This is a genomic window from Rathayibacter sp. AY1B4, assembly GCF_002932815.1.
Classification (GTDB): Bacteria; Actinomycetota; Actinomycetes; order Actinomycetales; family Microbacteriaceae; genus Rathayibacter.
On sequence record NZ_PSWN01000014.1, the window covers coordinates 1 to 55,788 of the forward strand.

Genomic DNA, 55,788 nt, shown 5'->3' on the forward strand with positions numbered 1-55,788 from the left:
ACCCCCTCCCCCGCGACCCCGAGCCTCTCGGAGCAGATCGCCCGCGCCGACCGGCTCGCCGTCCGCGACTGGCCCGCCGGCTTCCTCTGGGGATCCGCGACCGCCGCCGCCCAGATCGAGGGCGCCGGCCACGAGGGCGGCAAGGAGGACAGCATCTGGGACGCGTTCTCCCGCGTACCCGGAGCGGTCGCGAAGGGCGACACCCCCGAGGTCGCGGTGGACCACTACCACCGGATGCCCGCGGACGTGCGGCTGATGAAGGAGCTGGGGCTCGGCTCCTACCGCTTCTCGGTCAGCTGGGCGCGCGTCAAGCCGGGCGACCGCGCCGTGAACCCCGAGGGCCTCGACTTCTACTCCCGCCTGGTCGACGAGCTGCTCGGCGCCGGCGTGCTGCCGTGGCTCACCCTCTACCACTGGGACCTCCCGCAGGCCGTCGAGGAGACCGGCGGCTGGGCGAACCGCGACACCGCCGAGCGCTTCCGGGACTACGCCGAGGCCGTCTACGAGAGCCTCGGCGACCGGGTGCAGCACTGGACGACGTTCAACGAGCCGTTCTGCTCGACCCTGCTCTCCTACGGCGCGGGCGTGCACGCCCCCGGCGTGATCTCGCAGCAGAAGGCCCTCGCCGCCGTGCACCACACGCACCTCGCCCACGGGCTGGCCGTCTCGACGCTCCGGCAGCTCGGAGCGCAGAACCTGGGCATCACGCTCAACCTCTCGAACGCCGTCCCCGACGACCCCGAGGACGAGGCCGACCTCGACGCCGCACGCCGCTTCGACGCGCTCCAGAACCGGATCTTCCTCGACCCGCTGCTGCGCGGCGAGTACCCCGAGGACCTGCTCGAGGACGTCGCCGGGCTCGGGCTCGACGAGCTGATCGTCGACGGCGACCTCGATCTCATCTCGCTCCCGCTCGACTTCCTCGGCGTGAACCACTACCACGACGACAACGTCTCTGCGCATCCGCTGCCGGCCGGAGCCGACGACTTCGCCCAGGCGACCGACCGCGAGGTCGGCTCCCCCTGGGTCGGCTCCGAGTCCATCACCTTCCCGTCGCGCGGTCTGCCGCGCACCGCGATGGACTGGGAGGTGAACCCCGACGGGCTGCGCTACCTGCTGACCCGCCTGGGCCTGGAGTACGAGAACCTCCCTCCGCTCTACGTGACCGAGAACGGCGCCGCCTACGACGACGTCGTCGAGGACGGCCGCGTGCACGACGCGGACCGCACGCAGTACGTGCTCGACCACGTCGAGAAGGTCGCCGACGCGATCGACCAGGGCGCCGACGTCCGCGGCTACTTCGTCTGGTCCCTCCTCGACAACTACGAGTGGGCCTGGGGCTACGAGAAGCGCTTCGGCATCGTGCGCGTCGACTACGACACGCAGGAGCGGATCGTGAAGGACTCGGGCCTGGTCTACTCCCGACTGCTCGGCGGCAGCGCCGCGGCGATCCTGGACTGACCCGTGAGCGAGCCGACGGGCGTCCGCGGCGGGGGCCGCCCCCCCACCCTCGAGATGGTCGCGGCGCGGGCCGGAGTCTCGCGCGCGACGGTCTCGCGGGTGGTCAACGGCGCCCCGCAGGTGGCGGCCGAGATCGTGGCCGCCGTCGAGAAGGCGATCGGCGAGCTCGACTACGTGCCCAATCACGCGGCGCGGATGCTCGCCTCGCGGCGCACGCAGTCGATCGCGCTGATCGTGCCGGAGTCGACCGCGCGCGTCTTCGCGGACCCGTTCTTCGCCTCGATCGTGCAGGGCGCCGCGATGCGCCTGGCCGACACGGACTACACGCTCTCGATGCTGATCGCGTCCGAGACGGACGGCGAGAAGACGCGGCGGTACCTGCTCGGCGGCAATGTCGACGGCGCGCTCGTGGTCTCGCACCACTCGGGCGACCACTCCTACGCGGCGCTCTCGGGCACGCTGCCGATCGTCTTCGGCGGCCGACCGCTCTCGCCCGACGAGCGCGGCTCCTACTTCGTCGACGTGGACAACACGGAAGGTGCCGCCGTCGCCACCGCGCACCTGATCGAGCGCGGCCGGCGCCGGATCGCCACCATCGCGGGCCCCGCCGACATGCCGCCGGGCGTCGACCGCCTGATCGGCTGGCGCGGCGCACTCACCGACGCCGGCCTCGCGGACGACCTCGTCGAGTGGGGAGACTTCTCGCCGGCCAGCGGCACCGAGGCGATGCGCCGCCTCCTCGACCGCGACCCCGACCTGGACGGCGTCTTCGCCGCGAACGACCAGATGGCGGTCGGCGCCTACGCCGCCCTCCGCGAGGCCGGCCGCCGGACCCCCGAGGACGTGTCCGTCGTGGGCTTCGACGACGATCTCTTCGCGCGGAACGCCGTCCCCGCGCTGACCACCGTTCGCCAGCTCCCCGACGAGCTCGGCGCCCGCATGGTGGAGCTGCTGACCGCCCGCATCGAGGGGCTCCCCGTGGAGCACCGCACGCTGATGCCGACGTCGCTGGTCGTCCGCGCCAGCAGCTGACCCCGGCCCGCGAGTACGCAGAAGTCGCGGTACTCGCTCTCGAGTACCGCGACTTCCGTGTTCTGGGCGCGCCGGCAGTCGCTCGGCCACGTTCAGCAGACCCCGTCGTGGACCCGGAGGCAGGTTATTCGCCGATTCCGCACGGGTGCGCAGGAGTCGCGGGGGGGGTGGCGAGCGAGGACGGCGACGTCTGAGGAGTCGAGAGGGCCCGCGTCAGAGGAAGAGCGGCGCCGGGTCGAGGGCGGCGAAGCGGCGGCGCATGACGGCGACCGCGTCGGCGTGCTCGTCGACGAGGACGAAGCGGCGGCCGAGAGCGTGCGCGACGGCGCCGGTCGTGCCGGAACCGGCGAAGAAGTCGAGGACGGCGTCGCCCTCACGGCTGGACGCCTGCACGATGCGGCGGAGGATCCCCTCCGGCTTCTGCGTCGGGTACCCGGTCTTCTCGCGGCCGGTCGGCGAGACGATCGTGTGCCACCACACGTCGGTCGGCCGCTTGCCGCGCTCGGCCTTCTCGGGGGTCACCAGGCCCGGGGCCATGTACGGCTCGCGGTCCACGGCGGCGGAGTCGAAGTGGTAGCCGCGCGGGTCCTTCACGTAGACGAGGATCGTGTCGTGCTTGGTCGGCCAGCGGCGCGTGGCCTTCGCTCCGTAGTCGTAGGCCCAGATGATCTCGTTGAGGAAGCACTCGCGGCCGAAGAGCGCGTCGAGCAGCACCTTCGCGTAGTGCGCCTCGCGGTAGTCGAGGTGGAGGTAGAGGGTGCCGTCGTCGGCGAGGAGCCGCCACGCCTCGGCCAGACGCGGCTCGAGGAACGACCAGTAGTCGTCGAAGCGGTCGTCGTAGCGGAGCAGGTCGCCGCGGATCCGCTCGTAGCTGCGCCCCTTGAAGCCGGCGATCGTGCCAGTGGTGGAGCGCACCGAGGTGGTCGAGGTGCGCACCTGCGCCCGGCCCGTGTTGAACGGCGGGTCGAGGTAGACGACGGTGAAGGCCCCGTCGGCCAGCTGCGGCAGGACCTCGAGGTTGTCGGCGTGGAACACCGCGCTCCGCGACTCCGGGACGCCGTCCGCGATCTGGATCGTCCTGGGCACCCGGCAATTGTGCCAGTGCGCGCGAGCCCGGCGACACGCTCCGCGCCTCGCGCCCGCGCTCGACGGGTGCCGGGAGGCTCCGGCGTAGAGTGGCGCGATGATCTCCGAGGTGCGCCACGACGAGGACTCGTCCCGCTACACGCTCTGGCTCGACGGCGAGACCGTCGGAGTCGCGGACTACGCCGTCCGCGGCCGCGACGTGGTCTTCCTCCACACCGAGATCGCGCCCGAGCACCGCCACGAGGGCCTCGGCGAGACCCTCGTCGAGGCGGCCCTCGACGACGCGCACGAGCGCTTCGGCGGGCGCATCGTCCCGGCCTGCCCGTTCGTCGCCGAGTTCATCGCCGATCACCCGGACTACCAGGAGCTCCTCGCGAGCTGAGGGGCTCCCGCCGGACCGGCCCGCCGCGTTCCACTCCGGGTCCACGCGCCGGCGACCGCCGCCCCGGACCCGCCGGTCAGGGGACGCGCCGCAGCCACTCCGGAGTCGAGTACTTCGTCCGCACCAGCTCCTCCGCCGCCGCGTACTCCTCCTCGGTCAGAGTCCCCGCCTCGCCGCCGTGCAGCTGCACGAAGGTCGCCTTCATCCGCTCGATGATCTCGGCGCGGCTGAGCCCGGTCTGGCTGCGCAGCGGGTCGACGCGCTTCACGGCGGAGGCGATGCCCTTGTCCGAGAGCTTCTCGCGGCCGATCCGCAGCACCTGCACCATCTTCTCGGCGTCGATGTCGTAGCTCATGGTCACGTGGTGGAGGACGGCGCCGGAGCCCAGGCGCTTCTGCGCGGCGCCGCCGATCTTGCCCGAGGGCGACGTGATGTCGTTGAGCGGCTGGTAGACCGCGTCGATCCCGAGCGACTGCAGCGCGTTGACGGCCCACTCGTCGAGGAAGGCGTAGGAGTCGGCGAAGGTCAGCCCCTGGACGAGGTCGCCGGGGACGTAGAGCGAGTACGTGACGACGCTGCCCGCCTCCATGAACATCGCGCCGCCGCCCGAGATGCGGCGGACCACGTCGACGCCGTACTTCGCCGCGTTGTCGAGGTCGACCTCGTTGCGGAGCGACTGGAAGCTGCCGATGACGACGGCGGGCTGGTCCCACTCCCAGATCCGCAGCGTCGGCTCGCGACGGCCCTCGCCGACCGCGGCGGTCAGCACCTCGTCGAGCGCCAGGTGGGTCGCGGGAGGGACGGCCCGGTCGTGCACGATGCGCCAGTCGTAGTCGCGCCAGCTGGTCGCCTTCTGCAGCGAGCGGCGGATGGCGACCGCGACGGCCTCGGGCGTGAAGCCGAGCAGGACCGCGTCGGCCGAGAGCGCCTGCCGGATGGCGGCGGCGATGGACTTCGCGTCGGTCTCGGCCGGGAGGCCCACGACCGCGCGGTCGATGTCGTCGAGGGCCGTGTCGGGCTCGAGGAAGAAGTCGCCCGCCAGGCGGAACCCGGCGAACCTCCCGTCGACCACGTCGAGGTCGACGACCACGAGCTTTCCGCCGGGGACCTTGTACTCGCCATGCATGACGCCAGCCTAGGCGCGAGCCGGGGCGGGGAAGCGCTCGCCCAGCCACTCCACGAGATCGGCCGTGACCTCGGCCCGGTTGAGCTCCTGGAACAGCTCGTGCCGCGCCTCCGGGTACACCCGCACCGAGACGTCCGTGTACCCGGCCCGCCGCCGGTAGGCCTGGGCGAGCGCGCGCACCGACCGCTCGCCGCCGAGGGTGTCGTCGGCGCCCACGACCAGCAGCAGGGGCAGCGGATGCTCGGGCCCGCGCTTCGGGCGGCCGACCAGCCGCAGGGTCTCGACCAGCCCGATCCGCTTCGCGAGCGGCGTGGTGAAGGTGAGGGGGTCGTCGTGGAACCGCTGCCAGACCTCCGGGTCGCGGGAGAGCCACTCGAGGCCGAGGCCACCGGCGACGCGGTGCCGCTTCGCCAGGTCGCCCGCGTTCATGTGCCCGGGGAGGCGGTAGGCCGTGCCGCTCAGCACGAGCGCGGCGTAGGCGCCGGAGTGGTGGTCGACGATCCGCTGTGCCATGAGCGACCCCCAGGAGTGGCCGAGCAGCACGATCGGCACTCCCGGGCTCTCCTCCGCGAGCAGCTCCGTCAGCCGGAGGATCGCCGCCTCGGTCGCGCGCAGGCCGCCCGGACCCAGCAGTCCGAGCCGGGAGGAGTCGCCGCCGTGCTGCTCGAGGCCGGTCCGGCCGTGCCCGCGGTGGTCGTCCGCCGCGACCGCGTACCCGGCGGCGACCAGCGCCTCCGCCAGCTCGACGTAGCGCCCCGAGTGCTCGCCGACCCCGTGGGCCAGCTGCACGATCGCGCGGGGCGAGGGGTGCGGCCACCAGCGGTAGTGGATGACGACGCCGGAGGCGTCCTGGAAGGTCCTGTCGACAGCGGCGCCGGTCATGGTGACCAGTGTGGCGCTCCGGCCGCTGGGCGCGAGGGACGCGCTGAGAACTGAGAAGATACTCACGATCCATCGGCGGGCACCCTGCTCGTCACGGTGCCTCGCTACCTTTTCCCTTGACGAGCGACCCCCGCGACCGTCCCCCGACCCCCTTCACGAGCGAGGCCAGCCCCTTCATGACCGTATCGCCCCTGATCTGGACCCTGACGATCGTCTTCATCGTCCTGCTCCTGCTCTTCGACTTCTTCTTCCACGTCCGGAAGGCCCACGAGCCCACGCTGAAGGAGTCGTCGATCTGGTCGGCGCTCTACGTCGGCATCGCCGTGCTCTTCGGGCTCGGCGTCCTCGTCTTCGGCGGAGCGACACCCGGATCGGAGTACTTCGCGGGGTACATCACCGAGAAGGCCCTCTCGGTCGACAACCTGTTCGTCTTCCTCATCATCATGGCGAGCTTCAAGGTGCCCCGCGCCGACCAGCAGAAGGTGCTCCTCTTCGGCATCGTCTTCGCGCTGATCGCCCGCACCGGCTTCATCTTCCTCGGCGCCGCACTGATCAACTCGTTCGCCTGGGTCTTCTACATCTTCGGCCTGATCCTGCTGCTGACCGCGTTCAACCTGGTCAAGCCGGGCGACGACCACTCCAGCGACAACGTGATGGTGCGCCTGGCCAAGCGGATCTTCAAGACGAGCGACCAGTACGACGGCGACAAGTTCTACACGCACATCGACGGCAAGAAGGTCCTCACGCCGATGATCCTCGTCATGGCGGCGATCGGCGGAACGGACATCCTGTTCGCCCTCGACAGCGTGCCGGCGATCTTCGGCCTCACCAGCGACGTGTACCTCGTCTTCACGGCGACCGCGTTCTCGCTTCTGGGCCTGCGCCAGCTGTACTTCCTCATCGACGGCCTGCTCGACCGCCTCGTCTACCTCAGCATCGGCCTCGCCGCGATCCTCGCCTTCATCGGCGTGAAGCTGATCCTGCACGCGCTCCACGAGAACAACCTGCCGTTCATCAACAACGGCGAGCACGTGGAGGTCTTCGAGATCGGCACCGGACTGTCGCTCTCGGTCATCATCGGCGTCCTCGTGATCACGGTGATCGCCTCCCTCGTCAGCCCCAAGGGCCGCCGCATGGCCGCCGAGGCCGCCGAGCGCCGCCGCGTGGCCGAGGCCGCGGGCGCGGACGTCGACGCGACGCACTGAGTCGTCCTGTGCGCCGCGGAGCGGCGCACCGCGGTCGGCTCCCCTAGGCGGTCGGGTCCCGGAGAGCGGGTCCCGACCGCCTACGACGATCCGCTGACACGCGGATCGCCCGTTCGACGGGCCGTCTCGTGCACCGCAGGGCGGCGCACCGCAGTCGGCTCCCACGGGCGGTCGGGTTTCCGAGAGCGGGTCCCGACCGCCTAGGAGGATCCGCTGACACGCGGATCCCCCGTTCGGCTCGACCGAGCACCGCACGCCGGTGCTCCGCAGTCAGCTCCCCTAGGCGCTCAGGTCCCCGAGAGCGGGTCCCGACCGCCGAGAACGCCCCGCCGGCTCGAGCGCGGACTCCGCTCGCGGAGGGTCAGCGGGCGCGGTAGCGGTGCTCCGGGCGGCCGGTGGTGCCGTAGCTGAGGGTCATCTCGACGAGGCCGCGGCCCGCGAGACCCGAGAGGTAGCGCTGGGCGGTGGCACGCGAGATGCCGGCGCGCTCGGCCACCTCGAGGGCCGACAGCTCGGCGCCCGACTCGGCCAGGCGCGCCAGGACGAGCTGCTCGGTCGCCGAGCGCGAGGGCTGCGCGGCGGTCGCGTCGCCCGAGTGCAGGATGCGCAGCGCCCGCTCCACCGCCTCCTGATCGGCCGCGCGGTCCTCCCGCAGCACGTTCCGGAACCGCACGTACGCGTCGAGGCGCTCGCCGAGCAGGCGCGCCTCGAACGGCTTGATGAGGTACCCGAGCGCTCCCGCGTGCAGGGCGCGCCGCACCGTCGCCCCGTCGGAGGCGGCGCTCACGACGAACGCGTCGGTGTCGAGCTCGCGGAGCAGCGCGATCCCGCTCTGATCCGGCAGGTGCACGTCGAGCAGCAGCAGATCGGGCGCGTGCTCGGCGACGGCCGCCCGCGCCGCGCGCGCCGTGTGCACCGGGGGAAGGGCCGTCAGCCCCTGCCGCGCCTCGACCAGGTCCGCATGCAGCTGCGCGACCCGGAAGTCGTCGTCCACCACCAGCACCGTGCGCTCCCGCGCCGTGTCCGCGCTCATGACCCGTCCCCGTCCTGCTCCGGCGGCCGCACCGCTCCGGGGAGGCGCGCGCACAGCACGGCCCCCGACTCCGCTCCGCCGGCGTCCGCCAGCCAGACCTCGCCGCCGCGCCGGGCGGCCACCTCGCGGCAGAGCGGCAGGCCGAAGCCGCGGCCGTGCACGCGACCGTCGTCCTCGACGGGGTCGCCCGCGCCGGCCCGGTCGAACAGCGAGTCCGGATCGAGCACTCCGTCGCCGGAGTCGGCGACCGTCACGAAGAGCGCGTCGCCGTCGTCGAGCAGCTCGACCTCGACGAAGCGCACGTCGCGCCGCCCCTCGACCGCCGCGCGCACCGCGTTGTCCACCAGGTTCCCGACCACCGTGGCGACGTCCTCCGGCTCGACGACGGTGCCGCGCACCAGCGTCTCCTCACCGAGCGTCAGCAGCACGCCGCGCTCGGCCGCCTCGATCCCCTTCGCGCCGACGAGCGCCTGGAGGTACGGCTCCTGCAGCCGGTCGGCGTGCTGCACCGGGTACTTGAGCGGGCCGCGGGTCAGCACCTCGTCGAGGTAGTCGCGCGCCGACGCGGTCCGCCCCGCATCCAGCAGGCCCGCGACCACGTGCAGGCGGTTGGCGAACTCGTGCCGCTGCACCCGGAGCGCGTTGGTCATCGCGCCGACCGCGTCGAGGCGCCGGCTCAGCGCGGCGAGGTCGGTGCGGTCGCGCAGCACCACCACCACGCCCAGGTCGCGGTCGCCGCGGGTCACCCGGCGGATGTCGACGTAGACGATGCGGGAGCGGACGACGAAGCCCTCCTCGCCCCCGGGGCGGGGCGGCTCGACGGAGTCCAGCGCGGCGCCGATCGCGTCGGCCAGCGGAACGGGCAGGTCGAGCTCCGCGAGCGGCCGCCCGTGCAGCGCCCGCCCGGTCGGATCGTCGGAGCCGAGGATCGCGGCGGCCCGCGCATTGCAGACGCCGACGCGCCCGTCGCGGTCGAGCGCGAGCACGCCCTCGTCGACTCCGTCGAGCACGGCGGCCTGGTCCTGTACGAGCGAGGTGAGCTCCTCCGGGGCGAGGCCGAGCGTCAGGCGCAGCAGGCGGCGGCGGATGAAGACGGAGGCGACGGCGGCGAGCACCAGCCCGGCGAGCGCCGCGGCGAGGACGCCGAGCAGCGCGGTCGGCAGGTCGGTGAAGACGCTGGAGCGCGCGAAGCCGATGCTGACCTCGCCGACGACCCGCTGCTCCCCCGCGGCGAAGACCGGGACCTTGGCCCGTGCCGACTCGCCGAGCGTGCCGGTGCCCCACGAGACGCTCTCGCGCCCGGCGAGCGCCTCGTCGGGGCTGGTCGAGACCCGCTCGCCGAGGCGGTCCTCGTCGGGGTGGGCGAGGCGGATGCCCTGGTCATCGGTGATCACGACGAAGAGCGCGCCGGTGCGCTGCTCGACGGCGGCGGCGACGTCCTCGAGCGGTCCGCCGCGCAGCTCCGAGGCGGCGGGAGCGCCGGGCACGGCGGAGGACGCGGCGACCGCGTCCTGCACGTCGGGGTCCTCGGCGACGGTGCGGGCGATGGCGAGCGCCGTGCCCTCCGCCTCGCCGCGCAGCTGCTGGATGCTGAGCGCGGTGACGAGCCCCGCGCAGACCAGCACGGCGGCCGACACCGTGGCGAGCTGCAGGACCAGGACGTGGGTCGCGAAGCGCATCGGGGCCTCCTCGCCGTCGTCGTGCGCAGAATGCGCAGAAGCCACACTATGCGCAGATGTCGCCGTAATGAGCGATACCCCGGCGCCGGACGCGGAGCTGCCTAGGGTTTCCACCATCTCCCGGCCGGCTCTCCCGCCGAGCGCGGGCGGAGGCACTGGACGAAGGAGTCAGCTGTGTTGGTAGTACTCGGTTTCACCATGATCCTGGCCTTCATGGCCCTGATCATGACCAAGCGGCTGACGCCGATGGTCGCCCTGATCGTCGTGCCGACGATCTTCGGCCTCTTCGCGGGCGCCGGCCTCGGCATCGGCGACATGGTCCTCGAGGCGATCGGCAGCCTCGCGCCCACGGCCGCGCTGCTGATGTTCGCGATCATGTACTTCGGGATCATGATCGACGTCGGGCTCTTCGACCCGCTGATCCGCTTCATCGTCCGCGCGCTCGGCGACGACCCGGCGAAGGTCGTGCTCGGCACGGCGCTGCTCGCGGGTGCGGTCTCGCTCGACGGCGACGGCTCGACCACCTTCATCGTCACCACCGCCGCGATGCTCCCGATCTACCTGCGCCTGGGGATGAACCCGGTCGTGCTGACCTGCGTCGCGGGCCTGGCCAACGGCACGCTCAACATCGTCCCCTGGGGTGGACCGACGGTGCGCGCCGCCGCGGCCCTCCAGGTCTCGCCGAGCGAGATCTTCGTGCCGATGCTCCCGTCGCTCGCGGTGGGCCTGGCCGTCACTCTCGTCTTCGCCTGGTTCCTCGGGCTCGGCGAGCGCCGCCGCCTCGGCTCGCTCGCGCTGGCCGAGCCGATGCTCGAGCAGGAGCTCGTCGGCGCCGGCCGCGGCTCCTCCTCCCGCTCGGGCGGCGCCCGCACCGGCGGCCTCGCGGCCCTGACCGGGGGCATCCGCACCGTCGCCCGGGAGCGCTTCTCCTTCCTCCGCGGTCCCCAGGCCCTGCGCGGAGCCCAGGTGGCGGTCGCCGCCCGCGTGCAGGCCGACGACGCCGACACCGCGATGGCCGATACGATGCTCGACCCCGAGCGCGAGACGCTGCGCCCGAAGCTGATCTGGGTGAACCTGGTCCTGACCCTCGCGGTGATGACGCTGCTGGTCGCCGACATCCTGCCGCTGCCCTACGTGTTCATGGTCGGCTCCGCGGTCGCCCTCCTGATCAACTTCCCGAAGATGAAGGACCAGGCGGCCGAGATCGTCAAGCACGCGCCGAGCATCGTGGGCGTCGTGTCGATGGTGCTGGCGGCCGGTGTGCTGATCGGCGTCCTCAACGGCACCGGCATGGTCGACGCCATGGCGGAGTGGGTCGTCGCGGTGATCCCGCCGGCGCTCGGCCCGTTCCTCGCCGTGATCACCGGCGTGCTCAGCATCCCGATGACCTTCTTCATGTCGAACGACGCGTTCTACTACGGCATCCTCCCCGTGCTCTCCGAGAGCGCGGCGAACTACGGCATCTCGCCGGTCGAGATGGCGCGCGCCTCCATCACCGGGCAGCCGGTGCACCTCCAGAGCCCGCTGGTCCCGGCGATCCTCCTGCTCGTCTCCCTCGCCGCGGTCAACCTCGGCGACCACCACCGCAAGGTGCTGTGGCGAGCGGTCGTCGTCTCGCTGGTCATGCTCGCCGTCGGCGTGCTGGTCGGCTCGATCCCCTTCGGCTGAGGTCGGCGGAGCGGAGCGCCGAGCGATCGGAACGAGGACGGGACCCCTTGCTGCGGCGGGGGTCCCGTCCTCGTTCCGCGGCTCGGTCCCCAGCCCGCGCTAGCGCAGCAGCGGCGCCAGGTTCTCGGTCCAGACGTCGGAGCCGACCTTGAGGATGAGGGCGCCGACCACGACGAGGAACGCGACCCGGATGAAGCGGCTGCCACGAGCGACGGCCATCCGCGAGCCGAGGTAGGCGCCCGCCACGTTGGCGGCGCCCATCAGGAGGCCCAGCAGCCAGATCACGTGCCCGCCCGGCACGAAGTAGAGCAGGGCGCCGAGGTTGGTCGCGACGTTGACGATCTTCGCCTTGGCGCTGGCGAGCAGGAAGTCGTAGCCCAGCGCGGTGATCAGGGCGATGATCAGGAAGGTGCCGGTGCCCGGTCCGATCAGGCCGTCGTAGAAGCCGATCAGGAGTCCCAGCACCGCCGCCGTGACGAGGTGGCGCCGGCCCGCGTGCTTGAGCACCGTGACGCTGCCCAGTGCCGGGCGGGCGATCGTCACGACGGCGACCACGATCAGCGCGACGACGATGATCGGCTTGAACACCGCGGCCGGGAGGAGGCCGGCGAGCGTCGCGCCTCCGTAGCTGCCCGCGAGGGCGACCGCCGCCATCGGCAGCGCGGTGCGCAGATCGGGCTTCGCACGCCGGTAGTAGGTGATCGCGCTGGTGGTCGTGCCGAAGATCGAGGCCAGCTTGTTCGTGGCGAGCGCCTGCACGGGCGAGATCCCCGGCACGAGGAGCAGGGCGGGGAGCTGGAGGAGTCCGCCGCCGCCCACGACCGCGTCGATCCAGCCGGCCGCGAAGGCGGCGAGGATCATCAGCGCGAGGACGGGGAGTCCGAGATCCTCTGTGAAGGTCAGCATCGGTCGGAAGCGTACGCGAGCACCGCGACCCCCTCGACCTCGGGGGCCGGGCCGCCCTAGGGTCGGCGGCATGCGATTCGGACTCTTCATCCCCCAGGGCTGGCGCCACGACCTCGTCGGCGTCCCGGCCGCCGACCAGTGGCGCACCATGAGCGACCTCGCCCGGCACGCCGACGACGGCGCCTGGGAGTCGATCTGGGTCTACGACCACTTCCACACCGTCCCGCAGGTGACGGAGGAGGCGACGCACGAGGCGTGGTCGCTGATGAGCGCGTTCGGCGCCACCACGTCGCGCGTGCGGCTGGGCCAGATGTGCACCTGCATGGGCTACCGGAACCCCGCCTACCTCGCCAAGGTCGCGACGACCGTCGACATCGTCTCGGGCGGGCGGGTCGAGATGGGCATCGGCGGCGGCTGGTACGAGCACGAGTGGCGCGCGTACGGCTACGGCTTCCCGCCGATCGCCGAGCGGCTGGGCCGGCTCGACGAGGGCGTGCAGATCCTGCAGCAGGCCTGGACGACCGGGTCCGCGACCCTCGACGGCCGCTACTACCAGGTGGACGGCGCGCAGAACCGGCCGCTGCCCCTGCAGGAGGGGGGCATCCCGCTGTGGGTCGCCGGCGGCGGCGAGAAGGTCACGCTGCGGATCGCGGCCCAGTACGCGCAGTACACGAACTTCGCCGGGACCCCGGAGGCGTTCGACCACAAGAGCTCGGTCCTCCGCGGGCACTGCGAGCGCCTGGGCACCGACTTCTCGGCGATCACCCGGAGCTCGAACTACAACGTCGTGATCGGCGAGACGGAGGCGGAGGTCGAGGCGGCGCTGCAGCGTCTCGAGGAGCGCGTGGTCCCGTACCTCGGCGCGGAGGGAGCGGCGTCCTTCGTCGCCGAGTACCGCAGCCCCGACGCGCTCGCGGTCGGCACTCCCGCGCAGATCGTCGACCGGCTCGCCGGCATGCAGTCGCGCGGGATGGACTACGGCATCCTCTACTTCCCGGACGCCGCCTACGACCGGTCCGGCATCGAGCTGTTCGAGCGCGAGGTGCTGCCGGCGCTCTCCTGAGCGCGGAGCGGCGGGGGCTCCTACGCCTCCCGCCCCCCGCCCGCAAGTCCTTGGGGCGCCCCGGCCCCGCGCCTACGGTCGGAGCATGGACGCACAGGACATCCGCTGGAACGACGAAGCCCGCGACAAGATCCTCGAGGACTCGGACAGGGTCCTCCGCGAGGCGGTGCTCGACCTCGCGACGAGCAAGAAGGGCGAGCCCTGGGAGGACGTGTTCGCCGAGCTGAACGCGCGCCTCAAGGACCGCTTCATCGACTTCGAGCCCGGCCCGGACCTCCGCAAGTACGCCGAGGCCGTCTCCGCCGGGGAGATCGAGACCGGCTCGTGAGCGAGCACGACCGCGACGCCGCGCTCGAGGACGAGATCACCTCGATCCACGCCCTCGGCGAGGGCCGCGTCGGCGAGACGGCCGGCCCGGAGGACGAGGACCACGAGCTCTCGCCCGAGCAGGACGCCCGCATCGAGTCCGAGCTGAAGAGCCGGGGCAGCGAGAGCTGATCCCCCCGGTACGCGGAAGGCCCGCTCCACCTCGAGGGAGCGGGCCTTCCGCGTGAGTCGCGACTACGCCGAGAGGGGCTCGTAGTCGGTGTAGCCCTCGGCTCCTCCGCCGTAGACCGTCTCCTGGACGACCTCGTTCTCGGGGTGCCCGCCCTGCCAGCGCTCGACCAGGTCGGGGTTGGCGATCGCCGGGCGGCCGACGGCCACGGCGTCGGCGTGGCCCTCGCTGATCAGCTCGGTCGCCTCCTCGCGGCTGGTCGGCGAGCCGAAGCCGCTGTTGGCGATGAAGACGCCGTCGAAGCGCGAGCGGAGGTCCTGGACCAGCTCGCCGGCGGGCTCGGCGTGCAGGACGCTGAGGTAGGCCAGGCCGAGTGGGGCGAGCCCGTCGACGACGGCCTCGTAGGTGGCGCGCACGTCGTCGGCGTCGGTCTCGACGACGTCCTGGATGTTGTGGGCCGGCGAGAGGCGGATGCCGACGCGGCCCGCTCCGACCTCGTCGACGATCGCGCGGGTGACCTCGAGCGGGAACGCGGCGCGCTCGGCCGGGGTCCCGCCGTACTGGTCGGTGCGCACGTTCGAGACGGGCGAGAGGAACTCGTGCAGCAGGTAGCCGTTGGCGCCGTGCACCTCGACTCCGTCGAAGCCGGCGTCGATCGCGCGGCGGGCGGCGGCGACGAACTCGTCGCGGACGGTCGCCAGCTCCTCGGTGGTCAGCGCGTGCGGCACCGGGAACGGCTTCTTGCCGGAGGGGGTGTGCACCTCTCCGTCGATGGCGACGGCGCTCGGGGCGACGATGCGGTCGGTGCCGGTGATCTCGGTGTGCGAGACGCGGCCCGCGTTCATCAGCTGCATGACGATGCGCCCGCCCGCGGCGTGCACGGCGTCGGCGACGGCGCGCCAGCCCGCGGCCTGCGCGTCGGTCTCGATGCCGGGCTGCCCGGCGTAGCCCTTGGACTCGGCGCTGGGGAAGACGCCCTCGCTGATCAGCAGGCCCATGCTCGCGCGCTGGGCGTAGTACTCGGCGACGATCGCGCCGGGCACGCCCTGCTCGTCGGAGCGCAGTCGCGTCATCGGTGCCAGGACGATGCGGTTGGGGAGGTCGAGGTCGCCGGCGGTGAGGGGGGAGAACGGATCCACGGGATCGCCTTTCTACGGAGCTGTCTCAGGGGGCTGCCCTGAGGGGGGAGGCACGTGCACCTGCGGCGCACTCCGGGCGGCAACCGCGAGCGGAGCACGGTCATTCCTCCTCCCGGCGTTCTCCCATCCCCCGCGCCCCGGGCACGCGGTCGACGGCCTGCCGCCTCCCGACCCCTGCTCGGACACCCGGGCTGTCTACACTCGGGAGGCGACGACGAAGGAGTGTGCGCGATGCCGGCGAGACCCCACCACCCCGTGAGCTCCCGGCTGCTGCCGGCGCTCGCGGCCCTCCTGATCGCCGCGGTCCTCGCGCTGGTCCCCGCGACCGCGGCGACGGCCGAGTCGCCCGTCTCCTTCTCCTCCTCCACCGTCCTCGACTCGGTCGGGGTGCTGAGCTCCGGAGAGACCGCCGAGATCGAGCAGGCCTCGCGGGCCCTCTACGACCAGCACCGCGTGCAGCTGTTCGTCGCCTTCGTCGACTCCTTCACGGATCCGTCCGACCGCGCCGCGTGGGCGGACGAGACCGCGACCCGCAACGGACTGGGCACCGACGACGTCCTCCTGGCCGTCGCGGTCGACGCCCGCCAGTACCAGGTGTCGGTCGCGCAGGGCTTCGCCCTCGACGACGCGCAGGTCTCCTCGCTCCAGTCCGACGACATCGAGCCGAGGCTCGCCGACGGCGACTGGGCCGGAGCCGCGGTGGCCGCCGCCGACGGGATCGGGCAGCGCCTCGACGCGCCCAGCGCCGGCGAGTCCCTCGGCTCGGGGCTGCTGATCGCGCTCGGCGTGCTCGCGGCCCTCGTCGTGGTCGGCCTCGTGGTGCTGCTGCTCGTCCGCCGCGCGCGGAAGCGCCGCGCCCAGGAGGCGGTGGAGGCCTCGATCGACGAGCTCGCCACCCGTGCCGGATCGGCCCTCGTCCACGCCGACGACGCCGTCCGCACCAGCGAGCAGGAGGTCGGCTTCGCGGAGGCGCAGTTCGGCGCCGACGCGACCGGCGCGTTCCGCGAGGCGCTCGTCACCGCGAAGCACCTGCTCGGCGAGGCCTTCACCCTGCAGCAGCGCCTCGACGACGCCGAGCCGGAGACCGATCAGGAGCGCCGCGACGGCTACCAGCGCATCCTCCAGCTCTGCGCCGACGCCGAGCAGACGCTCGACGAGCGCGCGAGTGCGTTCGAGGAGCTGCGCGACCTCGAGAAGAACGCGCCGCAGGTCGCCGCCGCGCTCACGGCCCGCGCCGCCGAGGTCGGCGACCGCCTCCCCTCGGCCCGCGCCCGCCTCGCCGAGCTCGCCTCCCGCTACGCGCCGACCGCGATCGACGACGTGGGCGACGACGCCGACCAGGCCGAGGACCGCCTCCGCTTCACCCGCGACCAGCTCGCCGGCGCCCAGCAGGCGCTGCAGGCCGGCGACTCCGGCCGCGCCGCCGTGCTGCTGCGCGCCGGGCAGCAGGCCGCCGAGCAGGCCTCCGGGCTCGTCGACGCGGTGGCGACGAGGGGCGACGAGCTGCAGAAGGCGGAGGCGTCGCTCGCCGGCCGCATCGCCGAGATCCGCGCCGACGTGACGCAGGGACGAGCGCTCGCCGCCTCCCCGGACGCGGAGTCCGCCGCCCAGGCGCAGAACGTCGCCGCGGCGGTCGCCTCGACCGAGGCCGCCCTCGACGACGTCGAGCGCGCCGCCTCCGTGCGGCCGAACGACCCGCTCGCCCTGCTCGAGGCGCTCACCGCCGCCGACGCCACGATCGACGCCGCCGTCGGCGGGTTCCGCGACGCGCAGGCCCAGCGCGAGCGCGAGCGGGCCGCCCTCGGCGCCGAGCTCACCTCCGCCCGCAGCCGCGTCTCGGCCGCCGAGGACTTCATCGCGGCCCGCCGCGGCGCGGTCGGCTCGGAGGCGCGCACCCGCGTCGCCGAGGCCGCCCGCTCGGCCGAGTACGCCGAGCGCATCGCCGCCACCGACCCCCGCGAGGCTCTCGCCTCCGCCCAGCGCGCCTCGCAGCTCGCCCAGCAGGCGCTCGAGCGGGCGCGGGCCGACGCCGGCGCCTACTCCGCCCCGAACGCCGTCGGCAGCCCCTACGGTGGCGACACCACCGGCGCGTTCCTCGGCGGGATCCTGGTCGAGTCGCTCCTGGGAGGCGGACGCCGCAGCGGCTACCGCTCGGGCGGCTTCGGCGGAGGGGGGTTCAGCGGCGGCTTCGGCGGAGGCGGCTCGTCCCGGCGCTCCGGCGGCGGCGGCTTCGGCGGCGGGCGCAGCAGCGGCGGAGGCGGACGCCGCGGCGGCGGCGGGCGCTTCTGAGCGCCCCCGGGCATCCGCGCACGACCGACGACCACCACCTCCCCCACGACTCCGGCACCACCTCCGACATCCGGCACCACCCACGACGCAAGGAGAGACACCCATGGCTCAGAGACAGTCGATCTTCGGCCGCATCGCGCAGCTCGCGAAGGCCAACATCAACGCGCTCCTCGACCAGGCCGAGGACCCGCAGAAGATGCTCGACCAGATGGTCCGCGACTACACCGACAGCATCCGCGACGCCGAGGCGGCGATCGCCACCACGATCGGCAACCTGCGCCTGCTCGAGGACGACTACCGCGAGGACGTGCAGAACGCCCAGGAGTGGGGCGGCAAGGCCCTCGCTGCGAGCCGCAAGGCCGACGAGCTGCGCACCGGCGGGAGCGCCGGCGACGCCGACAAGTTCGACGCGCTGGCCAAGGTCGCTCTGCAGCGCCAGATCCAGTCCGAGAAGGAGGCGAAGGACGCCGAGCCGACCATCGCCTCGCAGACCGAGGTCGTCGACAAGCTCAAGTCGGGCCTGAACCAGATGCGCGAGAAGCTGCAGCAGCTCTCGAGCAAGCGCGACGAGCTGATCGCGCGCTCGAAGACCGTCGAGGCGCAGAGCCAGGTCCAGGACGCCGTGAAGAGCATCGACCTGATGGACCCGACGAGCGAGGTGAGCCGTTTCGAGCAGAAGATCCGCCGCGAGGAGGCGCGCGTCCGCGGCGCGGAGGAGCTCGCCTCCTCGAGCCTGGACGCGCAGTTCGAGTCGCTCGAGGACCTCGGTGAGATGACCGAGGTGGAGGCGCGCCTCGCCGCGCTCAAGTCCGGCCGCCCGCAGGACTCGATCGGCTCCTGAGCCCGTGCGCCTCCGGCGGCGGTCCCGCCGGAGGCGCAACCCACCCTTCCCGACACGCGCGGGGCGAAGGCTGGCAATCGCCATGGTGCGGTGCCGCCGCCGTCCCCGTAGTGTTCACACCAGGTTGCCCTTGACCCCGGTCGCCCTGATGCCGCGTCCGGCCCCTACCGACGCGGTGAACCATGAGCGGACCGCCCCCGTCGGGATCGCTCACCGAGAGATCGTCGACGCCGACGGTCACCACGAAGAGCGAGGCGCCGATGAGCACCCCCACCACCACGTCCGTCACCGGAGGCGCCCCCCGCGTCGTCCGCACCCGCCCCCGCGCCGACGGCCGCGTCAACCCGACGACCGAGTACTCCGGTCTCCTCAGCACGGTCCGCGACGCGGGGCTCCTCCGCCGCCGCACCGGCTTCTACTACACGATGTTCGGCGCGCTGGTCCTCGCACTCGGCGGCATCGTCACCGGCTTCGTCCTGCTGGGCGACTCCTGGTTCCAGCTCCTGCTCGCCGCCGCCCTCGGCATCGTGCTGACGCAGTTCGCCTTCCTCGCCCATGAGGCCTCGCACCGCCAGGTGTTCGAGTCCGGCAAGGCCAACGACGTCGCCGGCCGCACCCTCGCGAACCTCTTCGTCGGCATCAGCTACTCCTGGTGGATGACCAAGCACAGCCGCCACCACGCGAACCCGAACGTGCTGGGCAAGGACCCGGACATCGAGCGCGACGTCGTCTCCTTCACCGCCGAGGACGCGGCCCGCTCGCGCGGCCTCTACGCCTGGCTCACCCGCCGCCAGGGCTACGCGTTCTTCCCGCTCCTGCTGCTCGAGGGCCTCAACCTGCACCTGCACGGCTTCCGCACCGTGTTCGGCAAGGGCAAGGTCGACAAGCGCTGGGTCGAGATCACCATGCTCGTCACCCGCGTCGGCCTCTACCTCGCCGTCGTCTTCTGGGCCCTCCCCCTCGGCATGGCGTTCGCCTTCGTCGGCGTGCAGCTGGGCGTCTTCGGCCTCTACATGGGCGCCTCGTTCGCGCCGAACCACAAGGGCATGCCGCTGCTGCCGAAGGAGGCGCGCGTCGACTTCCTCCGCCGCCAGGTCCTCACCTCGCGCAGCATCCGCAGCACCTGGTTCACCGACCTCTACATGGGCGGCCTCAACTACCAGGTGGAGCACCACCTCTTCCCGAACATGCCCCGCCCGGCGCTGCGCCGTGCGCAGGTCATCGCCAAGGAGTACTGCACCACCCACCAGATCCCCTACACCGAGACCTCGCTGATGGAGTCGTACGCGATCGTCGTCCGCTACCTCAACAAGGTCGGCCTGTCGGCCGGCGGCGACCCGTTCGACTGCCCCGCCGCCTCCGCCTACGGACGCTGAGCACTCCCCCCTCGGAGGCCCCTCGCACCTTCCCGGTGCGGGGGGCCTCCGTCGTTCGCGGGAGCGCAAGGGGGTGCCCCCGCGGGCGGCGGAGTCGTAGCGTCGGGACATGAGCAGCTCCGACTACGACATCGAGCCCACCCCCACCGACACGACCGACGGCGCCCGCACGCCCGACCCGGCCACCGAGACCGGCACCTCCGCGGGCCTCGACGAGGTCGGCGGCGCGGCCTCCCCCCTGGCCGACGGCGTCGGCGCCGACGGCGAGGAGCAGAACCCCCCGCTGCCCGACTGGGGCCCCACCGACGGCGTCCACGGCACCGACGCCGAGACCGACGCCTCGGGCACCGAGCAGCACTGACACGGCTCCGCGAGGGACCTCCCCGGCCGGTCGGCGAACGCTCCGACCGCGTTCCGAGGAGGTCCCTCCGTGTTCGCCGGAGGGTCGGCCGGCGCCCGGGCGGCGCGCCCTACACTGGCGAAATGCAGCCGACCGAACGCGCCCTCCGCGTGATCTCCTACAACCTCCGGGAGCACCGAGCGCACGCCGAGATCGCCCCCCTCGCCGCCCGCCACGACATCGACGTCCTGTGCCTGCAGGAGTGCGACACCACGAAGCTGCCGCAGGAGGTGGGCTCGCTCCGGCTCGCGTCCGTCACGGCCCGCAACCGCCTGGGCCTGGCCGTCTACTACTCGCAGGACCGCTTCGAGCTCTCCGGCAGCGCCGCGTTCGAGCTCAGCAAGTCCATGCACGACCGGGTGATGTCCCCCGCTCACGAGCGCCTGCTGGCCGTCCGCCTCGACGACCGCGACGGCGGATCGATCGCCGTCTCCTCCTTCCACGCCGCCCCGCTCTCGGCCGGCAACGCCCTGCGCCGCAAGCAGATCGACGAGGCGCTCAACCGGCTGCGCGAGTACGCGCCGGACACCCCCTCCCTGATGGTCGGCGACTACAACTACCCGTGGTTCTTCCGCGGACTCGACCGCCGGATGACCCGGAACGGCTACCTGGTCTCGCGGAGCGACTCCCCGACCTACGCGCGCTACCGCTACTTCAGCGGCCACTTCGACTTCGCGATCAGCGACTCCGTGCGGATCGAGCGGGTCTCCACGCTGCCCCAGGGCGTCTCGGACCACCTCCCGGTGATGGTCGACGCGCACTACGGCGTCCCCGCCGCCTGAGCGCGGGGCCCGCGGGCCCGCGCGGTCGGTAGGCTCAGGGGGTGACGACCCTGATCCTCGCCCGGCACGGAGAGACTGTCTGGCACTCCGAGAACCGCTTCGCGGGCTCCTCCGACATCGCGCTGACCCCCCGGGGCCAGGACCAGGCGGCGACTCTGGCCGCCTGGGCCGTCGACGCCGACCTCGAGGCGGTGTACTCCTCCACCCTGGTCCGGGCCGTGCGCACCGCCGTGCCCGCCGCGCGGGCGGCCCACCTCGAGCTGCAGCCCGACCCGGCGCTGGTCGAGGTCGACTTCGGCCGCGGCGAGGGGCTGACCACCGACGAGATGGAGAAGCGCTTCCCGGACGAATACCACGCGTGGGTCGCGGCGCCGGCCATCCAGCCGATGCCCGGCGGCGAGTCCGGCCTCGACGCCGTCGCCCGCGCGAACACCTCGCTCGCCCGCATCCACCGCGAGCACCCCGACGGCCGCGTGCTCGTCGTCGCGCACGGCACGCTCATCCGCCTCCTGCTGTGCGCCTACCTCGGCATCAACCCGGAGACGTACCGGCACACCTTCCCGGTGGTCGACAACGTCTCGCTGACCACGCTGCGCTGGGACGCGACCGGCGTCGGCCTGCTCGGCTACAACGTCCCGCCCGTCCAGACGCAGCGGCGCTCCAGCTGAGCGCAGCGGCCGCTCCGGAGCGGCGCCCGGCGAGCGCGGGCTCGATCGGCCTGGTGCTCGGGTCGGTCGCGAGCGTGCAGCTGGGCGCCTCCTTCGCCGTGCTGCTCTTCCCCGCCGCGGGGCCGATCGGCACCGTCACGCTCCGGCTGGTGTTCTCGGCCGTCGTGCTGCTCCTGGTCTGCCGTCCGCGGCTGCGCGGCCACAGCCGGAGCGACTGGGCCACTGTCGCCGCCTACGGTCTCGCCCTCGGCGGGATGAACGCCTGCTACTACGAGGCCATCGCCCGGATCCCGCAGGGCGCCGCCGTCACCCTCGAGGTGCTCGGGCCGCTGACGCTCTCGGTGATCGCCGGGAGGAGCGTGCTGAGCCTGGTCTGGGCGGTGCTCGCGCTGGCCGGGGTGGTGACCCTGTCGCAGGGCGGGTTCTCGGCGCTGGACCCGGTCGGCGTCGGCTTCGCACTGGGAGCCGCAGTGCTCTGGGCCGCGTACATCGTCTTCGCCGGCCGAACCGGCGGGCGGTTCCAGGGGATCGACGGGCTCGCGCTGGCGCTGGCGGCCGGCGCGATCGTGTCGCTGCCGTTCGGCCTCGCCTCCGCCGGGCCCGCCCTGGTGGTGCCGCCGGTGCTGCTCCTCGGGCTCGCCGTGGCGGTGCTCTCCTCCGCGGTGCCCTACGCGCTGGAGCTGCTGGCGCTGCGGCGCCTGCGCTCCTCGACCTTCTCGATCCTGATGTCGCTCTCCCCCGGGGCGGCCGCGCTCTCGGGCTTCCTCGTGCTCGGCCAGCGCCTCAGCGCCGTCGAGGCCGTCGGGATCGCGCTCGTTGTCGCTGCGAGCATCGGGGCGGTGCGGACCGCGCGGACCTCCGCCTGAGCGGCAGTTCTTTCGTTAGGCTAACTATGTGCCATCGACAAAGACCCTGCAGACCGAGATCCCGCAGACCGATCTCCCGCTGACCTCCCTCGCGGGCGAGGTGCGGGCAGCGGTCGGCCGGCTCGGACGGCGGCTCCGGCAGGAGAAGGCCCAGCACGAGCTCAGCGATCCGCAGTTCAGCGTGCTCGCGCTCCTGCACCGCGAGGGCGCGAAGACCCTCGGCGAGCTGGCCGAGGCGGAGCGGGTCCGCCCGCCCTCGATGACCCGCACGGTCGGCTGCCTGGTCGACGAAGGACTCGCGGAGCGCCTGGCCGACCCCGCCGACGGCCGCGTCACCCGCATCCGCCCCACCGGGGCCGGCACCGCACTGGTGCTCGACGTGCGCCGCAGCCGCGACGCCTGGCTCGTGGCGCGCCTCGAGGAGCTCCCTCCCGAGGACCTGCGCCTGCTCCACGACGCGGCGGCGGTCCTGCGCGCGGTGGCCGACCGATGAGCGCGATGTTCCGCTCCCTCGCCGTGCCGAACTACCGCATCTGGTTCGCGGGCGCGATGGTCTCGAACGTCGGCACCTGGATGCAGCGCACGGCCCAGGACTGGATCGTGATCAACGACCTGACCGACCACGACGCGACGGCGCTCGGCGTGACCATGGCGCTGCAGTTCGGACCGCAGCTCGTGATGGTGCCCTTCTCCGGCTTCATCGCCGACCGCTTCGACCGGCGGAAGCTCCTGATGGCCACCCAGGGCGCGATGGGCGCGCTCGGGCTCGGCCTGGGGCTCATCGTCGTGACCGGGGTCGTCCAGCTCTGGATGGTCTACCTCTTCGCCCTGCTGCTCGGCTTCGCCGCGGCGATCGACGCGCCCGTGCGCCAGACGTTCGTGTCGGCGCTGGTCGAGGACCGCGACCTCACCAACGCCGTCTCGCTGAACTCGGCCTCCTTCAACTCGGCGCGGATGATCGGACCGGCCCTCGCGGGCGTGCTCATCGCCGCGGTCGGCTCCGGCTGGGTCTTCCTCCTCAACGCCGCGAGCTTCCTCGCCGTCCTGCTCTCGCTGCGCGCGCTGCACCGCGACCAGCTCCGCAGCGCCCCGCGCGCCACCCGCGGCCCGGGTGCGCTGCTGGAGGGGTTCCGCTACGTGTCGAAGCGGCCGGACATCCTCGTGGTGCTCGCGATCGTGTTCCTGATCGGCACGTTCGGCCTGAACTTCCCGATCTTCGCCTCGACGATGGCGACCGTCGAGTTCGACATGGGGGCGAGCGAGTTCGGCCTGCTCTCCTCCGCCATCGCCGTCGGCTCGGTGCTGGGAGCGCTCCTCTCGGCTCGCCGCGACCGCCCGAGGCTCCGGCTCATCGTCGGCGCCTCCGCGGCGTTCGGCGTCGCGCTCGCGCTGGCCGGCGTCATGCCGACGGTCTGGGCGTTCGCGATCCTGCTCCCCTTCGTCGGCATCGCGGCGCAGACGCTGATGACCTCGGCCAATGGCTACGTGCAGCTCTCGACCGCCCCCGAGATGCGGGGCCGGGTCATGGCGCTGTACATGGCCATCTTCGTCGGCGGCACCCCGATCGGCGCACCGCTGATCGGCTGGGTCGCGAATGCCTACGGTCCGCGCCAGGCGATGCTGGTCGGCGCCGCCTCCGGGATCGCGGCGGCCGCCATCGGACTCGCCTTCCACCTCCGCCTGCGCCGCGCCGCCCGGCTCGCGGCCCCCGGGCCGGAGGCTCTGCCCGCCACCGGCGGAGTCCCCCTGCTGCGCCCGCGCGCCTAGGCTCCGTCAGCCGGTCCGCGCGCCGGGGCGGATCCGTGGACAGCCCGCTCGACGGGGCGGCTCCGCGGACAGCCCGCTCGACGGGCCGCCCCCGACGCCGGGCTGCTCCGCGGACAGCCCGCTCGACGGGCCGCCCCCGACGCCGGGCGCGTCCGCCGCCCGCCCTCAGGCCTCGCGGGTGATCTCGACGCGGACGAAGAGCTTCGACGAGCGGGGCCCGGCGAACACCCCGCGCAGCGGCGCGATGTCGTTGTAGTCGCGGCCGCGGCCGACGATGACGTGGCGGTCGCCGATGTCGATCAGGTTCGTCGGGTCGTAGCCGCGCCACGCTCCTCCGCAGAACCACTCGACCCAGGCGTGCGACTCCCCCACCACGGTCTCGCCGATCTCCGCGTGCGGCTTGGGGTGCAGGTAGCCCGAGACGTAGCGCGCCGGGATGCCCACCGAGCGCAGCGCCCCGAGGACGATGTGCGTGATGTCCTGGCAGACGCCCTCGCGCGCGGTCCACGACTCCGTCGCGGTGGAGTGCACGCCGGTGACGCCCTGCCGGTAGGTCATCGCCCGGCCGATCGTCTCGGCGATCGTGAGCGCGGCCTCGCACGGCCCGGCCGCCTCGTCCGCGAGCGAGCGCGCCATCGCCGAGAGGTCCTCCGGCGGCGCGGTGCGGTGGGTCTGCTTCGACTGCTCCACGTACTCGGTGCGCGTCTCGACCTGCTCGGACAGCTGATCCCACCCGGTCGGGTGGTCGGGGTGCTGCTTCGGCCGGATCTCGACGAGCGAGGTCGCCGTCAGCGAGAGCTCGCGGTGGGCGTCGAGCACGTCGAACGACGAGACGCGGGTGCCCCAGTAGTCGGTGTAGGCGTGCACCGAGGTCACCGGCCGGATGTCGAGGTTCGAGAACAGCACCAGCTGCCCGTCCGAGGAGGCGGGGAGCATCCGCGCCTCGTTGTAGGACGCGACCACGTCCCCCGCGTAGGTGAAGCCCGTGGTGTGCCTGATGCGCAGCCTGCTCACAGCGCCTCCCCGATCCAGCTCGGCATGACGTTGGTGGGGAAGTACCGCTGGCGGATCGCCTCGGACGCGGCCGAGGTCGCCTCCTGCACGCTGTCCATGTGCCGCGGGAGGTCCTCGAGGATGTCGGTGATCGGCCGGAACTCCAGCTCGCTGCGGATCCGCCCGAGGACGCGCTGCGCGTCGCCGGAGTGGCCGATGCGGCCGGTGCGCGGCTCGATGTCGCGCATGCACGCCTCCGCCCGCGAGACCGAGAAGAGGATCGAGCGCGGGAACAGCCGGTCCAGGAGGAGGAACTCCGCCGCGTTCCGCGCGCTCGGCACGCCCCGGTAGGTGCGCAGGTACGCCTCGTAGGCGCCGCAGGAGCGGAGGATCGTGGTCCAGGAGGGGCCGCTCGCCTCGGTCAGCGAGCGGGTGGCGAGCAGGCGGGCGGTCATGTCGGCGCGCTCGATCGAGCGGCCGAGGGTGAAGAACTGCCAGGCCTCGTCGCGCGAGGTCGCCGACTCGATGATGCCGACGGCGAGGGCGGAGCGCTCCCTCACCCAGCTGAAGAACTCCGACACCCGCTCGCCCGAGACGCGGCGCGGCATCCGGGTGCGCGTGGTGTTGAGGCACTCCCAGAGCTCGGTCGAGACGATCTCGCGCGCCCGGCGGGCGTTCTCGCGGGCCGCGCCGAGCGAGTAGGCGATCGAGGCGGGGTTCGTGCGGTCGATCGCGAGGATCGCCAGCACGTCGGCGCGGGTGATCTCGCGCATGTCGTCCGGCGGGGTCGAGCCCATCACCGACAGGAGCGAGCGGCAGGCCGTGTCCTCGTCGATCCACGGGTCCTCGAGCAGGAGCTGGAGGTGGACGTCGAGGATGCGGGCGGTGCCGTCGGACCGCTCGATGTAGCGGCCGATCCAGAACAGCGACTCGGCGATCCGGGAGAGCATCAGTCGTCCTCCCCCGCCGCGAGCGTCTGCTGCTGCTGCTGGTCCTGGTCGGTGTTCGGCGCGTCCTGCGGCGAGTGGTCGGGCGTGTGGTTGAGCGGATAGACGATCGGGATGGAGCTGGTGACCGCGGCCTGCTCGGCGACGAGCGCCTGGATGTCGCGCGCCTCGGGCTCGGCGCTGCGCGCCTCCTCGAGGCCGACCACCCAGGTGTCCTTCGATCCGCCGCCCTGCGACGAGTTGACGACGAGCTGCCCCTCCGGGAGCGCGACGCGGGTCAGGCCGCCGGGCAGCACCCAGACGTCGGTGCCGTCGTTCACGGCGAAGGGCCGCAGGTCGGCGTGCCGGGGGCGCATCCCGTCGTCGACGAGGGTGGGGATGGTGGAGAGCTGCACGACCGGCTGCGCGATCCATCCGCGCGGGTCGGCCTGGAGGCGGGAGCGCAGCTCGGCGAGCTCCTTCGCCGAGGCGGCCGGCCCGACGACCAGGCCCTTGCCGCCGGAGCCGTCGACCGGCTTCACGACGAGCTCGTCGAGACGGTCGAGCACCTCATCGAGCGCTCCCGGATCCTCGAGCCGCCACGTGTCGACGTTCTTGATCACCGGCTCCTCCGAGAGGTAGTAGCGGATGAGGTCGGGCAGGTAGGTGTAGACGAGCTTGTCGTCGGCGACGCCGTTGCCGACCGCGTTGGCGATCGTGACGTTCCCGAGCCGGGCCGCGAGCATCAGCCCGGGTGAGCCGAGCATCGAGTCGGCGCGGAACTGCAGCGGATCGAGGAACTCGTCGTCCACGCGGCGGTAGATCACGTCGACCCGGGTCGGGCCGGAGGTGGTGCGCATGAACACCTTGCCGCCCGTGCAGAACAGGTCGCGGCCCTCGACCAGCTCGACGCCCATGAGGCGGGCGAGGAGGGTGTGCTCGAAGTAGGCGGAGTTGTAGACGCCCGGGGTGAGCACGACCACGGTCGGGTCGTCGACGCCCTCAGGGGCGGAGGCGCGGAGGGCCTGCAGCAGCTTGTTCGGGTAGTCGCCGACCGGGCGCACCCGCATCGAGACGAACAGCTCGGGCAGCGTCTGCGCCATCACCCGGCGGTTCGAGATGACGTAGGAGACGCCGGAGGGCACGCGGACGTTGTCCTCGAGGACCCGCCAGCCGCCCTTCTCATCGCGGATCAGGTCGATCCCGGACACCTGGATCCGCACGCCGTTCGCGGGGACGATGCCCGCGGCCTGCCGGTGGAAGTGGCTCGAGCTCGAGATCAGCCCGGCGGGGATGACGCCGTCGGCCACGGCGTTCTGCGGGCCGTAGACGTCGGCGAGGAACGCCTCGAGAGCACGGACCCGCTGCTTGATGCCGGTCTGCACCTCGTTCCACTCGGCGCGCTCGATCACCCGGGGGACGGCGTCGAGCGGGAACGGCCGCTCCTCCCCCGCGAAGTCGAAGGTGACGCCCTGCGCGAGGTAGGAGGAGGCGAGCGCGTCGGTGCGGCCGCGCAGCTCCTCCTGGGTCATCCGCGCGAGCGAGGAGTAGATGTCGCGGTAGGCGCCGCGGACCCCGTCGGGGCCTCCGGTCGACGCCACGTCGGCGAACATCTCGTCCCAGGGGGTGGCGCCCGTGTCGGGCCGCTCGACCTTCTGGGACCCGTATCCGTCGAAGAGGTCACCCATGGCACGACTCTAGTGCGGGGCGTATTGCGGGGATGTTTCGGGCGGCCGCGGGGCGAGCGGGGCGGGTCGGCGACGTCCGGGCACGGCACCGGCGCCGTCCTCCGACAGGCCGGCGGAGGCCCGGGGATCCACGGGAATAGTTCCGGCCGCACGTGGTTGAATGAGGATGTACATGCAAACGCATGGACCAGGCCCCACCGGGCCGGAGGACAGAAGGAGCGCCTGATGCAGTTCGGCATCTTCACGGTCAGCGACATCACGACCGACCCCACGACCGGACGGACCCCGTCCGAGTCCGAGAAGATCCAGGCGACCCTCGCGATCGCGCTGAAGGCGGAGGAGATCGGCCTCGACGTCTTCGCCCTGGGCGAGCACCACAATCCGCCGTTCTGGTCCTCCTCCCCCACCACCACGCTCGGCTACCTCGCGGCGAAGACCGAGAGGATCACGCTCTCCACCGCGATGGCCCTCATCACCACGAACGACCCCGTGAAGCTCGCCGAGGACTACGCGATGCTCCAGCACCTCGCCGGCGGCCGCGTCGACCTGATGCTCGGCCGCGGCAACACCGGCCCCGTCTACCCGTGGTTCGGCAAGGACATCCGCCGCGGCATCGAGCTGACGATCGAGAACTACGACCTGCTGCACCGCCTGTGGACCGAGGACTTCGTCGACTGGGAGGGCCAGTTCCGCACGCCCCTCCAGGGCTTCCAGTCGACCCCGCGCCCCCTCGACGGCGTCGCGCCGTTCGTGTGGCACGGATCGATCCGCTCGCCGCAAATCGCTGAGCAGGCCGCCTACTACGGCGACGGCTTCTTCGCGAACCACATCTTCTGGCCCGCCTCGCACACCCAGAAGATGGTGCAGCTCTACCGCCAGCGCTTCGAGCACTACGGCCACGGGACCGCCGACCAGGCGATCGTCGGCCTCGGCGGGCAGATCTTCCTGGCGAAGAACTCGCAGGACGCGGTCTCGCAGTTCCGCCCCTACTTCGACAACGCCCCCGTCTACGGCCACGGCCCCTCGCTCGAGGACTTCACGGAGCAGACCCCGCTCACCGTCGGCTCCCCGCAGCAGATCATCGACCGCACCCTCGGCTTCCGCGAGTACGTCGGCGACTACCAGCGCCAGCTCTTCCTGATGGACCACGCGGGACTCCCGCTGAAGACCGTCCTGGAGCAGATGGACATGCTCGGCGAGATCCTCCCCGCTCTCCGCGCCGGCTTCGCCGAGGGCCGCCCCGCGCACGTGCCCGACGCCCCCACCCACGCCTCCCTCGTGGCCGCGCGCGACGCGCAGCCCGCGGCCGAGCCCGTCACCGTCTAGTCAGGAGCTCTCCATGGACACCCGCAGGATCACCGTCCTCTCGGCCGGCCTCAGCCAGCCGTCCTCGACTCGGCTGCTCGCCGACCGCCTGGCCGACGCCGCCGAGTCCTCCCTCACCGAGCAGGGCTTCGCCGTCGAGCGGAGCGTCGTGGAGCTGCGCGACCTCGCGCACGACGTCACGAACAACCTCCTCACCGGCTTCGCGAGCCCCGCTCTGCAGACCGCGCTCGACGCGGTCGCCGGCGCCGACGGCCTGATCGCCGTGACGCCGATCTTCACCACCAGCTACAGCGGGCTCTTCAAGTCGTTCGTCGACGTGCTCGACACGGAGGCGCTGCGCGGCCTGCCCGTGCTGCTGGCGGCCACGGGCGGGTCCCCCCGCCACTCCCTGGCCGTCGACTACGCGATGCGCCCGCTCTTCACCTACCTGCACGCGGCGCCCCTCGCGACCACCGTGTTCGCGGCGACGGACGACTGGGGCGGCGCGACCGAGGACGGACGGGCGCTGCCCTCGCGCATCGAGCGCGCCGGACGCGAGCTGGCCGATCAAGCCGCCCGCTCCTCCCGCTCGGGCTCCACGCCCGACCCGTGGGCGCTCGACGGCTCGTTCGAGGGGATGCTCGGCCGCCGCGGCTGAACGCCCGCCGCGCGGATCGGCCGCTCCTCTCATGGATCGGCCGATCCGTCCAGCCGCGATACCCGCGGCCCTGCCGGAATAGCCTGCCCCCGGGAGCCTGCCGCTGGCCCCCGGAAGGAGGCCGTCATGGGCCTGACCAGCAAGGGGCTCCCCTCGGGGGCTCTCGACCTCTCGCAGCTCGGACGCGCGGTCCTCGACCGCCGCCGCTTCCTCGGAGCCCTCGGCGTCGCCGCCTCCGTCCCGGTCCTCTCCGGCTGCGGCTTCGCCCCCGCGGGCCCCGCGGCGAGCGCCGGCAGCGACACCCTCACCTTCACCACCTGGGGCACCGACGCCGAGCTGGCCGGCTTCCAGCGCGCGATCGACGCGTTCCAGTCGGCGAACGCCGGCGCCACCGTGACCCTCAACGCGGTCCCGTACGAGCAGATGTTCACCAACATCGACGCGCAGCTGCAGGCGGGGAACCCGCCGGACGTCTTCCGGGTCCCCTACTACACGTTCGGCAGCTACGCCGGCCGCGACCAGCTCCTGGACCTGTCGGGCTTCCTCGACTCCGACGTCGCCGAGCGGTTCACCGATCCGGCCTGGGCCGCGGTGCAGAGCGGCGGGAGCCCCTTCGGCGTCCCCCACCACACCGACACCTCGCTGATCCTCTACAACACGCAGGTGCTGGCCGACGCGGGCGTCACCTCCTTCCCCTCCTCGCCCGAGGAGGCGTGGACCTGGGAGGAGTTCACCGAGGTCGGGCGGAAGCTGCGCGCCTCGCTCCCCGCCGAGCGCTACCCCTTCGCCTACAACTGGCAGGGCAACGGCGTCACGCGCTGGCTCAGCCTGCTCTTCCAGGCCGACGGCCGTTTCCTCACCGAGGACCTGTCCGGGCCCGCGATCGACTCCGCCGCCGGCCGCGCCGCGATCGACTTCAGCCGCAGCTTCTTCACCGACGGCCTCGTGCCGCCGAGCAGCTCCGTGCAGGCGACCACCTACGCCAGCGACCTCTGGTACTCGCAGACCACCGCGATGACCTTCGCCGGCGCGTTCCTCATCCCCGACGCCGACTCCACCCTCGACTTCGAGTGGGGCGCCACCTACTCCCCGCGCAACGTGCGCGGAGGCGGCGACTTCGGCGGCAACGCCCTCGTCGCGACCAAGGCCGCGAAGAACCCGGAGCTGGCCGCCTCCTTCCTCGCGTTCGTGACGGAGGAGGAGGCGATGCGCGACTTCTGCGCCGGCGCCTCCCTCCTCCCCACCCGTCGCGACCTCACGGAGTCGGGCATCGAGTTCGCCGTGCGCCCCGAGCTCGCCGAGGTGTTCCTCGGCCAGGCGGGCACCGTCCAGGCGTCCGACTCGGCGCAGGTCGCCTCGCCCGACATGGCCGCGATCATCACGGTGCTCAAGGAGCAGCTGGAGCAGGCCTTCGTCGGCGGGCGCAGCACCGAGGACACCATCGCCGGCCTCACCTCCGGCATCGCGGCCGCGACGCAGTGAGCCGGTCGGTCCTCGCGCCGGAGGCGGTGACCGCCCGCCCCCGGCGCACCTCCCGCGCCCCCGCCCGCGAGACGGCGGCCGCCTACGCGTTCCTCGCGCCGAACCTGCTGATGCTCGGCCTGTTCGTGTTCGTCCCCCTGGGCGGCGCGTTCCTGATCGGCTTCCAGCGCACGAACGGCTTCGGCGACGGCGTCTTCGTCGGACTCGACAACTACGCGCGGCTGCTCGGCGACGGCCTCTTCTGGCGCTCGACGCTGAACACGGCGCTGTTCACCCTGATCGTGACCCCCCTCTCGATGGCGCTGGGCCTCGGCGCGGCGGTGCTGATGAACTCGGTGCTGCCCGCGCGTCCGGTGTTCCGCAGCATCCTCATCCTGCCGATGGCGGTCTCCGGCGTGGCGACGGCGCTGATGGGCGTGCTGATCTTCGACGAGAACAGCGGCGTGCTCGACGGCATGCTCCAGACGATCGGCCTCCCCCGCATCGCCTGGCAGTCCGGCGGAGCTGCGGCCTTCGCCTCCGTGGTGCTCGTCACCCTGTGGTGGCGCACCGGCTTCAACATGCTGATCTACCTGGCGGGGCTGCAGGGGGTGAACCCGGCGCTCTACGAGGCGGCCCGGCTCGACGGAGCGAACGCGTGGCAGCAGTTCCGCCACGTGACGCTGCCGCTGGTCGGCCCGTCGTCGTTCTTCCTGCTCATCCTCAACGTCATCTACTCGTTCCAGGTGTTCGACATCGTCTTCGTGCTCACCGGCGGCGGACCGCAGAACGCGACCTCGGTGCTCGTGACCTACGCCTACGACACCGGGTTCGTCACCCGCGACCAGGGCTACGCCGCGGCCATCGGCATCGTGCTGCTGATCCTGACCATGATCTTCACCGCGGTGCAGTGGCGCACCAACCGCTCGAGGGACCTCGTCGAATGATCCGCACGTCGCGCACCTCGCGCCTGCTCCGCCTCGCCCTCGCCCTCGCTGTCTCGGTGGTCATCGTCTTCCCGCTGTACTGGATGGTCGTCGTCGCGTTCTCCTCGCGGTCCGAGCTGCTCGGCGGCACCCTCCGCCTCTGGCCGCGCGAGCTGACGCTGGTGAACTTCGAGCGAGTGTTCTCGTCGTTCCCCGTGGCGACCTGGTTCGGCAACTCCCTCGCGATCAGCCTGGTCACCGCTTTGATCACCGTGACGATCAACCTGCTCGGCGGCTACGCCTTCGCGCAGCTGCGGTTCCGCGGATCCGGAGTGCTCTTCCTCCTGGCCCTGTCGACGCTCACCCTGCCCGTGCAGGTGATCATGGTGGCGCTGTTCCGGCTCGTCACCGACCTCGGCCTCTACGGGAGCTACTGGGCGGTGATCCTGCCGACGGCGGCATCGGCGTTCGGGCTGTTCCTGGCGCGGCAGTTCATCCTCGCGATCCCGCGGGACCTGATCGAGGCGGCCCGGATCGACGGCGCCGGGCACTTCCGCGTGTTCACGGCCATCGTCCTCCCCCTCTCGAAGCCGCTCATCGCCGTGCTCTTCTTCATGTCGCTGCTCGGCTCCTGGAACGACTTCGCCTGGCCGCTCATCGCCCTGAAGGAGAACGCGCTGTTCACGCTCCCGATCGGGCTGCTCTTCCTCCAGGGGCAGTTCGGCAGCGACTACGGAGCGACCATGGCGTTCGCCCTGGTGAACGTCGTGCCGATGGTGGTGCTGTTCCTGGTGTTCCAGCGCTACTTCGTGCAGGGCTTCGCGCGCAGCGGCCTCCGCTGACCTCGCGGCGGGGGGGGGTGCGGATCGGTGCGCTGTGCGGCCATTCGTCCCCCCGTCCGGGGCCGGGAGTGTCAATCCCCCCGTTCCGCCGACCCGGCCGGCGCCGCCCCGCGGTACCGTCGTCGCAGGCGCCCACCTCGTGCGCTCCGGAGCGCACCGTTCGAGCGGAAGGCGGGATCGCCATGAGTACCGTCGCCGCGAACGCCGCCCAGCAGAAGGTGGCCGGCCGCTACTACCTGATCGAGCGCATCGGCTCCGGCGGGATGGGCTCGGTCTACCGGGCCCGCGACGAGACCGTGCAGCGCGAGGTCGCCGTGAAGGTGTTCCGCGCGGAGGCCTCGAATCCCGAGGACGTGGCCCGCCAGGAGCGCGAGGTGCGGATGCTGAGCTCCTTCGCCCACCCCGGCATCGTCAACCTCTTCGACGCGGGCCTGCACAACTTCGGCGGCGAGGTCCGCCGCTACGTCGTGATGGAGCTCGTCGCCGACCCCACGATGGAGGCGCGGCTCGAGTCCGGCCCCCTCCCGGCGGCGGAGGTCGCGGCGATCGGCACGCAGCTCGCCGAGGCCCTGGCCTACCTGCACGAGCGCGGCGTCGTGCACCGCGACGTGAAGCCCGCGAACATCCTGGTCAGCGAGGTCGCCTCCAGCGGCTACGCCCGCACCGCCAAGCTCACCGACTTCGGCGTGGCCCACTTCATGGACGGCTCCCGCCTCACCAGCGACGGCGTCGTGATCGGCACCGCGAGCTTCGTCAGCCCGGAGCAGGTCGCGGGCGAGCCGATCAGCGGAGCGAGCGACGTCTTCTCCCTCGGCCTGGTCCTCCTCGAGGCGATCACCGGTCACCGGGAGTACTCGGGCACCGTCCTCGAGGCGGCGATCGCCCGCCTCCACCGCAGCCCCTCCGTGCCCGACACCCTGCCGGCGGAGTGGCGGGCGCTGCTGACCTCGATGACGCAGCGGGACCCGGAGAAGCGGCCGACCGCCGACGAGGTCGCGCACCGGCTCCGCGGCGGGATGACGACGGGCTCGGCTTCGGGCGCGCCGACCGCCTCGGACTCGCGCGCGGCACGGATCCGGCGCTCCGTGATCATCGGCTCGAGCGTGGTCGGCGTCGGCGCGATCGCGGCGCTGTCGTGGATGCTCGGAGCGCTCGCCGGTCGCTGACCGACCGGGCGCGGGGCCCTAGGCCTCGCCGGGGAACGCGGGACGGAGCACGATCCGCGTCCAGGCGCCCACGTAGATCCGGTCGCCCTCCTCGACCTCGCGGCGCTGCCCGGCGGCGATCGGCGACTGCGGGAGCGGCGCCCCGGCCGGGGCGAGGTACGTGCCGTTCGCCGACTGCAGATCCTCGACCCACCAGCGGTAGCCGTCGGTGCTCAGCTGGCAGTGGCGCCGCGAGACACCGGAGTCGGAGCCGCAGTCCACCTGCGGCGAGATGCCGCGGGAGACGGACGGGCGGCCGACGAGCAGGGTGCGCTCGCGGAGGACGACGGTCGCGGGCGGGCCGGGCGAGGGCATGGGGTCGTCGGCGCGCTGCTCGGCGTACCACTCCGGGTCGACCCAGAGCTCGGCGATCCACGGGCGGTCCGGGTCCGCGGAGGCGGCGGCGGGGCGGGCGGAGCCGGTGGCCGGCGCGGACGCGGCCTCCTCCTCCGACGCTGAGGCCCCGGGTGCCGCGTCGGGGGCTGCGGCCTCGGGTGCAGGGGCCTCCGGGATCACCTCGGTCGGCGGAGCGGCGGGCGGCGCGGTCGCGACGGGGGTGTCGAAGCCGGCCTCCTGCTCCGGGACCAGCTCGGTCGGAGCCGCGGGATCGGCCTGCGGCGCGGGCGCCTCGCCCAGGTGCTGGGCCGGGTCCCCCGACGGCGTCGCGGAGCCGCCGACCTCGCCCGGAGCGCGGACGGCACCGGAGGAGGTGAACGGATCGGCCTCGGGGAGGGAGCCGGTCGTGAAGTCGTAGCCGCAGTTCTCGCAGAACAGGGCGCCGGGCTCGTTCGGGAACGAGCAGTGCGGGCAGACCGAGGGGCCGGTCGGGATCGCGGTGGTCGGCGCGGCGGGAGCGGGCGTCGGGGCCGCAGCGGCACCGATGGGCGCCCCGCAGACGTCGCAGTAGTCGCCGGACTGGGAGGTGTGCCCCTCGGGACAGCGGAAGCTCACTTGCGCACCCGCGTGGTCTTGGTCGACGCGGTGTCCAGCGCCATCTCGTCGAGGCGGTCCACGCCGCGCTTGAGCCGCACGGTGCCCTCGTTCGGGTTGTCGATCTCGACGACCTTCCGCAGCTTCGCGGTCGCCTCGTCGTTCCCGGTGACGGAGGCGAGCTGCACCGCCCGCCCGAGCTTGACCGTGGCGGTCGCCTCGTCGCCCCGCGCCTTGGCTGCGAGCCCGTCCTGGATCGCCGAGGCGAGCTCGGTCTGGCCGGTGTAGTGGGCGACGGCGGGGTCGATGCGGGCGGTCAGGGCGGAGTCGTCCGTCCAGCGCGCCTTCACCAGGGCGGAGGCGACCACCTCGTCGCGCACGCTGAGCTGCACCCGCGCGGCGAGCTGCTCCGAGCCGACCGGCTTCGACGCGACCCGCACCGCCACGTGGTACTCCCGCGACTCGTCGCCCCAGGCGCCGGTCGGGTAGGCGCCGGTGAGCGGGTTCACGGCGTTCCGCCGGGAGCTGAGGTCCTCGAGGTTCGGCGCGACCTGGCGGACGAAGAGCAGCTGCGCGCCCTGCGGAGTCCAGACGCGGAGCTCGCCGTTGGCGACTCCCCGGCCCATCGACGCCCGCATCAGCGACTCGAAGTCGGCGGCCATGTCGGCCGGGTTCGCGATCAGGCCCACGGTGCCCAGCAGGGCGCTCGCGATGGTGCGCGCCTCCTCGACGATCCAGCGGGAGCCGACGCCGCGCACGTCGCACTGGAAGTCGCCCGACGCCGCGCGGATCGCCGCGTCCAGCTGCATCCGCGACTCGTGCTCGTTCTTGCCGTCGGTGAGGAGGATCGCGTGCCGCTGCGTCGCCTCCGGCACGGTCGCGAACAGCTGGCGGGCGAGGGTCAGCCAGGTGCCCATCGCGGTGCCGCCGTCGGCCTGGAGGTAGCCGATCGCCTCCTTCGCCGCGGCTCGCGCCCCCGGCTCCATCCGCACCATCGAGACGGTGGCGTTGGGGTACGGGAAGGCGCGGTCGGCGCGCTCGGACCCGGCCACGACGGCGAAGAAGGTGCCGTCCAGGATCTGGTCGACGGCCACGGCGGCGGCGCGCTTGGCGGCCGTCATGTTCTCGCCGGTCATCGATCCGGAGCAGTCCACGATGATGATCTCGGCCGCGGCCCCGTCGGACCCGGCGACCCCCGTGCCGGACGCGGTCACCGTGACGATGGCGTGCACGTCGGTGGCGCCGTCCGAGAGGAACTCGTTCTGGAAAACACTCGCGCTGAACTCCGCCATTCCGGCAGTTTACGGGGACGCCCGGCCCGAGCGGCCCTCCATCGCCGAGGATCGGCCGGGCATCGCGGCCCGACGCCTGCACGACAGCTGTCGGGGCGGGCGGAGGCGGGTCGAGCGCCGCCGGAGCGCCCCCGTCAAGCCCGCCGCGACCGGACGCCGCCGGTGCCAGGGTGGAGCCGTGCCTCCCTGGACCCTCGCCCTCGCCAGCGGCGCCATCGGCGGCGCCACCCTCCTGATCGGCGCCGCGCTCGCCTGGTTCGTGCGCGTGCCCCCGAAGCTCACCGCCGCGATCTCGGCGTTCGGAGCAGGGGTGCTGATCTCGGCGCTCGCCTACGAGCTCGTGCAGGAAGCGGCGGACGACGGAGGACTGCTCCCGACGATCCTCGGCACGCTCGCGGGAGCCGTCGTCTTCGTCGGCGCGGACGCGCTGCTCACCCGCGCCGGCGCGGGGAACCGCAAGAGCGCGAAGGGCTCGGGCGGAGGAGGAGGCGCGGCCATCGCGGCCGGCGCCCTGATCGACGGGGTCCCCGAATCGATCGTGCTCGGCCTCTCGGTCGCCCAGGGCGGAGCGGGAGCGGCGATCAGCGTGCCCATCGTCGCCGCGGTCGCGATCTCGAACCTCCCCGAGGGCCTGTCCTCGACGGTCGGCATGAAAGCCGACGGCCGCTCCGCCCGCTACGTCTTCACCGTCTGGGGCGGGATCGCCGCGATCTCGGCCGCCGCGGCGCTGGTCGGCTTCCTGGTCTTCGCCACCGCACCGGGCGCGGTCGTGGCCTTCGTGACGACCGTCGCCGCCGGCGCGATCCTCGCCATGATCTCGAACACGATGATCCCCGAGGCGTTCGACCGCGACGACGTGCTCACCGGGCTGTACGCGGTCCTCGGGTTCGTGACGGCGTTCGCCTTGCACAGTGCTGGTTAGGACGCCGCTCCCCGCGCGGCGTCCCGCAGTCGGCTCGAGCGCGCGGCCGGGTCCCGAGGAGCGGGATGCGCACGGCGACGCGGATCCGCTGGAACGCGGATCCCCGGATACGCCTCGCGAGGACGCCGCTGGTTAGGACGCCGCTCCCCGCGCGGCGTCCCGCAGTCGGCCCGAGCGCGCGGCCGGGTCCCGAAGAGCGGCAGGCGCACGGCGACGCGGATCCGCTGGAACGCGGATCCCCGGATACGCCTCGCGAGGTCCCGCAGTCGGCCCGAGCGCGCGGCCGGGTCCCGAAGAGCGGCAGGCGCACGGCGACGCGGATCCGCTGGAACGCGGATCCCCGGATACGCCTCGCGAGGACGCCGCTGGTTAGGACGCCGCTCCCCGCGCGGCGTCCCGCAGTCGGCCCGAGCGCGCGGCCGGGTCCCGAAGAGCGGCAGGCGCACGGCGACGCGGATCCGCTGGAACGCGGATCCCCGGATACGCCTCGCGACGGCGCCGCTGCCTTCGCGGCGTCCCGCAGTCGGCTCCAGCGCGGGGCCGGGTCCCGAGGAGCGGGACGCGCACGGCGACGCGGATCCACTGCACCGCGGATCCCCGGATACGCCTCGCGAGGACGCCGCTGCCTTCGGAACGGAGTGCGGTCAGCCGCTGAAGGCGGTGAGGGCGTCGTCGAGGATGCCGAGGCCGCGGGCGACCTCGGCGGGGGTGATGACGGCCGGCGGGACCACGTGGATCCGGTTGTCGGCGGTGAAGGGCAGGAGGCCGCGGGACAGCAGGTCGGCCTTGAGGCGGGCGACGGAGGCCGCCGGCAGCGGGGTGCGCGCGGCCCGGTCGGTGACCAGCTCCAGGGCCCAGAACACTCCGGAGCCCCGGACCTCGCCGATCAGGTCGTGCTTCGCCTCGAGAGCCGCCAGGCCGGGGGCCAGGTGCTCCGAGCCGATGGTGCGCGCGTTGTCGACGATCCCCTCCTCCTCCATCGCCTCGAGCGTCGCGACGACACTGGCCGCGGCGAGCGGGTGTCCCGAGTAGGTGAGGCCGCCGGGGAAGACGCGCTCGTCGAAGTGGTGGGCGATCGGATCCGAGATGACGACGCCGCCGATCGGGACGTAGCCGGAGTTCACGCCCTTCGCGAAGGTGATCAGATCGGGGCGCACGTCGATGGCGTCGAAGGCGAACCACTCCCCCGTGCGGCCGAAGCCCGCCATGACCTCGTCGAGGATCAGCTGGATGCCGTACCGGTCGGCGATCTCGCGGACACCCGCGAGGTAGCCGGGCGGCGGGGTGAGCACGCCGGCGGTGCCGGGGATGGTCTCGAAGAGGAACGCGGCGATCGACTCCGGCCCCTCCGCCTGCACGACGCGCTCGAGGTGGTGGAGGGCGCGCTCGCACTCCTGCTCGAGGGTCTCGGCCCAGAACTCGCTGCGGTACAGGTAGGGCCCGAAGGCGTGCACGTGCCCGCGGGAGTACTCGTTGGGGATGCGGCGCCAGTCGCCGGTCGAGACGATCGCCGCTCCCGTGTTGCCGTGGTACGAGCGGTACAGCGAGACGACCTTGTCGCGGCCGGTGAACAGCCGCGCCAGGCGGATCGCGTTCTCGTTCGCGTCCGCGCCGCCGTTGGTGAAGAAGACCTTCTCCATGCCCTCGGGCGCCCGCTCGGTGATCAGGCGGGCCGCCTCGGCGCGGGTCTCGTTCGCGTAGGCCGGGCCGACGGTGGTGAGGACGCCCGCCTGCTCCTGGATCGCGGCGACGACCTTCGGGTGCTGGTAGCCGATGGTGACGTTCACGAGCTGGCTCGAGAAGTCGAGGTAGCGGGTGCCGTCGACGTCCCAGACCTCGGCGCCGAGACCGCCCGCGATGGGCAGCGGGTTCAGCGCGCCCTGCGCCGACCAGGAGTGGAACACGCGGGACCGGTCGGCGGCGGTGACCGAGGCGTTGTCGCGGACGGTGGGGGCGGTCGAGGACGTCATGCTCCCCATCGTGCCGCGCGCGCCTCGGAAGCGGGCGTGCGGATCCGTCGATCCGTGGACCCTACGATGGACGGAACGTCGAAGGGAGCCGCGCATGCCCGCGACCGTCCGCGATCTTCTGGCCGAACCGGCCTTCCGCCTCCGCGTGCTCGCCGGCGTCCACGACGAGGCCGACCTCGACGCCCCTCTGGTGTGGGCGCACTCCTCGGACCTCGTCGATCCGACGCCCTGGCTCGAGTCGGGCCAGCTGCTGCTGACCGACGGCGTCCACTTCACCGGGCACGACAGCGCCGAGTTCTCGGAGGAGTACGTCGCCCGGCTGCGCGGCCGCGGCATCCGCGCGCTCGGCTTCGCCACCCGCATCGTGCACGACGAGGTGCCCGCCGCTCTCGTCACGGCGTGCGAGCGTCAGGGCCTGCCCCTGCTGGAGGTGGCGGACCTGACTCCGTTCATGGGGATCATCCGGTTCGTCGCCGACGTGATCTCGCGGGAGCAGCGCGAGCGGCTGGAGTGGTCGCTCGAGGCGCAGCGGCGGGTCGCCCGCGCGGCGCTGCGGCCGGACGGGCTCGCGGCGATCCTCACCGAGCTGGAGCGGCAGCTGGACTGCTGGGTCGCCCTCTACGACGCGGCCGGGCAGAGGGTGCACCTGCCCACCCGGCTCGACGTGCCGGCGGAGGAGGCGGTCGCCGCGGCCGCGAGGCACGCCCTGACCCGCGGCAGCCGAGCGGGACTCCGACTCGACGACGGCGGCGGAGTGACGCTGCAGACGATCGGGCGCCGCGACCACCTGCGCGGGGTGCTCGCCGTGGGCACCGGCACGCCCCTGGACCCGGCGGGCAGCGACCTCGTCGCGAGCGTCATAGCCCTGGCGAGCATCGCGCTGGAGCAGCGGCGGGCGCTGGACTCCTCCCGCCGGCAGCTGCGCTCCGGACTGCTCGAGCTGCTGGCCGCGGGAGCCTTCGACGTCGCCGAGAGCACCGCACGGCGCCTGGGGAGCCCGCTGCCCGCCGAGCCCGTGCGGGTGGTCGTGCTGAGCGCGCCCGTGCACGGCGACTCGCTCCTCGACGAGCTGGAGGTCGTGGCGGAGGAGGACGGCGCGCGCCTGTTCTTCGCCGAGAGGGACGGCTCGCTCGTCGCCGTGGCCGCCGCCGACGGACTCGAGCCGCTGACCGCCGTGCTGGAGCGGCACGGCGCGAGCGCCGGCGCCTCCGCCCCGATCGGCTGGTCGGACCTGGACCGGGGCCTCGAGGAGGCGCGGCGCGCCGCCGAGCGGACAGGAGACGGGCCGGTGGTCCGGTTCGAGGACGTCGCCGCCGAGGGGATGATCGGGCTCCTCGCCGCCGCCGGAGCAGCACCGCTCGCCCGCCGGATGCTCGCACCGCTGCTGACCCCCGAGGGAGCCGTGCTGCTCGACAGCGCCCGCGTCTGGCTCCGCCGCAACGGCGCCTGGGAGCCCGCCGCCCGCGACCTCGGCGTGCACCGTCACACCCTCCGCAACCGCATCACCGCCGTCGAGCGCGCCCTCGCCCTCGACCTCGACGACGTCTCCGCCCGCACCGAGCTCTGGACGGCGCTGCGGCTGCACTCATAGCCGATCTCCTCCTGCGTCGTCGATCGGCCGCGGTCGGCCGGGGAGGGTGGTCGCGCTGGGAAGAGCGGGTCGCGTACCGCGCACGACGATCCGCTCCCACGCGGATCGCCGGTTGCGCAGTGCTCAAGAGTTTCTCTCCTCCTTCGTCGTCGATCGGCCGCGGTCGGCCGGGAAGGGTGGTCGCGCTGGGAAGAGCGGGTCGCGTACCGCGACTGCGAGCGATCGACGACGCCAGGAGGAGAAAGCCTCACGAGCACCGCGAAGCGCAACCGGCGATCCGCGTCCCAGCGGATCGACGTGCGCGGAACGCACGACGCTCTGCAAGACCCGACCACCCTCCCGAGCCGACTGCGGGCGATCGACGACGCCAGGAGGAGAGAGCCTATGAATGCTGCGGGAACCCGAGGTTGATGCCGCCGTGGGAGGGGTCGAGCCAGCGGCTGGTGATGGCCTTCTGCTGGGTGAAGAAGCGGACGCCTTCTGCTCCGTGGGCCTTGGTGTCGCCGAAGAGGGACGCCTTCCAGCCGCCGAAGGAGAACGTGGCGACGGGGACGGGGATGGGGACGTTGATGCCGATCATGCCGACCTCGACCTCGTTCTGGAAGCGACGGGCCGCTCCTCCGTCGTTGGTGAAGATGGCCGTGCCGTTGCCGAACGCGCCGTTGTTGATGAGTGCGACGCCCTCCTCGTAGGAGGCGACGCGGACGATGGAGAGCACCGGTCCGAAGATCTCCTCCGTGTAGGCGCGGGAGGTGGTGGGGACCTTGTCGAGCAGGGTCGGGCCGAGCCAGAACCCGTTCGCGTCGCCGTCCACCTCGATGCCGCGGCCGTCGATGACGACCTCCGCGCCGTCCTCCTCCGCGATCGCGATGTAGGAGGCGACCTTGTCGCGGTGCGCCTCGGTGATCAGCGGGCCCATGTCGCAGCCGCGGCGTCCGTCGCCGATGCGCAGGGTCGCGGCCCGCTCCTGGATCCTGGTGATGAGCTCGTCGGCGACGGGCTCCACCGCGACGACGACCGAGATCGCCATGCACCGCTCGCCCGCCGAGCCGAAACCGGCGTTGATGGCGGAGTCGGCGACGAGATCGAGGTCCGCGTCGGGGAGCACCAGCATGTGGTTCTTCGCCCCACCGAGGGCCTGGACGCGCTTGCCGTGGCGGGTGCCCGTCTCGTAGACGTACTGCGCGATCGGGGTCGAGCCGACGAACGAGATCGAGCGGACGTCGGGGTGCTCGAGCAGCCCGTCGACGGCCTGCTTGTCGCCGTTGAGCACCGTGTAGACGCCGTCGGGGAGGCCGGCCTCCTTCCAGAGGGCGCCGAGCCAGATCGCCGGGGACGGGTCCTTCTCGGAGGGCTTCACCACGACGGTGTTGCCGGCGGCGATGGCGATGGGGAAGAACCACATCGGCACCATCGCGGGGAAGTTGAAGGGAGAGATGATCCCGACCACGCCCAGCGGCTGCTTGGTCGAGTAGACGTCGACGCCGGTGGAGACCTGCTCCGAGTACTCGCCCTTGAGGTGGTGCGCGAGCCCCGTCGCGAACTCCACGACCTCCTGCCCGCGGGTGATCTCGCCCAGCGCGTCCGAGACGACCTTGCCGTGCTCCGACGTGATCAGCTCGGCGAGCTCCTGCTTCTTCGCCTCGAGGAGCTCGCGGAAGCGGAAGACGATCTGCTGCCGCTTCGCGAGCGACGTGTCGCGCCAGGCGGGGAAGGCGGCCTTCGCGGAGGCGACGGCGGCGTCCACCTCGGCGGAGTCGGCGAGCGCGACCTCCTTGGTCGCGACTCCCAGCGCCGGGTCGTAGACGGGAGCGGTGCGGCCGGACGAGGAGGCCGAGGGAGCCCCGTCGATCCAGTGGCCGACGACGGACAGGGCGGTGGCGGGCTCGACGATGCTCATGGCGACGACTGTAGGGGCGTGACCACGGCCGCGGGGGTGCCGATCCGTCCAGCGGTGGAGGGGTGGTCTGGACGGATCGGCGCGCTCAGTCGGCGGGACGGGGGGCGTCGGCGTCGGCGTCGGCGTCGGGCGAAGGGGTGGCCGGGTCGGGGCTCGAGGCGGCGGGGTCGGCCGCGCTCGGGTCCGCAGCACCGGTGTCGGCCGCGCTCGGGCCCGCAGCGCTGGGATTTGCAGCGCCGAGGTCGGCGGCGCCGGTGTCGGCAGCGTCCGGCTCCGCACCGTCGGGATCGGCCCCGGAGTCGGCGGCATCCTGCTCGGCTGTACCGGTCTCCTCACCGTTCACCTCGGCAGCGGACGCTTCAGCCGCACTCTCCGCCGCACCCGCCGGGTCGAACCGCGCCAGCGCGGCCGTGATGTTGTCGTGCCCGCCGCGCTCGTTCGCCCAGGCGACCAGCGCCTCCGCGAGCGTGACCGGATCCGCGCCCACCCTCTCCTGCGCCTCGCGCAGCACGCGCGCGAGGTCCTCGGCGGCGGACGCGTAGTTCCACAGCCCGTCGGAGCAGACCAGCACCCAGCCCGGCTCGGTCAGCTCCTCGGAGGCGACCCGCGGCTCCTCGTCGTGCGCGTCGGCGCCGAGCCAGCGGGTGATGGCGTGAGCGTCGGGCGCCGTCTCGGCCTGCTCCCGCGGCACTCCCGAGGCGATCTGCTCCTGCGCCCACGAATCGTCGACCGTGAGCTGCCGCGGCTCGCCCGCGTCCGGCATCCAGTAGCTGCGGCTGTCGCCCACGTTGCCCGTGACGAGCAGCGCGCCGTCCAGCACCGCCGCGGTGAAGGTGCACGAGGGCGGATTCGACCGCTTCTCGGGCACGGCCGCGTCGATCGCTCCGGAGGCGCGCGCGGTGGCCATCTGCAGCAGCGCGCGCCAGCGGTCCGCTCCCGCGCTCTCCCCGCCGACCTCGGCCTGCAGCGCGCTGAGTGCCGCACGGGCCGCGGCGAGCGACGCCTTGTCGGAGTCGGGGGTCGAGGAGACCCCGTCGCAGACCACCAGCAGCGCCGTCCTCAGAGAGCCGTCGGCGCCGGTGGTCGCCCCGAGCGCCATCGCGTCCTCGTTGGCCGGGTGCCGGAGCCCGCGGTCGCAGACGCCGCCGACCAGCGGGTGCGGCGCTTCGGCCCAGTGCTCGCGCTCGGTCGGAGCGGGGCGTCCGCACTGCTCGCAGTAGCCGTCCTCGGCGACCGCTCCCCCGCAGTAGACGCAGGCGGCGGATCCTCCGACGGCGACGGGCGGAGCGGAGGGGGTGGCCGCGACGATCAGCGGCGTCCCGCAGGCCTCGCAGAACGCGTCGCCGGTCGTGACCGGCTCGCCGCAGTTCGGGCAGGGAGTCGACAGCGCGCCGCTCATGTCAGCGTCCAGCGTCGGACCTCGTTGGCCCGGTCGACGAGGCGCATGCGCTCGTCGCGCTCGCGAGTGGAGGCGGCGAGCGCGCGGTAGGAGGCCTCGAGGCCGTCGCGGATGGCGGCCTCGTTCGCCTCGACTCCGCCGAGGGTCGCTCCCTCGGCCGGGCCGTCGCGCCGCACCAGCTCGAGGGCGGAGGCGAGGACCTGGGTCGTGAGCTCGAGGCGGGTCCGCTGGTCGATCGACACGGAGTCGACGCTCGCGAGGGCGGCCGAGAGCGCGGGCAGCCCGCGGCCCGACTCCGCCAGCAGCTCCGCCCGGCGGCGGCGCGCGTCGGAGTAGGAGGAGCGCGTGGGCGCGACGATGTCGAGCGCGTCGAGCGCCCCGTCGAGGTCGGAGCGCAGCTGCCGCACCCGGGCGAGACCGAAGGCGGCGGGTGCCGTGTAGTTCGCGTCGGCGCGGGCGCAGATCACGTAGAGGGACTCGGCGACCTCGGGCTCACCGCTCGCCTCGCACGCCGCGGCGAGCGCGAGCTTCGGGGCGAGCTCGCCGGGGACCTGCCCGTAGACGGTGTTGAAGGAGGCGCGGGCCCCGATGTCGTCGCCGCGCGCGAGCTGCGCGAGACCGCTCATCCAGACCGCCCGCCACTCCCACGGGTCCTCCGTGAGGATCTCGCCCGTCGCGCGGGCCGCCTCCTCCCAGCGCTGCGCCTCGATCGCCGCCCGGGCGCGGGCGAGCCTCACCTCGACCGTCACGGTGGGCGCGAGCGCGAGAGCGCGCAGGCGCACGATCGGGTCGGCGACGTTCACGCCCGCGAGCCACGACCGGGCGGGATCGGACTCGTCGCGGCGGAGCGCCGGCAGCGCGTCCCACGGCGGGACGCGGTCGACCACGTCGGCCACGGGCGCCTCGAACAGGGCCGACTCCGTCGAGTGCAGCGCGGGGTGTCCGGGACCGCGATCGGTCGCGACGACCTCGCGCAGCACTCCGAGCAGCTGGCCGCGCATCTCGTCCACCGTGGCGAAGCGGTCCTGCGGGTCGGGAGCGCATGCCTTCGCGATCAGGCGGTAGAAGGAGTCGTAGCGCTGGAACAGCGGCGTCTCCGACACGGGCGGCAGCGAGGCGACGAAGGTCGTCTGGTTGCCGCGGAAGTCGAGCACCAGCGAGGCCAGCGTTCGGCCGATCGTGTAGACGTCGGAGGCGACCGAGGGACCGAGGTCGGCGACCTCCGGGGCCTGGTAGCCGACGGTGCCGTAGATGGCGGAGTCCTCGTCGTCGATCCGGCGCACTCCGCCGAGGTCGATCAGCTTGACCTGGTCGCCCACCTGGATCATGTTGTCCGGCTTGAAGTCGCAGTAGAGCAGGCCGTGGTCGTGCAGGTAGGCGAAGGCGGGCATGACCTCGAGCACGAAGGCGAGCGCCTGGTCCACCGGCAGCGGATCTGCGGCGCCGCCGTTGGCGTCCAGCCGCTCCTTCAGGATCTGCTTGAGGCTCGGCCCGCCGACGTACTCCATCACGATGTAGCCGGCGCCGTCGTGCAGGACGAAGTTGTAGATCTCGACGATCAGCGGGTGCTCGACCTCGGCCAGGAATCGGCGCTCGGTGACGGCCGCCGCGTACGCATCGGGGTCGCCGGAGTTGAGCAGGCCCTTGAGCACCACCCAGCGCCCCGAGACGTTCCGGTCGCGCGCGAGGTAGATCCAGCCGAGGCCGCCGTAGGCCAGGCAGCCGACGACCTCGTACTGGCCGCCGACCACGTCGCCCTTCACCAGCTGCGGTGTGAACGAGAACGGCGTGCGGCAGTTGGGGCAGAACCCCTCCGTGCGGCCGGGCCGACCGTCGCGCCCGCGGCCGACGGCGGTGCCGCAGTGCGAGCAGAAGCGCTTGCGCTCGGGGAGGACCGCCTCGGTCATCAGAGCGGCCATCGGGTCGGCGGCCGGGCGGGACGGGACGGTGGTGAGCCCGGCGCCGAGCCTCGGGCCGCGCAGTCGGGTCGAGGTGGTGCCGACGCGGCGGGTGACCTTCGAGCCGGTCTGCGCCGTGCGGGCGGAGCCGAGGGCGGCGGTGGCGAGGCGGGCGGAGGAGGTGCGCGTGCTGCGCGCGGTGGCCGACTCCTCCGCGGGCCCGGGTGCCGTGGCGCCGGGGGTGCCCTCGACGAAGCCGGTGCCGAAGGCGGCGGAGGCGGTGGCCGGCGGGGAGGCCGGAGCGGCGCGACGCGCGGTCGGCGTGGAGGCGGCGGCACCCTCCTCGGGCGGGAGGCCGCAGACGTTGCAGTAGCCGTCCTCGATCGTCCCGGTGCAGCCGGGAGTCGCGGTGCAAGGGGCGCCGTTCATGGGGTGGCCTTCCGGTGATGCGCGGGGTCGGGGTGCGGGAGGTCGCGGGTGACGACGTCGTACTGCTCGACCAGGTGGCGGGCGAGCGGGACGGAGCAGGGCACCGCGTCGAGAGCGGCGCGCACCTCCTCCTCGGCCGCGACGCCGACGGCGGTGGCAGCGCGGCCGTTGCCCTCGGCACGCTCCCGCAGCGCCCGGAGGCGGAAGCCGAGGGCGGCCCGTTCGCGCAGCGGCGAGGTGTAGGCGGCCTCGACCGCGTCGAACGCGCGGCCGACGGCGGTCAGGCGGGCGAGGTGCGCGTCGAGCGCCTCGCGGTCGGACGGAGGATCGCCCAGCCGGGAGACGTCGGGCACGGCCAGCCGTGGCGGGTCGGCGATCTCGCGGCGGCAGCGGGCCACGAGCTCGCGCAGCGGCGCCTCGCGGCGCTCGGCCGCCTCCGCCAGCTCGCGCGCCCGACGGCGGTCGCGCTCGAGTCCGCGCCGCTCGGACGCGGCGATGATCAGGTCGCGCTCGAGCCGGGCGGAGTCGCTCTCGAGCTGGCCGAGCGGCCCCGACACGTCGGCTCCCCGACCCGCCCGCTCGGCGAGCGCGTCGAGGCGGGAGCGCAGCACGGCGACCCGCTCCGCCCGCTCGCGGTCGACCGTGCCGCCGCCGTCACGGGTGAGGTCGCGGCAGCGCTCGATCTCGGCGCGCACCCCCACGATCCGTCCGGCGACGTCGGTGCCGCTGGGGTCGAGCTCGAGCCGGGAGCGCAGCTGGCCGACGACCGCGTCGCAGAGGCGCACCGCCTCCACCAGCGAGACCGCGCCGCTCCCGGAGGCGTCGAGACGGCCCCAGATCAGCTGCGACATCCGCTCGCGCGCCACGACGTCGACGCGGCCGGAGTCCCAGACCGCCTCGAGCTCGGCCAGGCGCCGGGTGACGGACTCGCGGAGCGACTGGGCGAGCACCACGTCGGCCGTGTAGTTCTCGGCCTGCGGCGACGCCAGCGCGGCGGCGTCGAGCCGCGAGAGCTCGCGCGTGGTCCGCTGCAGCCAGCGGGTGAGAGCGGCGAGGTACTCGAAGAGCTCGCGCTGCGGCGCGGCCTCCCCCAGCCGGCCCGGAGCGACGGGCGTTCCCTCCGCGAGACCGGTGCTCATCGGCCGTACACCGGGGCCGGCGGCGAGGCCTCGCCGAGGACCCCGAGCCAGCGATCGTAGATGCTCTGCCAGCGGCCGTCGCTGCGGATGCTCTCGAGCGAGGCGTTGACGAAGCGCACGAAGTCGGGGTCGTCGGCGGGCAGGCCGAGGCCGTAGGGCTCCGAGCTCAGGGCGTCGCCGACGACCTTCGCGTAAGGGTCCTGCGCCACGAAGCCCGCGAGGATCGTGTCGTCGCCCGCGATGGCGTCGACCTCTCCTGCCTGGAAGAGGGCGAGGCACTGCGAGTGCGTGGCGGCCTCGACGGCCTCGACCTCCGGGTAGTCGTTCTGCAGGCGGCTGAGCGTCGTGGTGCCGCTGGGCGCGCAGACCCTCTCGCCGTCGAGGTCGCCGATGCCCGTGATCGGGACTCCGTCGGGGTCGTCGGAGACGAGCACCTTGAGGCCGGCGTCGTAGTACTCGGACGAGAAGGCGATCGAGCTCCAGCGGTCGCAGGTCATCGTGAGGGTGCGGGCCACCATGTCGACCTGCGGGGCGCCGTCGCCGCCGGTGAGCGCGGGGAGGCGCTGAGCGGAGGTGATCACGACGTAGTCGATGGAGTCGCTGCCGAGGATCGCCCGGGCGACCTCGCGGGCGATGTCGACGTCGAAGCCCTCGATCGCCCCCGTGATCGGGTTGCGGGCGCTCATCAGGAGGGTGTCGGCCGAGACGCCGACGCGCAGGGTCCCGCGCCCGCGGATCTCCGCGAGCCTGGTGCTGTCGGTCACGCCGGTCGGCGCGTAGGAGGTGACCGCCGAGGGCGAGCAGTCCGCCGCGGCCGGAGCGGCGGGAGCGGTCGCGCTCGCCGTCGGAGTCGGGGTCGCCGCGGCGAGGGGCGTGCCGAGGTCGTCCGCCCCCGTCGTGCAGCCGGTGAGGGCGAGTGCCGCGGCGGTGGCCAGGGCGAGGGCGGCGGCGCGCAGGCGGTTCATCGGTACTCCTCCAGTCGCTGGGCTATGCCGCGCCAGGCGAACACGGCTCCGGCGAGACCGGCCGCCAGCAGGATCCACGAGACGAGGGTCGCGAACTCCGCACCTCTGTCGAGCGTGGTGGCGGCGGCCAGGGCCTTCTCCTGCACCACGTCGCGGGCGTCGTCGGAGAAGGTGGTGAAGAGGTCGTTCGGCGTGCCGTTCCCGGTGATCGTGGCGACGCGGACGGCCTGGTCCCAGTTCCCGGCGTCGTCCGCGGCGCGGATCTCCTCGTGGAACAACTGCCACTGCCCGAACTCGTCGACGAGCCGCGTCCTCGCCAGCTCGTCCTGCAGGTCGCCCGAGAGCTTCTCCCGGGCGGAGTCGACGGCCTGGGTGTAGCGCTCCTCGAGGGCGGCGCCGGAGCCGCGCTTGATCAGCGTGAAGCTCTCGAGCGACTTGGCGTCGCTCGCGGCGATGAGCGCGTTCGACACGGTGAGCGCCTCGCGGTAGGACTCGACCCGCGCCGTCCCCGCGTCCGCCGCGACCGATCCGTAGGCGAGCGCCCCGCCGACGCCGACGACCAGCAGGAGGGCGGTCCCCGTGGCGAGCGGGCGGTTGAGGTAGCGGTGCGTGCGGCGGGCGAGCCAGAGCTGCGCCGCCAGGAGGAGGACCAGCATCACGAGCGAGCCGATCATGAGCAGGACGCTCCAGCGGACGGCGTCGTAGGCGGCCGCGACCCGGTCGGCGCCGGAGTCGACGAGCCCGTCGAGGTCCTCGAGGATGCCGCCGTCTCCCGAGAGGGCCGTCGACGCCTGGTCGAGGTACGCCGAGGCGACGGGGAAGCCCTGCCGGTTGTTGGCTCGCGCCTGCTCGATCAGCCCGCTGTAGGTCGTGATGCTGCTGGCGACCCGGGCGAGGGCCCGGGTGTCCGCCGAGTCGGCTGCCGAGAGCCCGGCGATCGCGGAGGCGGCGCCGGTGAGGCTCGAGACGTACGACGCCCGCAGCTCGGTCGGCTCCAGTCCGCCGACGAGGAAGGTGTTGGCCGCGATCGCGTTGGCGTCCACCAGCAGCGTGCGGACGTTCTGCACGCCGAGCAGCTGCGCCGACTGCTCCCGGGCCGTGGTCGCGGCGCGCGCCTGCATCGCTCCTGCCTGCTGCGCGAACACGCCGAACAGCACGGCCGCCAGCGCCGTCAGGGCGAGCAGGAGGCGCAGGGTGGCCGGAGTGGTCGCGGTCGCGCGGGCCAGCAGCGACGGCTTCCGCTGCGCCGGCCGGTTGGCGACCTGGACGAGGGGCGGCTCGGGGATCCTCTGCGCGGGCGGCGCGGCGGGTGCGGTGCTCAACGGCTCTCCTCCTCGGGGTCGTCGGTGACGGGGACGGCCGTGCCGCTCGGGGCGGCGTCCGCCTGCCCGAAGGCCTCCTCAGAGCCGTCGACCGCGCCCTCGTCGTCGTCGCCGGCTCCGTCCGGGCTGCTCGAGGCTTCGGGGCTCTCCACCACGTCCTCGGGGAGCAGGATGCGCAGCTCGTCGAGCGTCGGCTCCTCCACGTCGCGGAGGCGCCAGGCGTGCCGGGCGATCGCCGCGTCGAGGACGTTGCGGACCCAGCGCCCGTTGCCGAACGCCTCCGTGCGCTGCTGCGCCGAGGCGAGGCCCGCGAACGCGGCGAGCGCCTCCTCCGTCGGCTCGAAGTCCGCGGAGGCGGCGAGGCGGCCGAAGATCGCCGAGAGCTCGTCGTCGGAGTAGTCGGCGAAGTCGATCGTGGTCGAGAAGCGGCTGGCGAGTCCCGGGTTCGTGTCGAGGAAGCCCTGCATCGGCCCGGAGTAGCCGGCGACGATCACGACGAGGTCGCCGCGGTGGTCCTCCATGTCCTTCACGAGGGTGGTGACCGCCTCCGCGCCGTACTGGTCGAGCGCGAGCGCGTAGGCCTCGTCGATGAAGAGGACGCCGCCGCGCGCGGAGGCGATCACCTCCGCGGTCTTCGTCGCGGTCTGCCCGAGGTAGCCGGCCACCAGCTCCGATCGGTCGACCTCGACGAGCACGCCCTTCGAGAGGATGCCGAGCGAGCGGTAGATCCGCGAGACCAGCCGCGCCACCGTCGTCTTGCCCGTGCCGGGGTTCCCCGTGAAGACGAGGTGGCGGGTGAGCGTGGGCGTGCTGAGTCCGGCGGCCTGGCGCAGGGTGTCGATCCGGAGCAGCTGCGTCTGCCGCTTGATCTCGCTCTTCACCCGGTCGAGGCCGATCAGCGCGTCGAGCTCGGCGAGCAGGTCGTCCATGGACTCCGGCGGGTCGAGCGGCTCCGGCTCGGAGGCGGGCTCCGCGGCGGGAGCGGCGGCGGGCGCCGGCTCGTCCTGCGGACCGTCGTGCTCGGTCCGGCGGAGGCGCTCGAGGATCTCGTCGACCCCGGGCACGCCGGCGGGCAGACCGGTCGGCAGGTCGGCGCTCGCGGCACCGTCCGGCGTCCGGCCGGTCGTGTGCGGTACTCCTCCGCTCGTCGTCGGAGCGGCGCCCCGGGCGCCCGGGACGGCGGAGAGCTGGGCCGCGGCGGTCGCGGAGGCGGAGGCGATGCCGCCGATGCCCGGGTCGCCGAGAGCGCTGGCCGCCGAGACGACCTCGGTCAGGGCGCGGGCGTAGGCCGAGGCGTGGTGCGAGCCCGCGCCGACCAGGGCGGCCAGCTGATCGGTCGGCCCCGACCGCCAGCGCCGGCCGCTCGAGGCGGCGGTGAAGAACGCCTCCAGACCGCCCGTCGCGCCGGTCGCGGCGAGCCAGTCCTGCCCGGCGCCGCGGATCGACTCGGCGACGGCGGCGGCCAGCCGCGCACCCTCGTCGCGGACGGCCGCGGCGTCGAGGCCGGCGGCCGTCCCCGCGAGCACGAGGGCGTCCAGCGCCGGGGCGAGCGCGGTCACGAGGCGCTCGGCGGGGTCAGCGAGCCGGATCCGGACGGCGCTCCCGGCTGCGGAGGCGCGTCGAGACCGCTCGGGGAGAGCGAGGACTCCGTGAACTTCTCGGCCAGGAACTGCCCGTGCGCGATCAGCGCCGAGGCGTCCTGCCGCGAGACGGCGTCCGAGATGCGGTCGAGCGTGCCTCCGAGGAGGTCGAGCTGGTCGCAGAGGATCATCAGCGAGGTCTTCCCCCTGTGCACGGCGCGGCGGTCGGCGAAGTCCCTCGGCAGGCGGAGGTAGCCCTCCACCGCCTCGGGGAGGTAGCTGGTCGCGGTCGCGACGACGGTGTGGCCCTGCCGGCTCATCCCGCCGAGGCGGTCGAGACGGGGCACCATCTCGCGGACCGTCTCGTCGATCCGCTGGATACGCGCCGCGACGATGCCGGGCACCCGGCCCTCCGTCCGCGTGCCGACCCGGTCGAGCGCCGCGAGGATGTCCTCGCTCGTCGGGACGCTCGGCAGAGCGGGCGCGGTCTCCTCCGGCGCCGCGGGGGCACCCGTGAACAGTCGGGAGAACCAGCCCATCGGCTAGCGGCCGAGATCGAGCGAGGACGTCGCGTCGATGTCCGAGTTGCTGCGGCGGGCCCGCTCGACGTACTCGCCGGCCTTCGCCGTCTCGGTCTGCAGGACTCCGACGGTCTGGGCCATGCTGTCGAGCGCCTTGATCTTGAAGTCCGAGATCGAGTCCATCGTCTGGTAGATGTTCGCGAACGCGGCCTGCAGCTGCGGCAGTCCGACCGTGGCCGAGGCTGCCTGCGACTGGATCGAGGCCGACTGGTCGGCGAGCATGCGCGAGGTGGCCTCGATCATGTTGGACGTCGTGGTGTTCAGCGCCGTGATCTGATCGAGCACGAGGCGCTGGTTGGCGAGCGCCTGCGCCACGATGACCGCCGTCCGCAGCGCCGAGACGGTCGTGGTCGTCGCCCGGTCGACGCCCTTGATCAGCTCGACGTTGTTCTTGATGACGACGTCGATCGCGAGGTAGCCCTGGATCGACACGGCCAGCTGGGTCAGCAGGTCCTGGTGCTTCTGGCGCGCGTAGAAGAGGACGTCCTCGCGCAGCGCCTTCGCCCGCTCCGGATCGGTCGCGTCGAGCTCGGCGATCTTCGCCGAGAGCTTCACGTCGAGCCGCTCGGCGACGTAGATGTACTCGTTGAGACGGGTCATCGTCTCCCAGAGGTTCTGCTTCTCGAGATTCAGGGCCGCGTTGTCCTTCCGCAGCTCGTCCTGCCCGTCGTACAGGGCCTGGATGATCGCGTTCAGGTGCGACTGGGCGCTCTCGTAGCGGCGGAAGTAGTCGGTGATCTTGTTGCCGAACGGGATGAAGCCCAGGATCTTCTTCTGCAGGTTGTCCTCGGACGGGTCCAGATCCTCCACCGTGCGGCGCAGCTCGAGCAGCGTCTTGCCGATGGTCGACCCCTCGGAGAGCCCGCCCTCCTGGAGGGCGCGCACCGGCGTGCTCAGCAGCCGGTTCGACGAATCGGCGGCCGAGCGGATGTCCGCGTCGCCCATCGTGCGGATGTCGTTGGCCCGCGTCGCGAACTCGGGACTGCGGGACTCCGTCGCCAGGAGCGTGTCGAGGTAGCCGTCGACCTTCGCCTCGAGGCCGGGCAGTGCGGCTTCCGGCACCTTCGGCGCGATCGACGGCGCCGAGGTGGTCGGCACCGCTGCCACCGGCTCCGGAGGCGTGAGCGAGAGGGCGTTCTGGACGGGCGGCTGCAGGGCCTCGGTCATCGGGATCCTCACCGTTCCTGGCGCTCGGCGCCGACTGGGATGAACGTCCGCCCAGCATATCCCGGGCCCTCCCGCGGGATCCCCGCGAGCCGCCTCGTCCGAGGACTCGACGCGATCGGGCGGCTGTGGAGGAGCGTCCGCCGCCGGTCAGACCGCCTTCGGGCGCCTCCGCAGCGTCGCCACCGCGACTCCGGCCAGGGCGAGCGCGCCTCCGAGCAGCGCGGCGAGCGGCGGGGTCTCGCCCAGGACGAGCCAGGACAGCAGCACGACCACCGCGGGCACCGCGTAGGTGGACGCCGCGGTGCGACCCGCGCTGGAGCGCGCGAGGACGTACCCCCACGTCGTGAAGGCGACGGCCGTCGGGAAGATCCCGAGGTAGACCACGGCCAGGATCGAGGAGAGCGGAGCGGCGGCGAGCGCCTCGACGAGCTCCGGTGCGAAGGGCAGGCACGCGACCGTGCCGGCGAGGCAGCCGAGCCAGGTCATCGTCGGCGCGTCGATCCGGCCCAGCAGGCGCTTCTGGAGGGTCGCCGCGCTGCCGTAGACGACGGCGGCCACCAGGCCGAGGGCGACGCCGATCACGTCGAACTGCCCGGTGGAGGTGGAGAACGCGATCACCGCGACGCCGGTCAGCGCCACGAGCATCCCGGCGAGGAGACGGCGGGGGAATCCCTCCCCCAGCAGCAGCCCGGCGAGCACGGCGGTGATCATCGGCGCGATGTTCACCAGCAGCGCCGCCGTCCCCGCGTCGACATGCCGCTCCGCAGCGTTCAACGCCAGGTTGTAGACCCCGAACCAGGCGACCCCCCAGCCCAGCACGAGCAGGAGGAGGCGCCCGCGCGGGACCGCCGTGCGCGGATCCGGAGCCGCCTCCGAGCGGCGCCTCCGGGCGGTGAGGACGACGCGCACCACCGTGAGCGCGAGCGACCCCACCACGATGCGGCCGAGGGTCAGCGCGCCCGGGCCGAAGTCCTCCGTCGTGGCGCGGATGCCGACGAAGGCCGACGCCCAGAGCAGGACGGTGACCGCGATCGCGCCCCACAGCAGGAGGGCGTCCCTCGTGGAGGGCGGGGCGGAGGAGGAGACGTCGGTCATGAGGCCATCGTGGCGCTGCCGGGGATTCAGCACCAGTTCCGTTCACTGTCGGATCGTTCAGCCGGACTGTACGGTCGTCCCATGCTCGACGTGCACCGGCTCCGCATCCTCCGCTCCGTCGTCGCCTCCGGCTCGATCGCGGGAGCCGCCTCCGGCCTCGGCTACACGCCGTCCGCCGTCAGCCAGCACCTCTCCGCTCTGCAGCGCGAGACCGGACTGACCCTGCTGGAGCGGGTGGGCCGCGGCGTCCGCCCGACCCCCGCCGGACGCGCCCTCGCCGCCCAGGCGGACCGCGTCCTCGAGCGCCTCGCCGAAGCGGAGGCCGTGGTGGACGAGCTGCGCGACGGCCGCTCCGGCCGCCTCTCGGTGACGTACTTCGCCTCCGTCGGCAGCGCCTGGATGCCGGAGGTCGCCCGCCGGCTGACCGCCGCGTTCCCCGGCCTCGCCCTCGATCTGCGCCTGGGAGAGGAGCTCGACGACGACCTCGGAGCGCGCCCCGACGTGCAGCTCCTCGTCGCCTCCTCCGAGCCGACCGCCCCCGGATTCACGGCGCACCACCTCCTCGACGACCCCTACCTCGTCGTCCTGCCCGACGGTCATCCGCTCGCCTCCCGGAGCGAGATCGACCTCGCCGAGCTCGCGAACGAGCGCTGGGTCGACAACGACCTGCCCACCGGCTGGTGCCGCCGGAACGTCGTGGAGGCCTGCGCCGCCGCCGGGTTCGCGCCGCCCTTCCACGTCCAGGCCAACGATCACATCACCGCCGCCGCGTTCGTCGCCGCGGGCATGGGCGTGACGGTCCTGCCGGAGCTCGCGGCCCACCGCCTGCCGGACGGCGTCCGCGCCGTGCCCGTCGTCCGTCCCCGGCCCGTCCGCTCCCTCGAGGCCGTCGTGCGCAACTCCGCCGCCTCCTCCGCACCGGTGGCCCTGGTGCTGGAGACACTGAAGGCACTCGTCGCACGCCGTTGAGCGCGCCTGCACGGGCGAGCTCGCAGCACACCGGAGCACGATGGGCCCGTGAGCTCCGTCGAACCCGTCACCCGTTCCGCGCCCGCGCTCGGCGGACCGCGCATCCTGAAGCAGCGCTGGACCGAGGCGACGTTCCTGCACTGGCGGGTCGACCCCGCCCTGGTGGCGCCCCACCTCCCGGCCGGGACGAGGCCCGACGAGCACGACGGTTCCTCCTGGGTGGGCCTGATCCCGTTCCGGCTCTCGCGGACGGCCTTCCTCGGCGGCCCGCGGGTGCCCTGGCTCGGCACCTTCCCCGAGGTGAACGTCCGGCTCTACTCCGTCGACGAGCAGGGACGACGCGGAGTCGTGTTCGTCTCGCTCGACGCCTCCCACCTCCTTCCCGTGCTCACCGCGCAGGCGGTGTTCGGGCTCCCCTACCGCTGGGCCCGGATGAGCATCGAGCACCGCCACGGCGCGGTGATCTACGACACGATCCGGCACTCGGA

The 55,788-nt window shown here is 73.2% G+C and carries 50 protein-coding genes (1 of these 50 only partly in view); 27 read left to right on the forward strand and 23 right to left on the reverse strand.

Annotated features, from left to right (window positions below; all coding sequences use genetic code 11):
- The first annotated feature begins 36 nt into the window (after positions 1-36).
- Both C5D66_RS10535 and C5D66_RS10540 read left to right on the forward strand, forming a co-directional pair.
- Positions 37-1,461: a GH1 family beta-glucosidase gene (locus tag C5D66_RS10535; protein WP_104326906.1), complete on the forward strand. Its 1,425-nt coding sequence runs from the start codon at positions 37-39 to the stop codon at positions 1,459-1,461.
- A gap of 54 nt (positions 1,462-1,515) precedes the next feature.
- On the forward strand, positions 1,516-2,493 hold the full coding sequence (locus C5D66_RS10540) for a LacI family DNA-binding transcriptional regulator (protein ID WP_104256682.1): 978 nt from the start codon (positions 1,516-1,518) through the stop codon (positions 2,491-2,493).
- 213 nt (positions 2,494-2,706) lie between these two features.
- Here the strand turns inward: C5D66_RS10540 and C5D66_RS10545 are convergent, their stop codons facing one another.
- Positions 2,707-3,579, reverse strand: a complete 873-nt coding sequence (locus tag C5D66_RS10545) for a site-specific DNA-methyltransferase (protein WP_104225160.1) — start codon at positions 3,577-3,579, stop codon at positions 2,707-2,709.
- Between the two features lie 97 nt (positions 3,580-3,676).
- Here C5D66_RS10545 and C5D66_RS10550 point away from each other — a divergent pair, with 97 nt between their 5' ends.
- Positions 3,677-3,961 carry a GNAT family N-acetyltransferase gene (locus tag C5D66_RS10550; protein ID WP_104238619.1) on the forward strand — a complete coding sequence of 95 codons (285 nt, stop codon included), beginning with the start codon at positions 3,677-3,679 and terminating at the stop codon, positions 3,959-3,961.
- Between the two features lie 76 nt (positions 3,962-4,037).
- Here C5D66_RS10550 and C5D66_RS10555 read toward each other — a convergent pair whose 3' ends face one another.
- Together C5D66_RS10555 and C5D66_RS10560 are read right to left on the reverse strand one after the other, a co-directional pair.
- On the reverse strand, positions 4,038-5,087 hold the full coding sequence (locus tag C5D66_RS10555; protein WP_104256678.1) for a biotin/lipoate A/B protein ligase family protein: 1,050 nt from the start codon (positions 5,085-5,087) through the stop codon (positions 4,038-4,040).
- 9 nt (positions 5,088-5,096) lie between these two features.
- On the reverse strand, positions 5,097-5,969 hold the full coding sequence (locus tag C5D66_RS10560; protein WP_104233159.1) for an alpha/beta fold hydrolase: 873 nt from the start codon (positions 5,967-5,969) through the stop codon (positions 5,097-5,099).
- Between the two features lie 176 nt (positions 5,970-6,145).
- Here C5D66_RS10560 and C5D66_RS10565 point away from each other — a divergent pair, with 176 nt between their 5' ends.
- The gene (locus C5D66_RS10565; RefSeq protein ID WP_104223866.1) at positions 6,146-7,174 is read left to right on the forward strand and encodes a TerC family protein; all 1,029 of its coding nucleotides are present in this window, start codon (positions 6,146-6,148) and stop codon (positions 7,172-7,174) included.
- 361 nt (positions 7,175-7,535) lie between these two features.
- On the opposite strand, the gene C5D66_RS10570 is transcribed toward C5D66_RS10565, so the two are convergent.
- Complete coding sequence (locus C5D66_RS10570; protein ID WP_104223865.1) at positions 7,536-8,207, reverse strand: response regulator; 672 nt, start codon at positions 8,205-8,207, stop codon at positions 7,536-7,538.
- Positions 8,204-9,886, reverse strand: coding sequence for a sensor histidine kinase (locus C5D66_RS10575; RefSeq protein ID WP_104256683.1), 1,683 nt, complete (start codon positions 9,884-9,886; stop codon positions 8,204-8,206). The genes C5D66_RS10570 and C5D66_RS10575 overlap by 4 nt, the downstream gene beginning before the upstream one ends.
- A gap of 198 nt (positions 9,887-10,084) precedes the next feature.
- Between C5D66_RS10575 and C5D66_RS10580 the strand changes: the two genes are divergently transcribed.
- Positions 10,085-11,554 (forward strand): CitMHS family transporter, encoded by a 1,470-nt coding sequence (locus C5D66_RS10580; protein ID WP_104233156.1) that lies wholly within the window; start codon positions 10,085-10,087, stop codon positions 11,552-11,554.
- A gap of 99 nt (positions 11,555-11,653) precedes the next feature.
- On the opposite strand, the gene C5D66_RS10585 is transcribed toward C5D66_RS10580, so the two are convergent.
- A complete protein-coding gene (locus C5D66_RS10585; protein ID WP_104223862.1) occupies positions 11,654-12,460 on the reverse strand; it encodes a TSUP family transporter in 807 nt (268 codons plus the stop codon).
- A 70-nt stretch (positions 12,461-12,530) separates the two neighbouring features.
- Between C5D66_RS10585 and C5D66_RS10590 the strand changes: the two genes are divergently transcribed.
- The 3 genes from C5D66_RS10590 (at position 12,531) to C5D66_RS17170 (ending at position 14,021) form a co-directional block, all read left to right on the forward strand.
- Entirely contained in the window at positions 12,531-13,523 is a 993-nt protein-coding gene (locus C5D66_RS10590; protein WP_104246861.1) for an LLM class F420-dependent oxidoreductase, read from the forward strand.
- Between the two features lie 85 nt (positions 13,524-13,608).
- Entirely contained in the window at positions 13,609-13,851 is a 243-nt protein-coding gene (locus tag C5D66_RS10595; protein WP_068251275.1) for a hypothetical protein, read from the forward strand.
- Entirely contained in the window at positions 13,848-14,021 is a 174-nt protein-coding gene (locus C5D66_RS17170) for a hypothetical protein (protein ID WP_160035225.1), read from the forward strand. The genes C5D66_RS10595 and C5D66_RS17170 overlap by 4 nt, the downstream gene beginning before the upstream one ends.
- Before the next feature lie 63 nt (positions 14,022-14,084).
- Here C5D66_RS17170 and C5D66_RS10600 read toward each other — a convergent pair whose 3' ends face one another.
- Positions 14,085-15,158, reverse strand: a complete 1,074-nt coding sequence (locus tag C5D66_RS10600) for an alkene reductase (protein WP_104238614.1) — start codon at positions 15,156-15,158, stop codon at positions 14,085-14,087.
- A gap of 231 nt (positions 15,159-15,389) precedes the next feature.
- On the opposite strand from C5D66_RS10600, the gene C5D66_RS10605 reads away from it, so the two are divergent.
- The 9 genes from C5D66_RS10605 to C5D66_RS10645 all read left to right on the forward strand — a co-directional run bounded on the left by C5D66_RS10605 (position 15,390) and on the right by C5D66_RS10645 (position 24,147).
- Positions 15,390-17,447: a TPM domain-containing protein gene (locus C5D66_RS10605; protein ID WP_104256500.1), complete on the forward strand. Its 2,058-nt coding sequence runs from the start codon at positions 15,390-15,392 to the stop codon at positions 17,445-17,447.
- A 103-nt stretch (positions 17,448-17,550) separates the two neighbouring features.
- On the forward strand, positions 17,551-18,288 hold the full coding sequence (locus C5D66_RS10610; protein ID WP_104223858.1) for a PspA/IM30 family protein: 738 nt from the start codon (positions 17,551-17,553) through the stop codon (positions 18,286-18,288).
- A 260-nt stretch (positions 18,289-18,548) separates the two neighbouring features.
- A complete protein-coding gene (locus C5D66_RS10615) occupies positions 18,549-19,664 on the forward strand; it encodes an acyl-CoA desaturase (RefSeq protein WP_104226226.1) in 1,116 nt (371 codons plus the stop codon).
- Between the two features lie 109 nt (positions 19,665-19,773).
- A complete protein-coding gene (locus tag C5D66_RS10620; RefSeq protein ID WP_104246865.1) occupies positions 19,774-20,025 on the forward strand; it encodes a hypothetical protein in 252 nt (83 codons plus the stop codon).
- Between the two features lie 122 nt (positions 20,026-20,147).
- Entirely contained in the window at positions 20,148-20,846 is a 699-nt protein-coding gene (locus tag C5D66_RS10625; RefSeq protein ID WP_104223855.1) for an endonuclease/exonuclease/phosphatase family protein, read from the forward strand.
- Between the two features lie 41 nt (positions 20,847-20,887).
- A complete protein-coding gene (locus C5D66_RS10630; RefSeq protein WP_104223854.1) occupies positions 20,888-21,514 on the forward strand; it encodes a histidine phosphatase family protein in 627 nt (208 codons plus the stop codon).
- 53 nt (positions 21,515-21,567) lie between these two features.
- Entirely contained in the window at positions 21,568-22,380 is an 813-nt protein-coding gene (locus C5D66_RS10635) for a DMT family transporter (RefSeq protein WP_244229480.1), read from the forward strand.
- Positions 22,381-22,408: 28 nt separating this feature from the next.
- Complete coding sequence (locus tag C5D66_RS10640; protein ID WP_258061339.1) at positions 22,409-22,873, forward strand: MarR family winged helix-turn-helix transcriptional regulator; 465 nt, start codon at positions 22,409-22,411, stop codon at positions 22,871-22,873.
- Positions 22,870-24,147: an MFS transporter gene (locus C5D66_RS10645; RefSeq protein WP_104256499.1), complete on the forward strand. Its 1,278-nt coding sequence runs from the start codon at positions 22,870-22,872 to the stop codon at positions 24,145-24,147. Before C5D66_RS10640 ends, C5D66_RS10645 begins: the two co-directional genes overlap by 4 nt.
- Before the next feature lie 165 nt (positions 24,148-24,312).
- Here the strand turns inward: C5D66_RS10645 and C5D66_RS10650 are convergent, their stop codons facing one another.
- From C5D66_RS10650 to C5D66_RS10660, 3 genes are read right to left on the reverse strand one after another with little or no spacing between them, the layout of a single operon-like run.
- Positions 24,313-25,161, reverse strand: coding sequence for a transglutaminase family protein (locus C5D66_RS10650; protein ID WP_104256498.1), 849 nt, complete (start codon positions 25,159-25,161; stop codon positions 24,313-24,315).
- A complete protein-coding gene (locus C5D66_RS10655) occupies positions 25,158-26,090 on the reverse strand; it encodes an alpha-E domain-containing protein (RefSeq protein WP_104223851.1) in 933 nt (310 codons plus the stop codon). The genes C5D66_RS10650 and C5D66_RS10655 overlap by 4 nt, the downstream gene beginning before the upstream one ends.
- The gene (locus tag C5D66_RS10660) at positions 26,090-27,754 is read right to left on the reverse strand and encodes a circularly permuted type 2 ATP-grasp protein (RefSeq protein WP_104256497.1); all 1,665 of its coding nucleotides are present in this window, start codon (positions 27,752-27,754) and stop codon (positions 26,090-26,092) included. Before C5D66_RS10660 ends, C5D66_RS10655 begins: the two co-directional genes overlap by 1 nt.
- Positions 27,755-27,979: 225 nt before the next feature.
- On the opposite strand from C5D66_RS10660, the gene C5D66_RS10665 reads away from it, so the two are divergent.
- The 6 genes from C5D66_RS10665 to C5D66_RS10690 all read left to right on the forward strand — a co-directional run bounded on the left by C5D66_RS10665 (position 27,980) and on the right by C5D66_RS10690 (position 34,112).
- Positions 27,980-29,080, forward strand: coding sequence for an LLM class flavin-dependent oxidoreductase (locus C5D66_RS10665; RefSeq protein WP_104226200.1), 1,101 nt, complete (start codon positions 27,980-27,982; stop codon positions 29,078-29,080).
- 13 nt (positions 29,081-29,093) lie between these two features.
- On the forward strand, positions 29,094-29,717 hold the full coding sequence (locus C5D66_RS10670) for an FMN reductase (protein ID WP_104249848.1): 624 nt from the start codon (positions 29,094-29,096) through the stop codon (positions 29,715-29,717).
- Between the two features lie 126 nt (positions 29,718-29,843).
- Positions 29,844-31,199, forward strand: a complete 1,356-nt coding sequence (locus tag C5D66_RS10675; RefSeq protein ID WP_104223847.1) for a sugar ABC transporter substrate-binding protein — start codon at positions 29,844-29,846, stop codon at positions 31,197-31,199.
- 26 nt (positions 31,200-31,225) lie between these two features.
- A complete protein-coding gene (locus C5D66_RS10680; RefSeq protein ID WP_244229482.1) occupies positions 31,226-32,125 on the forward strand; it encodes a carbohydrate ABC transporter permease in 900 nt (299 codons plus the stop codon).
- Positions 32,122-32,946, forward strand: coding sequence for a carbohydrate ABC transporter permease (locus tag C5D66_RS10685; protein WP_104233145.1), 825 nt, complete (start codon positions 32,122-32,124; stop codon positions 32,944-32,946). Before C5D66_RS10680 ends, C5D66_RS10685 begins: the two co-directional genes overlap by 4 nt.
- Positions 32,947-33,128: 182 nt before the next feature.
- Positions 33,129-34,112: a serine/threonine-protein kinase gene (locus C5D66_RS10690; RefSeq protein WP_104223845.1), complete on the forward strand. Its 984-nt coding sequence runs from the start codon at positions 33,129-33,131 to the stop codon at positions 34,110-34,112.
- An 18-nt stretch (positions 34,113-34,130) separates the two neighbouring features.
- On the opposite strand, the gene C5D66_RS10695 is transcribed toward C5D66_RS10690, so the two are convergent.
- Both C5D66_RS10695 and C5D66_RS10700 read right to left on the reverse strand, forming a co-directional pair.
- Complete coding sequence (locus tag C5D66_RS10695) at positions 34,131-35,102, reverse strand: FHA domain-containing protein (RefSeq protein ID WP_104256495.1); 972 nt, start codon at positions 35,100-35,102, stop codon at positions 34,131-34,133.
- Positions 35,099-36,373 (reverse strand): VWA domain-containing protein, encoded by a 1,275-nt coding sequence (locus tag C5D66_RS10700; RefSeq protein WP_104238603.1) that lies wholly within the window; start codon positions 36,371-36,373, stop codon positions 35,099-35,101. The genes C5D66_RS10695 and C5D66_RS10700 overlap by 4 nt, the downstream gene beginning before the upstream one ends.
- Positions 36,374-36,551: 178 nt before the next feature.
- On the opposite strand from C5D66_RS10700, the gene C5D66_RS10705 reads away from it, so the two are divergent.
- Positions 36,552-37,295 (forward strand): ZIP family metal transporter, encoded by a 744-nt coding sequence (locus C5D66_RS10705; RefSeq protein ID WP_104223842.1) that lies wholly within the window; start codon positions 36,552-36,554, stop codon positions 37,293-37,295.
- 644 nt (positions 37,296-37,939) lie between these two features.
- On the opposite strand, the gene C5D66_RS10710 is transcribed toward C5D66_RS10705, so the two are convergent.
- Entirely contained in the window at positions 37,940-39,265 is a 1,326-nt protein-coding gene (locus tag C5D66_RS10710; RefSeq protein ID WP_104256494.1) for an aspartate aminotransferase family protein, read from the reverse strand.
- A gap of 94 nt (positions 39,266-39,359) precedes the next feature.
- On the opposite strand from C5D66_RS10710, the gene C5D66_RS10715 reads away from it, so the two are divergent.
- Positions 39,360-40,856: a PucR family transcriptional regulator gene (locus C5D66_RS10715; RefSeq protein ID WP_181067897.1), complete on the forward strand. Its 1,497-nt coding sequence runs from the start codon at positions 39,360-39,362 to the stop codon at positions 40,854-40,856.
- Between the two features lie 382 nt (positions 40,857-41,238).
- Here the strand turns inward: C5D66_RS10715 and C5D66_RS10720 are convergent, their stop codons facing one another.
- From C5D66_RS10720 to C5D66_RS10765, 10 genes are all read right to left on the reverse strand, one after another.
- Positions 41,239-42,756, reverse strand: a complete 1,518-nt coding sequence (locus C5D66_RS10720) for a CoA-acylating methylmalonate-semialdehyde dehydrogenase (protein WP_104255298.1) — start codon at positions 42,754-42,756, stop codon at positions 41,239-41,241.
- Between the two features lie 85 nt (positions 42,757-42,841).
- Positions 42,842-44,155 carry a PP2C family serine/threonine-protein phosphatase gene (locus C5D66_RS10725; protein WP_219814263.1) on the reverse strand — a complete coding sequence of 438 codons (1,314 nt, stop codon included), beginning with the start codon at positions 44,153-44,155 and terminating at the stop codon, positions 42,842-42,844.
- Positions 44,152-46,482: a serine/threonine-protein kinase gene (locus C5D66_RS10730; protein WP_104255299.1), complete on the reverse strand. Its 2,331-nt coding sequence runs from the start codon at positions 46,480-46,482 to the stop codon at positions 44,152-44,154. The genes C5D66_RS10725 and C5D66_RS10730 overlap by 4 nt, the downstream gene beginning before the upstream one ends.
- Complete coding sequence (locus C5D66_RS10735; RefSeq protein WP_104255300.1) at positions 46,479-47,621, reverse strand: hypothetical protein; 1,143 nt, start codon at positions 47,619-47,621, stop codon at positions 46,479-46,481. Before C5D66_RS10735 ends, C5D66_RS10730 begins: the two co-directional genes overlap by 4 nt.
- Positions 47,618-48,586: a glutamate ABC transporter substrate-binding protein gene (locus C5D66_RS10740; protein WP_104255301.1), complete on the reverse strand. Its 969-nt coding sequence runs from the start codon at positions 48,584-48,586 to the stop codon at positions 47,618-47,620. Before C5D66_RS10740 ends, C5D66_RS10735 begins: the two co-directional genes overlap by 4 nt.
- Entirely contained in the window at positions 48,583-49,908 is a 1,326-nt protein-coding gene (locus C5D66_RS10745; RefSeq protein WP_104255302.1) for a hypothetical protein, read from the reverse strand. The genes C5D66_RS10740 and C5D66_RS10745 overlap by 4 nt, the downstream gene beginning before the upstream one ends.
- The gene (locus C5D66_RS10750) at positions 49,905-51,467 is read right to left on the reverse strand and encodes an AAA family ATPase (protein WP_104255303.1); all 1,563 of its coding nucleotides are present in this window, start codon (positions 51,465-51,467) and stop codon (positions 49,905-49,907) included. Before C5D66_RS10750 ends, C5D66_RS10745 begins: the two co-directional genes overlap by 4 nt.
- Positions 51,464-52,027 (reverse strand): hypothetical protein, encoded by a 564-nt coding sequence (locus C5D66_RS10755; protein WP_104223834.1) that lies wholly within the window; start codon positions 52,025-52,027, stop codon positions 51,464-51,466. Before C5D66_RS10755 ends, C5D66_RS10750 begins: the two co-directional genes overlap by 4 nt.
- 3 nt (positions 52,028-52,030) lie before the next feature.
- Positions 52,031-53,236: a toxic anion resistance protein gene (locus C5D66_RS10760; RefSeq protein WP_104223833.1), complete on the reverse strand. Its 1,206-nt coding sequence runs from the start codon at positions 53,234-53,236 to the stop codon at positions 52,031-52,033.
- A gap of 147 nt (positions 53,237-53,383) precedes the next feature.
- Entirely contained in the window at positions 53,384-54,331 is a 948-nt protein-coding gene (locus C5D66_RS10765) for a DMT family transporter (protein ID WP_104249861.1), read from the reverse strand.
- An 81-nt stretch (positions 54,332-54,412) separates the two neighbouring features.
- Between C5D66_RS10765 and C5D66_RS10770 the strand changes: the two genes are divergently transcribed.
- Positions 54,413-55,300, forward strand: a complete 888-nt coding sequence (locus tag C5D66_RS10770; protein ID WP_104255304.1) for a LysR family transcriptional regulator — start codon at positions 54,413-54,415, stop codon at positions 55,298-55,300.
- A gap of 48 nt (positions 55,301-55,348) precedes the next feature.
- A protein-coding gene (locus C5D66_RS10775; protein ID WP_104246884.1) for a YqjF family protein crosses the window boundary here: on the forward strand, positions 55,349-55,788 show its 5' portion. The gene runs 289 nt beyond the window's last position; 440 of the gene's 729 nt are visible here — the first part of the coding sequence; its start codon is at positions 55,349-55,351; the stop codon falls past the right edge of the window.

What these genes read in the sequence shown, in the direction of transcription:
- C5D66_RS10540 (WP_104256682.1), top strand. Translation starts at nt 1,516, where the DNA reads ATGGTCGCGGCGCGGGCCGGAGTCTCGCGCGCGACGGTCTCGCGGGTG.
- C5D66_RS10550 (WP_104238619.1), top strand. Translation starts at nt 3,677, where the DNA reads ATGATCTCCGAGGTGCGCCACGACGAGGACTCGTCCCGCTACACGCTC.
- C5D66_RS10555 (WP_104256678.1), bottom strand. Translation starts at nt 5,087, where the DNA reads ATGCATGGCGAGTACAAGGTCCCCGGCGGAAAGCTCGTGGTCGTCGAC.
- C5D66_RS10560 (WP_104233159.1), bottom strand. Translation starts at nt 5,969, where the DNA reads ATGACCGGCGCCGCTGTCGACAGGACCTTCCAGGACGCCTCCGGCGTC.
- C5D66_RS10565 (WP_104223866.1), top strand. Translation starts at nt 6,146, where the DNA reads ATGACCGTATCGCCCCTGATCTGGACCCTGACGATCGTCTTCATCGTC.
- C5D66_RS10570 (WP_104223865.1), bottom strand. Translation starts at nt 8,207, where the DNA reads ATGAGCGCGGACACGGCGCGGGAGCGCACGGTGCTGGTGGTGGACGAC.
- C5D66_RS10575 (WP_104256683.1), bottom strand. Translation starts at nt 9,886, where the DNA reads ATGCGCTTCGCGACCCACGTCCTGGTCCTGCAGCTCGCCACGGTGTCG.
- C5D66_RS10580 (WP_104233156.1), top strand. Translation starts at nt 10,085, where the DNA reads ATGATCCTGGCCTTCATGGCCCTGATCATGACCAAGCGGCTGACGCCG.
- C5D66_RS10585 (WP_104223862.1), bottom strand. Translation starts at nt 12,460, where the DNA reads ATGCTGACCTTCACAGAGGATCTCGGACTCCCCGTCCTCGCGCTGATG.
- C5D66_RS10590 (WP_104246861.1), top strand. Translation starts at nt 12,531, where the DNA reads ATGCGATTCGGACTCTTCATCCCCCAGGGCTGGCGCCACGACCTCGTC.
- C5D66_RS10595 (WP_068251275.1), top strand. Translation starts at nt 13,609, where the DNA reads ATGGACGCACAGGACATCCGCTGGAACGACGAAGCCCGCGACAAGATC.
- C5D66_RS10605 (WP_104256500.1), top strand. Translation starts at nt 15,390, where the DNA reads ATGCCGGCGAGACCCCACCACCCCGTGAGCTCCCGGCTGCTGCCGGCG.
- C5D66_RS10610 (WP_104223858.1), top strand. Translation starts at nt 17,551, where the DNA reads ATGGCTCAGAGACAGTCGATCTTCGGCCGCATCGCGCAGCTCGCGAAG.
- C5D66_RS10615 (WP_104226226.1), top strand. Translation starts at nt 18,549, where the DNA reads ATGAGCACCCCCACCACCACGTCCGTCACCGGAGGCGCCCCCCGCGTC.
- C5D66_RS10620 (WP_104246865.1), top strand. Translation starts at nt 19,774, where the DNA reads ATGAGCAGCTCCGACTACGACATCGAGCCCACCCCCACCGACACGACC.
- C5D66_RS10625 (WP_104223855.1), top strand. Translation starts at nt 20,148, where the DNA reads ATGCAGCCGACCGAACGCGCCCTCCGCGTGATCTCCTACAACCTCCGG.
- C5D66_RS10645 (WP_104256499.1), top strand. Translation starts at nt 22,870, where the DNA reads ATGAGCGCGATGTTCCGCTCCCTCGCCGTGCCGAACTACCGCATCTGG.
- C5D66_RS10655 (WP_104223851.1), bottom strand. Translation starts at nt 26,090, where the DNA reads ATGCTCTCCCGGATCGCCGAGTCGCTGTTCTGGATCGGCCGCTACATC.
- C5D66_RS10660 (WP_104256497.1), bottom strand. Translation starts at nt 27,754, where the DNA reads ATGGGTGACCTCTTCGACGGATACGGGTCCCAGAAGGTCGAGCGGCCC.
- C5D66_RS10665 (WP_104226200.1), top strand. Translation starts at nt 27,980, where the DNA reads ATGCAGTTCGGCATCTTCACGGTCAGCGACATCACGACCGACCCCACG.
- C5D66_RS10670 (WP_104249848.1), top strand. Translation starts at nt 29,094, where the DNA reads ATGGACACCCGCAGGATCACCGTCCTCTCGGCCGGCCTCAGCCAGCCG.
- C5D66_RS10675 (WP_104223847.1), top strand. Translation starts at nt 29,844, where the DNA reads ATGGGCCTGACCAGCAAGGGGCTCCCCTCGGGGGCTCTCGACCTCTCG.
- C5D66_RS10685 (WP_104233145.1), top strand. Translation starts at nt 32,122, where the DNA reads ATGATCCGCACGTCGCGCACCTCGCGCCTGCTCCGCCTCGCCCTCGCC.
- C5D66_RS10690 (WP_104223845.1), top strand. Translation starts at nt 33,129, where the DNA reads ATGAGTACCGTCGCCGCGAACGCCGCCCAGCAGAAGGTGGCCGGCCGC.
- C5D66_RS10700 (WP_104238603.1), bottom strand. Translation starts at nt 36,373, where the DNA reads ATGGCGGAGTTCAGCGCGAGTGTTTTCCAGAACGAGTTCCTCTCGGAC.
- C5D66_RS10710 (WP_104256494.1), bottom strand. Translation starts at nt 39,265, where the DNA reads ATGACGTCCTCGACCGCCCCCACCGTCCGCGACAACGCCTCGGTCACC.
- C5D66_RS10715 (WP_181067897.1), top strand. Translation starts at nt 39,360, where the DNA reads ATGCCCGCGACCGTCCGCGATCTTCTGGCCGAACCGGCCTTCCGCCTC.
- C5D66_RS10720 (WP_104255298.1), bottom strand. Translation starts at nt 42,756, where the DNA reads ATGAGCATCGTCGAGCCCGCCACCGCCCTGTCCGTCGTCGGCCACTGG.
- C5D66_RS10725 (WP_219814263.1), bottom strand. Translation starts at nt 44,155, where the DNA reads ATGAGCGGCGCGCTGTCGACTCCCTGCCCGAACTGCGGCGAGCCGGTC.
- C5D66_RS10730 (WP_104255299.1), bottom strand. Translation starts at nt 46,482, where the DNA reads ATGAACGGCGCCCCTTGCACCGCGACTCCCGGCTGCACCGGGACGATC.
- C5D66_RS10735 (WP_104255300.1), bottom strand. Translation starts at nt 47,621, where the DNA reads ATGAGCACCGGTCTCGCGGAGGGAACGCCCGTCGCTCCGGGCCGGCTG.
- C5D66_RS10740 (WP_104255301.1), bottom strand. Translation starts at nt 48,586, where the DNA reads ATGAACCGCCTGCGCGCCGCCGCCCTCGCCCTGGCCACCGCCGCGGCA.
- C5D66_RS10755 (WP_104223834.1), bottom strand. Translation starts at nt 52,027, where the DNA reads ATGGGCTGGTTCTCCCGACTGTTCACGGGTGCCCCCGCGGCGCCGGAG.
- C5D66_RS10760 (WP_104223833.1), bottom strand. Translation starts at nt 53,236, where the DNA reads ATGACCGAGGCCCTGCAGCCGCCCGTCCAGAACGCCCTCTCGCTCACG.
- C5D66_RS10765 (WP_104249861.1), bottom strand. Translation starts at nt 54,331, where the DNA reads ATGACCGACGTCTCCTCCTCCGCCCCGCCCTCCACGAGGGACGCCCTC.
- C5D66_RS10770 (WP_104255304.1), top strand. Translation starts at nt 54,413, where the DNA reads ATGCTCGACGTGCACCGGCTCCGCATCCTCCGCTCCGTCGTCGCCTCC.